We start from the raw sequence: 57,063 nt of genomic DNA, 5'->3' as shown, positions 1-57,063 counted from the left end.
CTCCATAAAGTTCGTTCGGGCGAGACCTTATCGTCTATCGCCAGTCGGTTTGGCATGTCGGTTAGTAAACTAGCTGAGAAAAACCACCTCTCCTCACGCTCGCGCCTCCGCGCCGGCCAGAAACTGAGAGTAAACTAAAACAGTTGACTGTCTTCAGTCTTCTGTTTACCGTTGCCTTGCTAAATCTACGCTATTGGTATTTAACAGCGCAACAGTAAACAGAAGACTGAAGACAGTCAACTGTTTTTTAATGATGTGCCATGCCGCCTTTTTTGCAGCAACTTGGGAGCTTATCGTACCCTTTTGGGTCGGCCGCTACTTCGTCGGCATCGTAACCCGTTTTGGTGATATTGGCTTTTAGCTTCGTCACATCTGTTTTGGCGGGGTTGTATTTGATGGTGACCACTTTCGTGTCGACGTCTAATACGGCTTCTTTCACGCCTTTCTCAAAGGCCAGATTCTTTTCAATTCGCGCCTTGCACATCTCGCAGATGGCCGACGTCTTAATCTTTACTTCTTTGTCTTTATCGTCGGTGGCCAGTAAGGTGGTACTGGTCAGGGTTAGCGCCATCAGGCTGCTCAGGAACAGATTGCGATTCATTATTTGTGGTTTATACGTAAGACGGTTATAACGGGTATACGTTTAATTGGTAGTGTAGTGACTTAACAAACAATGGATTACATCTGGTTCGCCATCTCGCGGCATTCCCCGGCACAACGGCGGCAAGCTTCTGCACAGGCTTTGCAATGCGCATGATGATCGGCATGTTTTTCGCATTCGTCAGCACAGGCATCGCATACGTCGGCGCAAAGTTGCATGAACTGTTTTGAAAACTGTGAACCACGGACATCGAGCCTGCCGCAGAGCGTACAGATGTCGGCGCAGTCGCGGCAGAGTTTGATGCAGGTGGTCATGTCGTGGTGCTTGCTGTCCTGGTCACCCATTTCAAGGCAGGCGGTGGCGCAGCGTTCGCAGGCTTCGGCACAGGCAAAGCAGGTGTCGGCGTGGTTGTGAGCATGATTCGTAGTAGTCATAACGGAAGTTGTTTATGTGAAAAGATAGTTGAGGTACTAAAATCAGACAAGATCGTCACCGGCCTATCGGGCAACAAGCAGAGCCGGCGTAAGTCGAATATACAGTTGGCCAGACAAGGGTGTAGCCCCGTAAAAGGCGCGTAGTTGCTGGCTGGGTAAACTGACGGTCAACTGAGTGCCGGCAACCAGATCAGTGTTAGCCCGGCGCAGTAATCGCCAGTTGGTACCCAACGTTAAATTATCGACATTGAGCAGCACCCGATCCGGGTTTGCGCCGCCAACCGTGACAGGAAGCACCAGTTCCTCCGCTGATTTGGTGACGTTTTCGTACCGGCCATACAATGCCAGTCGGCCCAACTGCAGGCTTGTTTCAGCCAGGTATGCGTTTTCGTTGATGCCATCGTGGCTGTTCATGCCCCAGATCAGCGAGGAGGTCATGTACCGGTCACCGGCACCGAATGAGGTGCTGTGCAAGACCGAAGCCGTAGTACGCCGAACGTTTCCGTGGGGATTCAGTACCTCGGGATTCTTGATCACCCCCTGCGACACCTGCATAGCTAAACCGGGCGTAGGATTGACCGACAGGCGGTATGAATAACTGTCGAAGCGGGGTTTGTCGAAGTTGTAACGGAATTCGTCGGGTTCGCGTCCTGTAAACTGAGAGAACTCGATCTTGGCAATCTTGTATCGAAAACCCGCTGTGGCTACGCCGAACGTGATGTGGGTGGCGTCGATCCAGTGGTGGCTCAGTGGCGAATCCGGGTTGTTAAACGACGAGATCCTATGCATGAAAGCCGGTGCACCCAGCGCCGGTTCGCCCGGATATCCGACGTACACGAACGCGTCGGCATCGCGGCTGAACGCGTGGCTATACGAAACCGATAGTTCGGAGAACAGATCGTGCGGATGCTGCCGGTCAATCAGCGGCTCGCCCCGATATGATTCACCCGTTTGAAACAACAATGGATAGCCACCGTTCCCCACCGTCAGCGGGTCGAGCGACATCATCAGTTTGGCCGTAAATAAGCCCCGTTTCCCCACTGTTCGTTGAGCCATACCCATTGCCCAGTTCGGCGCATCGATACGGGCTTCCCGGCCTCGCTTGTCTGGATTAGTAACATTCTGATTCGTGTGCCGCAGAAAAACGCTGTAATGTAACATGTACATCCAGCCGCCATCGCTGTGCTTCATGTAGGCGTACATGGGCGTCTGGTCGGGCATCCAGGACGTACCTGACCCATTCCGGTTCATCGGTAAATTCCGCGACAGCGCATGCGACATACTCCCCATCGGCGAGAAGCTTACACTCCCCATCGCGTCTTCAGCGTGACTCATGCCCGCCATTGACCCGTGGTTCATCGACCCAGTACCGCTGTGGTTCATGCCACTATGATCCATCTTGCTATGATCCATACCATCGTGGTTCATGGGCTTCGTCTCCCGGTCTTTCCCGGCTGGCGGTTGCTCTTTCTTAGGCCGAGTGGTATCAGCGGCCATCGGCATGGAATGCCCTGCGTGTTGTGCGCTTGCCGGAAGCAGCGTGACAGCTAGTAGGCTTAGGTTGATGAAAATCGTTTTCATAGGTTGTTGAGTAATAAAACTGCCGCACGCGAAGCAAGGCGGCAGATGGTAATTCCTGATTTTGTCGAAACTCCCAGCCGTTTACAGCATTGCCAGCATAACGGCTGCCATGCCGATCATGAGGCTGTCTTCGACGATTGTAACGGTTGTCATGGGTAGGTTAAAAACCGACCCCAGGCAGGCACAGCGAATTTTACGTTTGTCCAAAACGCTTTGAACAACGCCAATCAGACTGACGCTCATTACTACCAGGGTAACCCAGTTCGTGAGCACCGGGTTAAACCCCGTTAGGTAAGAAGCTCCCAACGCCAGTTCGATGAAGGGATACGCAAATCCGTAGCCCGGAATCGCTTTCGCTACGATGTCGTACATCCGGTAACTACTGGCGAAGCCGTTGATGTCGAGAAGTTTAAAGAACGAAAAGGTCAGGAAGAAACCCGCCATGAACGTACCCATGGCCCGCATCCAGTCGAACGTACCCATGCGTAATTCAACAAGTGCGGTAACTCCCAGAATGAACGCCAGAATAATCAGCAGGGGTTTGTAAGTCGTTACCGATGGTTCTGCCAGCGCATCAGGTACGTTGGTCGATGAGGTCATGACATCGATTTTTTGCGCCGAATGATTGACCCCCATTGTATCAATGACCTGAACTTCGTCGGTCAGCGAATAGGCTCCGGCTTTCCGAACTGCTTTGTCAAGTACAGCCGTGTCGATGTGATGGGCCATGCTGACAACCGCCTCCTGTGGCGTTAGCGAAACGGCCACTTTTTTAACGCCCTCTACGTCCTGAAGGGCCTCCTGCACCCGCCCAATGCAGGAGGCGCAGTGTATGCCGTCAAGTTTATAGGTATGTATCATAATTTGTATCGTCTGTGGTTGATCTGGTTCTACCAGATTAACATGACAAAGGTAGGATGTGTGCCAGGGGCTTCTTTTACAGAATTTCCTGCCCGTCTTACATCATTTTGGCTTCTCTAGAGTGTATCCAGCGTTTGGCGTCCCGTGGGCGATTTGCGAAACTGAGCGGGTGTGCGTCCTGCCAGATTCCGAAACTGGCTGGTGAAATGTGGTACGCTACTATAGCCTAACTCGAACGCAATGTCACTGATGCTCTGCTCACCATCCTGTAAGAGTTCCTTGGCCCGCTCCACCTTTTGCGCAATCAGAAACCGCTCAATGGTTGTTCCTGTCTGCGTTGAAAACAGCTGACTCAGGTACGAATAGTCATAGCCCAGTTTATGGCGCAGGAAATCAGATACGTTCTGGTGCTCCGGCCGTTTCTGTGCATGATGTACCTCATTGACCAGCAGACCTTTGATTTGTTCAACGAGACTAGCCTTCGGATCTTCGATCAGATCAAACCCTTCGGCCTGCAACGCCGTTCTGACCATGTCGCGGCTTACGCTTTCGGGCCAGTTCAGAATTTCAACACGACCTAAGTCAATAGCGCCCGTGGTTAATCCGAGTTGGTTCAGGTCGCGTTCTACTGTTCGGCGACAACGATCGCAGACCATGCCTTTGATAGGTAGTTCGGTCATGGCTCAAGCGTAAAACGGAATCCTGCATAGATCATGGCGCCCGTGATTGGTCCCCAGTTTTGGCCGGCGGCGTCGAAATTGGTGCCGAACGGATCAGCCGCGCCGATGATCGGGTTAGGCTGGCGGTAGTTCGTCAGGTTTTCGCCACCCAGATAGACTTGCCACGTACGGAAACTACGCGTTAGCTGGGCGTTCAGGTTCACAAACGAAGGCGAGTAGTACCAGACCATCGACGAGTAAGTGGAGTGAGTGTGCGTTTCGTCGGCGTCGGGCAGCCGTTTGGGGCCATTCCATTGCAGCGTTATGTCGAATTTCCATTTGTCGTAGGGCAGCGCATAAGCCGCGTTGAGCAGTACCCGATCGCGGCTGACCATCATGCGGGGCATCAGAATATTCTCGCCAAGCGGCGCACCCATACTTTGACGGGCGTCGAAAAGACGATAGGCAGCTTTGATCTCGGCGCGTTTAAATGGCGAAATGGTCAGCTCGGCCTGGAAACTGTTCGCATACGACTTGCCCTGTAGGTTATAAAATAGCAAACTCCGTGGCTGATCAGCATCAACGATCAACTGATTCTGGAAATCAGTCCGACTGGCGTCGACGGTGAGCGTCGCTTTTTTGCCGAACAGTAAAAACTCGTTAGTGATGCCTGCCGTGTAGGTCCAGGCAATTTCGGGTTGTACGTTCTGGTTCAGGAAAACACCCCGCGATGAGACCAGATAGCCGTAGTTTTCGGCGATCTGATTCGGTACGCGCCAACCCCGCCCCGCCGACGCGCGCAGGGTCAACTGGCCGTGAATGTGGTATTTCAGATGCACCCGCGGCGTCCATTGTAGCCCGTAGAGATTATGCGCGTCGAGCCGATTGCCAACGACGAGCGCAAAGCGTTCCGGGTACGTGTAGGCATACTCGAAAAAAGCACCCGGCACTGACTCGAATCGGTCGAGAGGTTGGGCGACGTACCGTTCGTGGTAGTTATCAAGCAAATAGCTGACACCTGTTTTCACCGTATGGTTTGTGTTGCCGATGATGGTCTGGTAGATCAGATTGCCATACAGTGACTGTTGTTTGCCGGTATAAGGCCGCAGGCCGAAGCTCGATTCCTGATTGTGCCAGGTTGCGTTCAGAATCAGACCAAGACCGCGATAGGGTTGATCAGGGAAAAGCCGGGCCGTTTTGCTGAAGACTTCGGTGCGTTGCGTTGTATTGGTGAAGCCGTAGCGATATTGCCCAACGCTGCTTAGTTGACCGCCATCCCGATCTTCGGCCAATGCCTTGATGCCAAACTGCGACATCCAGCGTTCTGAGCTGTATTTAGCCCGCATCACGCCGTTATATTGCGTATAAAGGGGCAGGTCGCGAAACTTGTCGCCGTTCTGATCCAGCTCATTCTGCAGCGAACTGACGTGACCGAGTGCGCCAATGCTCCACTTATCAGATAGGGCCTGCGAATAATTGACGTTGCCTTCAAGCCGACCAAACGCATTCACATAACCGTTGATGAGCATGTTAGGCATCTTCGTTTCAGCGCGGTATTCAGGCTTCTGCAACTCCACGTTCATCTGTCCGCTCATCGACTCATACCCGTTGACAACCGAGCCCGCGCCTTTACCAATGTCGATACTGGTAATCCACGTACCTGGAATGTAGTTAAGGCCGAAGGTGGTAGCCAGCCCGCGAATGGTCGGGATATTCTCGACGTTGGTTTGTACGTATTGTCCGCCAAGGCCCATAAACTGGATCTGTTTGGCACCCGTCACGGCGTCGGCATACGAGACGCTGACCGAAGCGTTGGTCTCAAAGCTTTCCGACAGGTTACAGCAGGCTGCTTTGGCCAGGGTGCGCTGCGTCAGCACCTCCGTCTGAATCGGGTTCATCCGGTCGATCTGTGTATTGCCGGCCGTGACCACAACCTCGTTCAGCTGCTGGGTGGCCTTGAGCGTAATAACCAGGTCAGGGCCGTAGTTGGTGATCATCAGCGTATCAGCCTGGTAGCCAACATAGCTGATAACGAGCCGGTTTGTCTTACTGGTGGTGTCGAGCGAGAATCGACCAAGCGAGTCGGCTGCCGTGGCGTGAATGCCTCCCGACCAATAGACCGAAGCACCGGGAAGCGGCACATTACGCCCGTTCTCGGTAGTCTGAACCCGCCCCGAGAGTTTTTGCGCCTCTGCCAGAAAGGACAGGCATAGTAAACTGATAATAAAAAGGTTACGCATGATTTTGTCTGAAAAGGTAAACGCCAAAATCCTGAGTCCGTGGCGGAATCAGGTGTCGGAATAACCAGACAGATCAAATCAGGAACGATTGCACAAAAACCAGCAGATGTCGGCCGGAGAGGGGAGGAGGCGACGCGTAGTCGGCTACAGGTACGTTGGTTTGTTGCTCAAATGACCACTGGAGCAGGGTCAGCAACAGGTTTGCTGTTCCGGTGCCAAACCGATCACTGATTACCTTAACGAACTTAACAAGCAGATGACTCAATGACGACGTCGCGTCTACCCGACTGTAGCGGGTTTCATCCTTGCAGCAATCCGTGCGGTTGATCGACGGCGTCTGCTCAATCGAGGTGGAACGTACCTGGCAAAGTTTACAACCCGGCTTCGAATTGTGGATTGAATAAATTCGTTTACCCCGCAACTGGCACGAATGTTCGACCAGACCGAAGCCCATGCTGCTGAGCAACACGACAACAGCCATGAACAAGTGCAGGAAACGGGTCAACGCGAGTTTCATTAGGCAAAGGTCTATGCCTTTTCGTCTCAAAACAAGTGCCAGCTGCCAACGCGTTCCCGAACGTACCGACAACCGGTTTATTGAAAGAGGGTACACACCAATGAAAAGGTGGTTGTTTGTCCTGATTGTTGCCAGATTATGAGCAGCAATCAGGACAAACAACCACCTTTTACACTAATCGCTTAAGACCAACGGGTCGGTTAGCGGTTATCCGGAGTAACTGCGTCTTTTGTCTTTTTGGCGGCTTTGCTTACGCCCCGGCCTGTAGCTTTAGCTGCATTACCAACGGCCCGGCCAGTGGCTTTGCCTGCTTTACCAACGGCCTTGCCTGCTTTCACGGCAGCACGGCCAGTGGCGCGCGTGCCTTTTTCGGCGGCATTACCCACGTCGGCAGCCGTGTTGTCTACTTTTTGTTGGGCAGGAGTTTGTGCAAACGCACCAGCGGAGAGAGTCAGGCAAAGAGCCAGACTAAAAAGCCATGTCTTGTTCATAACAATGGAGGATTGATAAATTGTGAATTGATGGGTTGCCCGCCAGTCGACAGGTGAACCGTTCATGGTATCATAACGGAGCCAGCAACAAATTGGCTAATTCTTCAATCCAACGGTCCAGCAGGCGAAAACAAAGCGGGTTCTGCCACCGTTGATTTTATGTATTACTTACTCAACGATTATATGATTAATGAACAGGATACCCGGTTTTTGCGCCGGGCTATTGCGCTGGCGCGCGAAGGAATGCTGACTGGCCGTGGTGGCCCATTTGGAGCTGTGGTCGTTAAAGACGGCGAAATAATTGGCGAAAGCAGCAACTGTGTTACCTCCACAAACGACCCCACGGCGCATGCCGAGGTAATGGCCATCCGGGCGGCCTGCGCAACGCTGGGTACGTTCCAGCTCGACGGTTGCACGCTGTACACCTCCTGCGAACCTTGCCCCATGTGTCTGGGGGCTATCTACTGGGCTCGTCCGGCGCGGGTGCTCTACGCGGCCGAACACACCGATGCCGCTATTGCCGGTTTCGACGATTCGTTCATTTACGCCGAACTGGCCAAACCCTATACCCATCGCTCCATTCCGACCGAACAATCGCTACAGAACGAAGCCAAAACGGTCTTTATCGAATGGGCTGATAAGCACGATAAAGTAGCCTATTGAGCAGGCGGAAAACTCATGCCGACGTGATGATAATCAGCCAGGTACGTGTTTGCTGTCAGGAAAGGTCGCTGGTAGCTATTACCTGGCCGACTTTTTCGAGCTATCAGAAGAAGATACTGAGTCACTAAAAGATGGTGGATACGTAGCCTTTGTGGCTAAAAAGCTCATCAATTACTGGGTCAAACGAATAAAAGGGAGGGAGGTCAGAAAACGTTTCTATTGTTTGATTTATCGGATCAATATATCAATGGCATTGATCTTGAAAAGACTAAACGGGGATTTAAAATAAAGTCTGTTTATACGATTGAACTTCAGGGATACGGAGTGAATATATCAACGACAGATAAAAGGATCGAAATCAATAAGGTGGCCAGGCTTCCTTCCAAACAACCAGATTGGTTAATCGGCGAAGAGGCACTGTTCAACGGGTTGAACTGGAGTCTTGAGCAGTTGAGGGTAGAATAATATACAAACGTATATACTGAGTAAGCCGGCTACTTAACCCCGCGCACTCAACTTAACCTGAATGGGATGGTTCGGGCGGAGGGTAATCAGGGGTTTGGGCCTGATCGAAGCGGCGTTGACCAGATCGAAATCGAAGGCGCGGATGAAAAACGTTAGCAGGATCTGCATCTCCATGAGTGCAAACTGATTACCGATGCACAGACGCGGCCCGCCCCCAAACGGCAGGTAAGCGTAGGCGGGCCGGTCTTTGTCGCGCCCTTCAGCAAATCGGTCTGGATCGAACCGGTCAGGATCGGGCCAGTTGGCGGGGTCATGGTGTAATAAATAGGGACTCACGACAACCGTATCGCCTTTCGGGATCCGGTAGGGACCAATCTGATCATCGTTCAGGGCCATCCGGCTCATAGCCCAGGCTGGCGGATATAACCGAAGTGCTTCCTGAACAACTTGTAACGCATATGGCATTGACCGAAACGCAGCTACAGGCGGCAGGCTATCCAAACCTGGCGATTTTCCACCGTTGGGTACGTTGCCAAGCACGGCATCAGCTTCGGCGCGTAGCCTGGCAAGCACGTCGGGGTGTAGGGCAAGCAGATAAATAAGCCAGGCCATCGACACGGCGGTGGTTTCGTGGCCAGCCGTGAAAATAGTCACGCATTCGTCGCGCAGTTGCTGTTCCGACATGCCTTCGCCCGTTTCTTCATCGACGGCGTTCATCAACATATCGAGCAGGTCGTCCAGTCGTTCGCCCGACTGTTTACGCGTGTGGATGAACTCGTAGATGAGCCCGTCTACCTGCGCCCGAGACCGGTTGTACCGAATGTTGTTCGGGGTGGGCCAGGATCGGGGTATTTTTATCGGTGAAAGCAAGGTTCTGTTTGCCAGTACATTGAGGGTTTCCAGCGAATGCGATAGCCCAGTCAGTCGACCTTCCACGTTGGTGCTGAACAGCGTTTTGCAGACGATATACATCGTCACGTCCATCAGCGACTGCGAGATGTTGACGGGGCGGGAGAGGTTAAGATGACGTAATTCATTGACCCACGCGGCTGATTCCTGCACCATCGTTTCGGCCAGGAGAGAAATTTTTTGCCGGTGAAAGGCAGGTTGTGCCAGCCGACGTTGCTTCCGCCAGAAGTCGCCATCGCTGGTGAGCAGCCCTTCGCCCAGGAAACGCTTTAGCACCATGAAGGCTGGTGATCGTACGTAGTTCCGGTTGTTTTCCTGCAACACGTATTTTACATCTTCGGGCTGAAACACCATATACTGATTCCGGCCACCGATGCTGATTCGGACGATCCGGCCGTATTGTCGATGCAGTTTGGTAAACATACCCAGCGGGTCGCGGGCTACTGATAACGAGTTGCCCAGCAGAGGCAGACCGGGATGAACAGGGACTAACGTTTCCATGCAGAGGTTGGTGATCAATCAAGAAACAAACATACGTATCTGGTCTGTCCATTCATATCAACAGTAGACGTGGCTTTCGGATAGCTTACCGCTACAGCTATTCAGTAGTTGCCAAGGGCACTGTTCTAAAAGCGCTACATCTATCCAGATCTTACCAATGCACCGGTTTTCCGCACGAGTCGCACTACTGTTTCTTTGCTGTCTGGGTACGTTGACAGGCAACGCCCAGTTGGCCAATAAAAAGTCACGATTTAACGTAGTTGCGTTTTACACGGCAAAAAATGATCAGGCACACATTAGTTTCGTGCATGAAGCCAACCAGTGGTTTCCGAAAATGGGCGCAGCATACGGGTTTCATTATGATTCGACGGCAGACTGGAGCAACCTGAATGCCGACTTCCTGTCGCGGTACCAGGTTGTACTTTTTCTGGATACCCGCCCCGATGATCCGGCGCAACGGGCCGCTTTTGAAGCGTACATGAAAAAGGGGGGTGGTTGGATGGGCTTTCACTTCGCCGCCTTCGCACTGACCCCGTCAACGTACCCACAGAACTGGGACTGGTATCACGAACAGTTCCTGGGTTCGGGTTCATATGGAAGTAATACCTGGCGGCCAACGTCTGCGGTGCTGCGGGTCGAGACGCCTGCACACCCGGCGGTAAAGCGGTTGCCGCCCCTCTTCAAGGCAGCGCCGAATGAATGGTACCGCTGGTCGAACGATTTGCGGAAAAATCCTGATATCAGCATCCTGCTGGCCATCGACTCCACCAGTTTTCCGCTGGGCACGGGGCCTAAGCCGCACGAAATCTGGCACACCGGCTATTATCCGGTGGTCTGGACCAACAAAAACTACCGGATGATCTACCTGAACATGGGCCATAATGACATTGATTATGAGCACAAGACCAACAAGGCACTGTCGAATTCATTTGGCAATCCGGATCAGGATAAGCTGATTATCAACAGCTTGTTATGGCTCGGCCGTGGCAAGCGTCAGGTACGTTAGCGAGCCTGCTTTTTCTTCTTTCGATTCTTCCGCCATTGCCCTATGTCATAGGTCAGGTTTTCCAGGAAAAACGATGGGCCAACGGAGATGTAGAAACCCGAGTAATTGATCTGGCTTTCGGGGATGTCTTTCTTCAGGATGAATCGATACCCCGTCAATAAATTAATGCCAAACCAGTGAATGGGTTTAAACCAGCGCACTCTTGGAAACTGATACGAGCCAGATATACCCACGCCTGCCGGAATGAAAATACCGCGCGCCACTTCGCTTTCCGTCGACTGGCTGTTTGCCTGCACATAGCGGGAGTGACCATAGCCAAGCTCGAGCGGAAGGCTCACCTCAATGGCGTTTTTCCGGAATAAGTAGGGCTCAAAATAGACCGTTACGATCCGTAAATGCCGTTCAATTGCTTCCGACGTACCTGGAAGCAGCCCCGGCCGATCGAGCGTTTGGTTCACGAAGTAAAAGCCTGCGCCCGTTTTGAAAGCGGCCCGCATACCGCCCGGCTTCACATTTTCGGGGTGCTTCACCGGAAACAAAAACCCCGCCCGAATGCCGTAAACACTCACTGGAATACGGCGGCCATTGTCGTTTCGGGTGTCGTTGAAGAAGAAGAACCGCTGATCGGTAGAAGCCGTGAACGTGAGCGATTTTGGCTTGGCTACACTGGCTTTTGCCGAGTCGGGGGCGTTTTTAGCAGCCTCTAACCTGGTGGGTTCATTTATATTGATTTTAGCCTGCGAAAGAGCAGCGGACAGCGTGCTGAAATACAAGCCGGTAAGTAGCAGTAAATGCCATATGAATTTCATAAGTGATGAACGTTGGTCAGACTATAACCGGAAAATTGCTCAATAGTTGCCTGCATTTATCACCTGTGCTTGTCACCAGTCTGTAAACACACGGCCGCGATGCTGCCGGTGACAGCCTATTCATCCGTGTTGATAACGCTTGTTGTACTTTACGTATAAAGTTGAATTATTCCTGTAAGAAGCTGCCTAAATGGCTTATTTCTAAGGAGATTCTAAGAATTTTCTAAGCTGCGCCTTACATAAAGAAATTTATTTTGCCTTTCAGCACACGCTGTTGTCAGGACAATTGATTTGGTCAGGCTGATGTAGGTGTGTGTAGTGTCACAAACAGTTAGATCAACTCAACTACATGAACGGCTATACGGGTGTTTCCACCTTATTCATTGTTGCCATACTGGCTGGCTGTACGGCCAAAAGTGAAACGAAGGAAGAGAGTAAAAGCCAGGCGTTTCCGGTTATTCAACTCTCCCATCAGAACACGACCCTCGACCGCGACTATGCCGGCAACCTGGAGGCCGTTCAGAACGTAGAGATCCGCGCCCGGATTGCCGGTTATCTCGATAAAATAATGGTTGATGAAGGGCAGTCTGTACGTAAGGGACAACTGCTGTTTCAACTCAACGCGGCTGAGTATCAGGCCGAAGTAGCCAAAGCGCAAGCTAGCCTGGAAAGTGCCATTGCCCAGTCGAAATCGGTGGAGGTTGAATCGGAGCGGGTAAAGCTGCTGGTCGATAAAAACATTATATCGGCGTCGGAATCAAAACTGGCGAAGGCTAAAATGGAGTCGGCCAAAGCGGCCATTAACGAAGCCAAAGCCGCATTGGATAATGCCCGGCTCCGGGTGTCGATGGCCAGTATCCGGGCTCCCTTCGACGGGGTGATCAACCGGATCCCGTTTAAACGGGGAAGTCTGATCGATGAGGGTACGTTGCTCACCACCGTATCTGACCTGCGCGAGATGTATGCTTATTTCAACGTATCGGAAAAAGAATACCTGACGTCGATCAAGAAACGGCTCGATCCGAACAAGACGACTATGCGGGAGGTGGAACTGCTCCTGGCCGACGACACCCATTACGGGCATAAAGGAATGGTTGAAACCACGGAAACGATCTTCGAAGGGAACTCCGGCACCATTGCGTTCCGGGCCCGTTTCCCGAATCCGAATCACCTGCTTCGGCACGGAGCCACCGGTAAAATTCGCCTGACCACCGACGTCGACGACGCCCTGCTGGTGCCGCAGAAAGCGGTGTTTGAGGTGCAGGACAAAAACTTTGTGTATGTGGTGGACAATAGAAACCGGGTCAAAACCAGGAGCTTCATTCCCCGCAGCCGCGTCGATCAGTTCTACATCGTTCAATCGGGCCTTCGCGAAGGTGACCGGATTATTTACGAAGGCATCCAGAACGTGAAAGACGGCATGACCATCGTGCCCAAACCGCTGCCTTCCGACAGCCTCAAGGCGCTGTATGCATCGGCCCTATAGCCTGCTTCATGGTCATACGTAGTCGTTCCTCTCTTCGCCAGAGAGCAACGGCGACGCCTGCAGTCATTGTAGGCATTAACCCCATCCGTTATGTTCAATACCTTCATAAAGCGTCCTTTACTCTCAACCGTCATCTCGGTGCTGATCGTGTTGCTGGGGGTTCTGGCACTGACTACGTTGCCCATTACCCAGTTTCCCGATATTGTGCCGCCATCCGTAACGGTAACGGCTCGGTATACGGGGGCCAACGCGGAAGTTTGTACTAAGGCGGTGGCTACACCGCTTGAGCGGGCTATCAACGGGGTACCCGATATGACGTACATGACCTCGATCTCCGGTAACGATGGATCGACACTCATTCAGGTGTTTTTTAAGGTAGGTACCGACCCCGATCTGGCGGCGGTGAACGTGCAGAACCGCGTGACAACCGTACTGGATGAACTTCCTGAAGAAGTGATCAAAGCCGGGGTTGTTACTGAAAAGGAGGTTAACAGTATGTTGCTGTACCTCAACATCGTCAGCGAAGACCCTACCGTCGACGAAAAATTCATTTACAACTTCGCCGATATCAACGTTTTGGCCGAGCTGAAACGGATCGACGGGGTGGGTTTTGCCGCCATTATGGGCAACCGTGATTACTCGATGCGGGTGTGGCTCAAACCAGACCGGATGACGGTCTACGAAGTGTCGCCCGACGAAGTTATTGCCGCCATTCGGAAGCAGAACGTTGAGGCTGCTCCCGGTAAAGCAGGCGAAAGTGCCGACCGCGACCCGCAGGTATTGCAGTACGTACTGCGCTACACGGGCAAGTTTTTCGAACCTGCCCAATACGAAAATATTGTGCTCCGGTCGAACCCGGATGGGTCGTTGCTACGCCTGAAAGACATTGCCGAGGTTGAATTCGGCTCCGTCGATTATAGCGTACTGTCGAAAACGGATGGTCGCCCGTCGGCGGCGATCATGCTGAAACAGCGGCCTGGTTCCAACGCCCGCGAAGTGATTGCCAACATCAAAACGCGGATGGCCGAGCTGAAGGAAACTTCCTTTCCGACAGGTATGACCTATAACTACGCCTACGACGTGTCGCGCTTCCTGGACGCGTCGATTCATGAGGTAGTCCGCACCCTGATTGAGGCGTTTGTGCTGGTGTTCCTGATCGTTTTCCTGTTCCTGCAAGACTGGCGCTCGACCCTGATCTGCGCGCTGGCGGTGCCGGTGGCGCTTGTAGGTACGTTCGCGTTCATGAACGCTATCGGGTTCTCCATCAATTTGTTAACGCTTTTCGCGCTGGTGCTGGCCATTGGTATTGTGGTTGATAACGCCATTGTGGTGGTCGAGGCTGTTCATGCGAAAATGACCGAGGAAAAGCTGTCGCCCATGGCGGCAACGCTGGGGGCCATGAACGATATTGCGGGGGCCATTGTGGCCATCACGCTGGTGATGTCGGCGGTGTTTGTGCCGGTAGCGTTTATGTCGGGACCGGTCGGTATCTTTTATCGGCAGTTCTCGCTCACGCTGGCCATCTCCATTGTCATTTCGGGCGTCAATGCCTTAACGCTGACGCCCGCGTTGTGTGCGTTGCTGCTACGGCCGGTTCATGGTGAGCAGAAGGGGCTACTGGGCCGGTTTTTTGCCGGGTTCAATCGGGGGTACGAGTCGCTGGCAGGTAAATTTCAGGGTCTGCTTGGTCGGGTGCTGAACCGCAGCGCGGTGACCTGGGGCATGCTTCTGCTCTTTATACTGGGTACGTGGGGTGTTACCTCAATCCTGCCGGGCGGCTTCATCCCAACCGAAGATCAGGGCATGATTTACGTGAACGTAACGACCCCCGCCGGTGCCACCGTTGACCGGACAGAGAAAGTGCTGGACGCCATCGAAGAGATTGCGTCGGAAGAAGAGGCGGTCGAAAACATATCGACGCTGGCGGGTTTCAGCCTGCTCACCGATGGGGCGGGGGCTTCGTACGGTATGGGCATGATCAACCTCAAGCACTGGGACGACCGTAAGGTGTCGACGTCTGAGCTGATTGCTACGCTGGAAGAGAAAACCAAAAACGTGCATGACGCCAGTATTCAATTCTTCCCGCCGCCTACGGTTCCGGGTTTTGGTAACTCCAGTGGTTTTGAACTGCGGATGCTCGACCGGGGCAAGAGCGGCGACCTGCTGAAAACGGCTAAGGTGGCCAAAGACTTCATTGCGGCCCTGAAACAGCGCCCTGAAATCGGCAATGCGTTTACCAGTTTTGACCCCAGTTTTCCGCAGTATATGCTGCACGTCGATCAGGACAAGGCGGCGCAGAAAGGCGTCTCCGTCGACAACGCCATGGGTACGTTGCAGACCCTGATGGGCAGTTTCTACGCGTCGAACTTCATCCGGTTTGGGCAGATGTATAAAGTGATGGTGCAGGCGGCCCCCAGCTATCGCGTCAAACCCGAAGATGTGTTGAACATGCGGGTGAAAAATGATCAGGGCGAAATGGTGCCGTACTCCAATTTTATCCGGCTCGAGCGGGTATACGGCCCAGAACAGCTGACTCGCTACAACATGTACACGTCGGCGATGATCAACGGTGATGCCGCGCCGGGATATAGCAGCGGCGATGCCATTCGGGCCATTCAGGAGGTGGCCGACGAGAAACTGCCAAAAGGGTTTGGTTACGAATGGTCGGGTATGACGCGCGAAGAGATTCTGTCGGGTGATCAGGCGATGTACATTTTTGCCATTTGCCTGCTGTTCGTATACCTGCTACTGGTGGCGCAGTATGAGAGCCTGTTCTTGCCGCTGCCGGTGTTGCTGTCGTTGCCCGCCGGGATATTTGGTTCGTTTCTGTTCCTGCAACTGGCTGGTTTGCAGAATAATATTTACGCCCAGGTAGCGCTGGTCATGCTTATTGGCTTGCTGGGTAAAAACGCCATTCTGATCGTAGAGTTTGCCAACCAGCGACAGAAGGAGGGGCTCTCTATCGTGAAAGCGGCCATGGAAGGGGCCGTTTCCCGACTACGCCCCATCCTGATGACCTCGTTCGCCTTCATTGCTGGTCTGATTCCGCTCTGTATCGCCTCGGGCGCCGGTGCGCTGGGTAACCGGTCCATTGGGACGGCGGCAGCGGGGGGGATGTTTACCGGTACGGTATTCGGCCTGGTGCTGGTACCCGGTCTTTATGTGGTGTTCGCCAAACTGGCCGAACGCTTCCAGTCAAAACCTACGGAAGGCGACGTGCAGGATAAGGACCTGAATGCGCCCGTCTCCGTGTCCACACAAAATCATGTCAACGGTGCAGTTCTTCACTAATACATTGGTGCGTCGCGGAGGGCTAATGCTGCTTTCTACGGCGTTGCTGAGTGGGTGTCACCTGTATAAACCTCTACAGGCGCCCCCGCCACTACCCGTACCTGGTACGTTTGCCGGTACGTCTCATCCGGCCAGCGATTCGGTCAGTATTGCCAATCAGACCTGGCGAACTTTTTTCGCCGATCCGTACCTGGTTCAGCTTATTGACACGGCGCTGGCCGGTAACCTGGACTTACGTATTGCCACCCAGCGCATTGAACAGGCTCGGGCTGCCTTTGATTATAGCCGGGGTTTTCTGGCACCAACCGTCAACGCGGTGGCCTCGGCCGGCGTAGATCGGTATGGCCGGAACACGCTGAACGGCGTGGGGAATTTTGATACCAACCTGTCTGATAATGTGCGGGGTAACCTGCTCATTCCGAACCCGACGCCCGATTATTTTCTGGGGGCCCGCAGCACGTGGGAGGTCGATATCTGGGGCAAGCTTCGCAACCGCCGCAAAGCTGCCTATCTCCGTTTGCTAGGTTCCGAAAAAGGCCGTCATGCGGTAATAACAGGTCTTGTGGCCGAAGTGGCCCGCAGTTACTACGACCTGCTGGCGCTGGATGGCGAGCTGGAAATCATCCAGAAAAACATCGATTATCAGCAACGGGCGGTTGAATTGGTTCGGGTGCAGAAACAGGCGGGGCGGGTAACCGAACTGGCCGTTCAGCAGTTCACCGCTCAACTCCTGAATACACAAAGCCGGCGGGGGCAGGTACGTCAGCAGATCGTTGAGGCCGAGAATCAGCTGAACCGATTGTTGGGTCGTTACCCGCAACCAATTCGCCGGGGCACGTCGTTGCAGGAACGCGAACTGCCCGGTTTGGTAGCTACCGGCCTGCCCACGCAGTTCCTGAACCGCCGCCCTGATATTCGGCAGGCCGAGCTGGAGTTGTCGGCGGCTAATGTGGATGTGGAGGTTGTTCGCGCCGAGTTTTTGCCGTCGTTAAATTTGTCGGCTTATGTTGGGCTGAATGCGTTCAGGGCCGGTGTCTTATTCAATCCCGGCTCTATCGCTGCCGGTGTACTGGGCGGGCTGACGGCTCCCGTGTTTAACCGCCGGTTTTTGAAGGCCAATTATCAGCAATCGGTGGCGCAGAGCCGGGAGGCTTATTATCGGTATCAGCAAACAGTGCAAACGGGGTTTAGTGAAGTAATTACGGGCCTTCGGGGCGTTGAGAACTACCGGGCTGTGGCCGATCTGCAGACGCAGGAAGTTGTGGTACTTGGCCGGGCTGTTTCTACCTCAAACGACCTGTTCGTAAGTGGCTATGCCTCGTATCTGGAGGTGATTACGGCGCAACGCAGCGTACTGGAAGCTGAACTCGCCCTGATCAACACTAAACGGGCACAGTATCTGTCGCTGACCGACCTGTACCGCGCACTCGGTGGTGGTTGGGAGTAGCGTTGCTGGAAAAACAGGGAGGAAGCCGCTCGAAATCAGTTAGTGACGTAATACGTTTCCGTTACAGTTGACAGATTGCTCTACCTAATCCCGTTCACTTATGAAACTCTTGGTCATTGAAGACGAGCCGAAAACGCTGCAGGCCATTCAGCAGGGGCTGGAAGAAAGCCAGTTTGAGGTTGACATAGCCTACGATGGGCTACTGGCCAAACGGCTGGCGCTGAAAAATAACTACGCCGCCATTATCACCGATCTGATTCTGCCGGGGCTTAACGGCTATGAACTCTGCCGACAGCTACGGGCTGAAGGGCTGACTACGCCTATTCTGATGCTCACGGCGCTGGGCGAGAGCGAAGACAAGATCATGGGTTTCGACGCAGGGGCCGACCAGTACCTGACCAAACCATTTCAGTTTGCTGAATTGCTGGCCCGGGTACGTTCGCTCACCAAACGCGGTACGCAGGTATCCATGACCGCGCAGACACTGTGGTACGGCGGTATTGAAATGAATCTGGACGCCAAGACCGTTACCCGCGAGGGCCAGCACATCGACCTGACCGCCCGCGAGTTTGCCCTGCTCGAATACCTGATGCGCAACCAGGGCCGGGTTCTCTCAAAACCTGCTATTGCCGAGCATGTCTGGGACATAAATTTCGATACGGGGACCAATGTGGTGGAAGTGTATATCAATTACCTCCGAAAAAAGATTGACAGGAATTTTTCTACCAAACTGATTCACACCCAGTTCGGAATGGGGTACGTACTCAAAGAAGAAGACTAGCTGCTGGCTGGATCAACGCACGAGCTATGACCATCCGTAACCGATTGACCCTGCGCTTTACCGGTCTGGTATCCAGTATTCTGCTCCTGACCTTTGTTAGTATCTATGCCTTTTGCTGGTACTTTATCTCCCTCGATTTTTACCGGCGGCTCGACCGTAAGGCGTTGACCACCGGTGAGTTACTGATTCGACACAAGATCGACGCTGATCTGATCCGGCAGCTTGGCCGGCTGCGAAAAGACCAGCTTCCTGACCAGGAAATCGTAGTATATGATCAGCGGGATTCAATCGTTTTCGCAACAAAAGAATCACACACTGTATTGCTGGATAAGGCTATTCTGGCTGATATCCGGCAGCAGCGGCAAAAAGATTTTCGGCGAGGTACGTACTATATCTCGGGTATCCGATTCGGAACAACGGCGGGTGAGTACGTGGTGATTGCCAGCGCCCAGAATGACTATGGCGACGAATTTCTGCGGCAACTCCTGCTGGCCCTGACCGGTTTATTCTGTCTGATCGCCGCCATAACGGCTATATCGGGCTGGGCATTTGCAGGTGATGCACTTCGGCCCATGCAGCAAATTGACCGGACGGTAAGCGATATATTTCCGAATAATCAGGATGAACGACTATTCATAAGTAAGGAAGATGATGAGATCAGTCGGCTGTCTATGACCATCAATCAGCTGCTCGACCGGGTGGCCGAATCGTTCCGGTTACAGCGCATGTTCGTCGCCAACGTCTCGCATGAGCTGAAGAACCCACTGACTCAAATTAGTTCGCAACTGGAAGTGAGCCTGTTGAAACAACGCGACCCTGACTCGTACAGGCAAACAATCCGCTCGGTCCTCGACGATGTGGGCGACCTCAACGCCCTGACCCACGAGTTGCTGCAACTTTCACAGGTGAATCAGGAGAATGCTGCCAACCTGCTGACAAACACCGTGCGTCTGGATGAGTTGGTGTGGGATGTGCGCGAGGAAGTGGCCTCGTTGCACCTACGTTGCCAGATAACGGTAGAACTGGGTACGTTGCCCGACGATCCTGATCAACTAACGGTGCAGGGAAACCGGACGCTGTTAGGAACGGCGCTAAAAAACCTGATCGAGAACGCCTGTAAATTCTCTGATGATGGGCGGGCGCTGGTACAAACCCACTTCGGCCAAAAATCGGTAGCCATTCAGATTAGCAACACGGGGCAGCCGATCCCCGAAGCTGATTTGCCCTACATTTTTCAGCCTTTTTACCGGAGCCGACAAACCGCTGATTTGCGTGGCTACGGCGTTGGCCTGTCACTGGTCGACCGAATCATTCGCCTTCATGGCGGTAAGGTATCGGGTACGTCAACAACCGACAAGCAAACTGTATTTACAGTGGAGCTGCCTCGCTAGCAGTCTATTCTAAGTAGATTCTAAGCAGTTTATCAGGCTATCCTAATAGGTGATAACCACCTTTGGGTATCAAACGAGACCGATCTCTCAACTGAAATTGCTGATGACTAACGAGCCACTCACCACCCGGCAATACACAACGGAAAAGCCGCACAGACCCGCGTCTGCAGCTGTGAAGCCTATCAGAAAAGAACGCCAACCAGCTAATTCGGCAACTCAACGCCAGCCCGACTGGCTGGTTATCACCGTAGGCCTGCTCTTTTTGTCGTCGATGATAATTGCGCTGTTGGTCTATAAAGAGTACTGATGCAGCTGCTCCAGGATGTTGGCTGGCTGGTGAAAGCGCATCTCGTTCTAAAACCTAAACAACAAATGAAAACTCAACGAATTCTGCTGGCAGCATTGACGCTGACCAGTGTCTGGCCGGCGCTTGCACAAACGCCGGCGCCCGACGCCACAACGTTGCTAAGTATGGGTCGAAGCAGCGAAGCCAGGCAATTACTCATCCAGAATGCCCGGCAGAATCCGTCTGCCCAAACCTATTTCCAGGCGGGCTATGGCTATTTGCGCATCGGACAACCCGACTCGGCGCGTAGCTGGTTTGAAAAGGGCGTTCCAATGGATGAAAAGCGGGAGCCGCTCAATGAAACAGGTATTGCCATTAGCTACTTGCTCCAGGCCGATGCTGCATCGGCCGACGTAAAACTGGCCGAAGTACTGAAAAAAAGTAAAAACAAGAGTGCATCCATTCTGTATCGGATTGGCGAAGCCTATACGGGCTATCTGACCCCCGCCAATGGGTCTATCAAACCCGTGTACGAAAAAGTGGTTGATGCCGCAAAAGCGATCGAGTACCTGACGAAGGCGTCAGAGCGCGACAAAAAAGACGGAGCCATTCAACTGGCGCTTGGCGATGCCTACTACCTTAATAAAGATGGCGGTACGGCGGTGGCTCGATACGAAAGTGCCCTGGAAATGGGCATGGAACCCGCGCGGGTGTATCAGCGAATCGGCGACATCTACTGGCAGGGGCGAAACCTGAATCTGGCCGTTGAGAACTACAGGAAAGCCATCGATGCCAACGTCAACTACGCCCCGGCCTATAACCAGCTGGCTGAACTGTACTATCTGGTGAACCGCTACAAAGAGGCTGCCAGTTATACCGATCAGTACATACGGGTTGCGAATGACAAGCGCCCGGAGATGTTGCTACGGTCGGCCCAGTTTCATTTCCTGGCCAAAGAGTATCAGCGAGCCGTTGATATAATCGATAGCAATCGAACTGCGCTCGCCCAGAACCCAATTGTTTACCGGATAGAGGGGTGGTCATATTCGACGCTGAAACAACCGCAGAAGGCCATTGAGACCATTGGCACCTTTCTGACAAAAGCACCTGAGAAAGTGATTTCCGATGATTACAAGTACCTGGGGCAGGCCTATCTAAGCGTAGAGGCGGGTTCAGATTCGCTCAAGGCTATCAGTGATTCGGTGGGGGTCACGTACCTGGAGAAAGCAGCGCCCTTCGATACGACAGACAACCTCTACAGCGATATTGCCAAGTATTATTACCGGGCAAAAAAACATCCACAGGCGGTAGCCGCCCTCGATTCGGCTGCTAAACATGGCTTTAAGCAAGATGTACAGGATCTGTTCCGCTACGGCATGAGCAACTATACGCTGGGCTTTGCCCGCGACAGTCTTGGTAAATTACTTCGTGATACGCTTCGTTTCGCCCGGGCTGATTCTGCCCTTGCCCTTGCTCAGAAAGGCTCGCCCGAGTATTCGCCAACAGTGCTTTATCGGGCCAAATCAAATTATTACGCGTATACACCGGAAGAAGCAGTTCGAAATGGTAAAGCAAAACCCTATTTCGAGCAGTTCATCAGCATGGTGGCCGATAAAGCCGATGAGCGAAAACGCTACGAAAAAGATTTGATCCTTGCGTTCAAATACCTGATTTCGTACGAGGAACTGGTGGCTAACGATGTAAAGGCACGTGCCGAATGGATCAGTAAAGGGCTTGAATTATTTCCTGGTAATAAGGAATTAACGCTGATTAGCGGCGCTGAATCAGCAAAGAAGTAAGCGTTAAGCCAGCGCCGTTTGGTTGCCTGCTGAGTAACCGAATAGATACCTGTACTATGAGAAGGCTGGTTTACCGCTAAGTGTTATGCTGGTTGTAAATCGGCCTTCTGGTAGGCGAAACGCCCGACTAGAATCGGTAGCCGGCCCGAAATCCCAGAAAGGGAATCACTCCGGATGAGCCCACGATGGCCGCACCGCCATGCAGACTTACCTGTGTGTTCAGCGCCAGTGCGTAGGTGTATTCAACGGTGGCGTGCCCACCCAGATTCCAGTTTTTGCTCAAACTGCGAACGGCGTAAATGGGCGAGCCGCTGGGAATCGGGTAGGGGTATACTTTGACAAATAAGTCATCGTCGCTAAACCAGGCTGATGGGCCGCCACCAATTCGGAGTGCATGATGAACGGAATGGAGCAGGTTGTAGGTAGCCGTTAGATCAAGCGTGACGCGCCTGCGGCTGTTGGTACCCACGCTGACGAAATCAGGCACCAGAACAGTTAACCGCTGGCTGCTCATGAAGCCCGCTGAGACCCCGAGGCTGAGCCGGTCGCGCGAGGCGTAGCGACGATAGTCAAGCGCAAATCGGTATTTAAGCCCATTGGCAGGGTCAATGCCGAAGTGGTCTGCGCCGATCTGAATTGAATTTCTCGCTGGCACGTAGGGAGTCTGTGCCAATACCGGCAAGACGGTTACTAAACAGCTAAGGAGCAGGAAAACGCGCTTCATATATCCGGCAGTTTACTACGAGTCAGCGAGGGAACGATACTACGTTGAACAACGACTATGGGTATTATTTCGGAATTGATAGGCTAAGCGGATTTATAGGTCAATATACCTGTTTTTTTAGCTGTAGACAATGATTTTAGGCACGAACGACCCTACGCTTACTTCGCCTGAGGGGGATCGATAAAGTAAGAATACACTATGTCCGGAATGAAGCGGACGTAACGGGCCGGGGCCTGTCTGATCAGCGTGGCAGAAACCGGTACTTTCTCTCTGGCCGGGTCAAAGGGAACGTACCTGAGTTTACTGTGGTGGGCCAGCGGCAGGCCATATTCCTCTGAAGCAAAGAATACACTCACGGTGGGAAATCGTTTTTTGATAAATTCTGCCCAGGCTTTTGTTGCTTCCCAGAGTGGCAGCGTCGGATCATGAAAGTCGTCGGCTTCGGCTACCACCTCAATAGACGGGTAAGGAGCCATTAACTCAGTTAGCCAGACCAACCGAATTGCCGCCGGAATCGGATCGTCTGGCGTATAACTCATCGACACGATCAACTGATCGCACTGCTGGCGAGCAAACTCAATGAGGGCGAGATGCCCTGCGTGGACAGGCATGAACTTGCCAAAAACCAGACCAGTCGTACTCATCTATCTGACGAAAATGTACTCTCCATTGCTGAACGGATTAAGCACCAGCCGTTTGCTGTCTACCGAAACAACTTTTACCAATTGCCCAGCCATTGATGACATGAGAAATGTTCTAATTCTAAGATCTTTATTTTCAATCGAATAGTTTCCCGAGCCACTTAAAAAACCGTATTCAGCGGGGGTTGTATTTTGATAGGTCTCCGTATACTGGCCGTTGCTGTCGAACGTAACAAGTACGCTTTTATCCGTTGGTACGGTGATCGTGGTGCAGGCAGTAGTGCTGGTTGGTTTGCAATACGTGGCAAGCCGCCAGGTGCCAACGAAGACGTTTGCCGGAATGGAGTCTGATGTTGAACAGGCAACTACAAAGACAAGGAGGGCGAGTAGTGAGAATTTCATGTGACGCTTGGCTGGTTTTATCACCCTTGACCCAAAACAGCTACCGGTAGTTGGAAATCAGTGCAATTAGCTGATTGATTTCTGCGAGGGATAGCTCCTGAATTCACGGGTCCAGAGGTAAGCTCCCTGAAGGGCGATCAGGCAGAAAATTCCATACTCAATCGAGACGACTTTTACGCCTTTGATGAAATACACATACGTCAGAATGATATCGATCAGTAACCAGACGTACCAGCACTCCACCCGTTTCTGAATCATCATATACGTGGCTACGATGCTCATGACGGTGGTAAACGAATCGATGTACGGGAAAGCGCTGGGCTGGCTGAATACGAGAGGTAACCAGATGTGCAGGTTCTGGGCAAACGTACCCAGCAGCAACGTACCCAGCAAGCCCATGACCGACCAGATTACCAGTTGCCGGATGGGCATCAGGCTGATTCTCAGTTCTGCCTGCTGATTCTCTTCGCCCGGTTTGGGGTGCGTCCACCGCCACCAGCCCTGTATGTTCGTTACCAGGAAAAACACCTGCAGAAACATATCCGGGTAGAGTTGGATCTGAAAGAACAGAAAGAAGAACAACACAACGCTCACGGCACCAATTGGCCAGCTCCAGATGTTAGCCCGTGCCGATAGCCACACGGCCACCCCTCCGCTCACAACACCGGCAAATTCAAGGTAACTCATCGGGTAACCCCAAACGGTGAAAAAGATCGTTTTAATGTCGAAAAGAGAAAGCATAGAGGATCAACGGGCAACTTGTTCGGGTATGGCAACAAAGTAAAAGCTCGTTTTCTGAGTGGCCCCGGTTTTAAAGGGAACACATCACAAAACGAGCTTTAAACTTATTTGCCTATCGGTCAGTCAATATCTCGCCAGGTTGAAATAGGGGCGAAAGTTACGGCTGCTTCAGGTTCGGCTTTGGCCGCAACAACACCGTCACTGGCTGATTCAACCGGGTTCTCGCCTGCGTTAACCTGTTTAGGTCGGCTTTTACGCCGTTTTTTGCGTTTTGGCTTGGAAGCCTCTCCCGAAACCGTCTGTCCGTCAGTTGCTGGTAACGGGATCTCGTTTAGCTCATGGCCAGCAGTAGCCACAACTACTGGCTGTTCACCAGCAGGACGAGGCCCACGATTGCGGCGGCGATTATTCCGACGGTTCGGATCGCGCTCTGCACGCGGAGCTGCAGTGCCATCGGCTAATTCAACTGGAACTGGTACGTCCTCTGCCAGGGGAGCGGCTACCATTTCCGGACGTGGCGACCGGTCACCGGCGGGCCGATCTGGGCGCCCACCTCTGCTTGAGTCGTTGTGTCGGCCTGAATTACCGCGCCCATTCCGGCCAGCCTCACGGCCTCCGCGCCCGTTGCTGCGTCCACGGTCAAAAGGCCCCGGCTCGTCACGAACGCCAGCCACCGGGCCGGGCCCATACCCTAGTTCTTCCGTGATCGACAGCCGGTCGAGTTTACGCTCGATCAGCTTCTCAATCCGGCCCAGCTTATTCATGTCGGCCTCATTCACAAACGTGATGGCTGTGCCTGTAGTAGCTGCCCGTGCCGTACGGCCAATCCGGTGAACGTAATCTTCGGCGTCGCGGGGTACGTCGTAATTGACAACGTGAGTGATGTTGTCCACGTCGATACCCCGTGAGAGTACGTCTGTGGCCACGATAATCTGCAATTGTTTATTCTTGAATTCGCGCAGCACCACTTCGCGCTCTTCCTGTTCCAGGTCTGAGCTGATGCCTTTGGCAACGTACCCACGCTTGGCCAGCGCCCGCACAATGGCATTGACTTCTGATTTCCGCGAGGTGAACAGCACCATGCTCTTCACGTCCATTGTGCCCATCAGATGTTCCAGAAGAGGAAGCTTCTGGTGGTCTTTGGCCAGATATATCTGTTGATCGATCCCCGCCGCCGGTTTCGAAACCGACAGCCTGATCTCTTCCGGACTAGTTAACAGTTGACTGGCAAGAGTGCGAATTTTCGGGGGCATCGTGGCCGAGAACAGCAGGGTTTGCCGTTCTTTAGGCAACGTAGCCACGATCTTCAGAATGTCGTCCGAGAAGCCCATATCGAGCATTTTGTCGGCTTCATCCAAAACGAGGTAGTTCAGTTTATCGAAATTGACGTACCCCATCTGCATGTGCGCAATCAATCGGCCGGGCGTGGCAATGATGATGTCGGCACCTGTTTCCAGGGCTTTGCGCTGCTTATCCCAGTCGTCGCCTTTACCGCCACCATAAATGGCAATACTGGTTGCCGACACGAAATAGCTAAACCCTTCTACCTGATCGTCGATCTGCTTGGCCAGTTCGCGCGTGGGCACCAGCACCAGCGTGCTGGTATGATCGTGTTCAGCGTGGGCAATTTTGTCGAGAAGCGGAATAAGAAAGGCGGCCGTTTTACCGGTGCCGGTCTGAGCGCAGGCGATCAGGTCTTTACCTTCCTGAATAAGGGGGATGGCCTGCTCCTGAATGGGCGTGGCCTGTTTGTAATTCATGGCCTCAACACCCGACCGCAGGTCGTCGTGGAGGTTAAATTCCTGGAATGTCAAGGTAACAGCTTGTAAAGTGAATGATCGGCTGACCTTGTCTTCCCGGGTCAGCAACCGCTTGATAATGAAACAAAGATAGCCAAAAACCCGTTCAGCCAACTCATGGGCCATATCCGCTCTAATGGGCCCGTAAACCGCTGATCGCTGCCTGCGCACACACGACTGATTGGCAGGTATACCTCTGCTTTTTGCTACTTTTGTACAGCTACCGCAGTCTGGATGCCCACTAGCTGAAGAGCTTATGCTGATTTGTTGCCACATAAGCAGTTAGTTGCCTGCCTTGCCAGCGTATTGGCTGACCAATGCTGGAGGCGGGCTGGCGGGTATTACATTAAAGAGGCATTAGTGCGGACGGTTTGAATATATTAATGTATTGAATTATGACGTTTGTTGAGTATCTGGCAACTAAGAAAATCGACGCTGTTCAATTTGAAGTCGCTGAGCCGAAGCTATTTGCAGAATGGGCTGCGCTTTTTGGACAGATGCATCCGGAAAGTTTTACCGTTCAGAAGAAATTTCTACTTAATCCAACCAGGCGTAAATACTTATTGCGTTAATTTATAGTTGCCTCGCTGACCTGTATGTCAGTACTGTTTCATTTTACACCTCACCCATTACTACTATGAGCCTCACTCTTGGTGAATTAAAAGGTATCAACGATACCTTGATTAATTTGTTAAAAGCCCAGGGTTTAATTGATTCCGACACTCTGCTGGAAGCGACCCGTACCCCATCCGGACGGAAAGATCTCGCCGAAATGATTGGTATTGACAAAGCTGTTATTCTGGAATTAGCGAACCGTGCCGATCTGGCCCGTATTAAAGGCATTGGCCGTGTATACAGTGATTTGATGGAAGAAGCGGGTGTTGACACCGTAAAAGAACTAGCGAAACGCGTACCTGAGAACCTGCATGCCAAACTGGTGGAAATCAATAGTGTGCGCCAGCTCACACAGCGTCCACCTTCGGCAGACCAGGTTGCCGGTTTTATTGAGCAGGCCAAAAACCTGCCCGCCATGCTCGAATATTAAACAATGAAGTTATAAAAAAGGGGCTCAGGATTATCCTGAGCCCCTTTTTTAGGTTAATGGTCTGGCTAAGTACCTGACTAATCGTTCTTCCAGATCGTGTAGATTCAGGTTGATGTCCAGTTTCCCGTCTGTGGCTAAGGAGAGTCGGCCGGTTTCTTCCGATATCGCAATCACGGCAGCATCGGTCGCTTCACTCATGCCAATAGCGGCCCGGTGGCGAAAACCCAGTGTAGCGGGTAACTCGGCATCGTCAGACACGGGCAGGATGCAACGTGCTGCTCGTATACGTCCCTCACCGATCAATACCGCGCCATCGTGCAATGGGCTGTATTGGTTGAAAATCGCCAGGAGTAATTGCTTGGATAATTCGGCATCGAGCCGTTCGCCGGTCTCGGCTACTTTCGACAGGTCATCGTTCCGTTGAATAACCAGCAAGCCTCCAGCAAATTCTGCCGCCAGTGTTTTGCAGGCATCCAGTACCGGGCGAAGTGGCGTAAGCGGCTCGGGCTTATCGATCTGCCGAAGCAACCACCGACGTACCCAGCGGTTATTACCGATGTTTGTCGACTTACCGATAAGCAATAAAAAGCGCCGGATTTCCTGTTGGAATATGATGATCAGGGCCAGGGCACCAACACTGATAAAATATTCGAGAATTGTTGTCAGGAGATTCAGCCCCAGAGCTTTAGCAACCAGGTAAAAGAGGTAAACCAGGAGGTATCCTACAAATACCCGGCTGGCCACACTACCCCGTACTAAATTATAAATCTGGTACAGTAGCAGGGCAACAACCGTTATATCGAGAAGATCAAGCCAGCCGACATCAAGAAAGCCAAGGTGAAAAACAAACATGAAGAAGTGAAACTATATAAACAGAATTGAACGCCAAGATACGACGATTGCCTGCTCGACAACATGCGTACTGGTGTAATTAATAGGTTTATATAGCGAACGACTGCCCCTCAATGGCTAACTCAGTTGCCGTAAATTCGTCCTGCGCTTCAGTCAGGAACTCGTCGAAGCTTTTGTACCGTGATGAAAAATGCCCGATCAGTAACTGACCAACGTCGGCTTTTTGGGCCAGTAATGCGGCCTGGCGGGCAGTGCAATGGTATACCTCAGAAGCCCGCTGGCCGTTATCGTCGCGGAACGTTGCTTCGTGGTACAGCAGGTCAACGCCCTGAATCTGGTCGATGATCCGCTCGTTATAACGTGTATCTGAACAGTAGGCATACGATCGCGGAGCCGGGCCGGGCGTTGTATACTCGTTCGCCGCGTACAGGGTATGGCCTGTCTCGTCCAATGCGTCGTGGCCCTCTTTCAGGGTTTTGAGCACGGCTACAGGTACGTTGTCTGGCAGTTTTTCGCGGAGTAGTTTTGGTTTTGGCGGCTTTTCGCGGAACAGAAAGCCCGTACAGGCAATGCCGTGATCTAATGGAATGCTTTCCACCGTTAAGCCCGGCAGATCGAGTAGCAGGGCTGGTTTTTCAGCGCTGATAGCCTGGAAATGAAGCGGGAAGAAGAATTTACCGTTCGAAATGCGGAACGTAGTTGTAATGATTTCGTCGAGGCCATGGGGGCCAAACAGAAACAGGTCTTCTGTGCGCCCACCCATATTCAGGCTTGAGAGCAAGGGCATCAACCCAAAATAATGATCACCGTGGAGGTGGCTGATAAAAATATACTTCAGCCGACTGGGCCGGGCACGCTGCTCAATGAGCCGGTATTGCGTACCCTCGCCACAGTCAATTAAAAAATGGTCGTTGCCATACGTAACCAACTGTGCCGTTTGGTGGCGGTCCAGTGCAGGTGATGCTGAACCGGACCCTAAAATTGTTACCGCAAATGGCACTGCCGATGGCTTGTCAGCAACCGGGAGATCAACGTTCGGGTTCGAAGCTTTCGTCCAACTCTCCATCATACTCATCGTCGGCTCCGCTACCGAAATCGTTTTCTAATTCGTTTATGAATACGGCATCAATCGCTTCCTCCACCGTGGGTAAAATGGTGAGATCGGCGATGTTGGCTTCGTACAAAAAATCGGTCAGGTCATCATTTTTGGTGACCAGCACCAGTAGCCCGAGTTCATTGCTACACTGCCGATTGATCTTCCTGATCGCCATTACACCGGCGTCGTCTACAATCTGAATCGTAGCTAGGTCGACAATTTGGCGGCTAAACCCCTCTCGGAACAGGCCTCTGGCGGTGGTTTCAAATTTGGCGGGTGCATCACCGACAAATTGCCCTTCACTGGCGCGAAGTAGGGCATACCGCTCTGTCTTCTCGATACTAAACTCCATTTATTCTGATGCGTTTTTTATAATTAGAAAGAATGTACACTTTTTTCCAAATAGGCCAAAATTGCTTTTTCAACACGGGCGTTGGCATCACCTTCGTCTGTCAATGTAAAAGCCTGGCCGGTCACTGTCTCGTAAAGCTCAATATAGCGGGCCGAGATCTGATTAATCCATTCGTCGCTCATTGTAGGTATCGTCTGCCCGTCTTTTCCCTGAAAGTTATTGGCAATAAGCCATTCTCTAACGAATTCTTTCGACAATTGTTTCTGGGCTTCTCCGGCTGCTAATCGCGCTGCATAACCATCTACATAATAGTACCGGCTCGAGTCGGGCGTGTGCACTTCATCGATCAGATAGATGGTATCGCCGATGCGGCCAAATTCGTATTTGGTATCAACCAGAATCAGTCCACGATCGAGCGCCATCTGGCTTCCCCGTTCAAAAAGGGCCAATGCATACGTTTCTAACTGACTGTATGCTGCCTCACTGACCAGACCACTGGAGATGATAGCCTCGCGTGAGATATCTTCGTCATGGCCTTCGTGTGCCTTGGTCGTGGGGGTTACGATTGGCGTCGGCAACTTTTCGCTTTCGCGCAGGCCGTCGGGCAAGGTGACGCCGCAAAGTTCACGGCCACCATCACGGTATGTGCGCCAGGCATGACCTGCCAGGTATCCGCGCACGACCATCTCTACCGGATACGGTTCGCAAGCCCGGCCAACACTCACATTGGGGTCGGGTACGTCGATCAGCCAGTTGGGAACGATATCGGCCGTGGCGGCCAGAAAATGGGCCGCTGTCTGGTTCAAAACCTGACCTTTGTACGGAATCGGACGTGGTAATACCACATCAAACGCCGAGATACGGTCAGAGGCGATCATCACCAGCAATGGCCCCCCGGGCTGATTGGCAAACGAATACACGTCGCGCACTTTACCCTTGTAATAGCCGGTTTGGCCAGGGAATGAGAAATGGGTCTCCTGAATGGCAGGCATAAACTAGAGGTTGTAGTTGCAGGTTGTGAGTCAACAGTCGGCAGTCGTGCCACTCGTATCTACTGTGAAATTAACTGGCGGCGCGGCTGCCAACTATTGACTTTCAACCTAGGACTTATTTTTACATTCGTTCAATAATAATCGCCGATGCACCACCGCCACCGTTACAGATGCCAACAGCCCCGTACCGACCGTCCCGCTGATGGAGTACGTTGATTAGCGTAGAAACGATGCGTGAGCCAGACGAACCCAGTGGATGACCCAGCGAAACTGCACCACCAAATACGTTTAGTTTTTCCTGAGGTACGTTCAGCACCTGGCTAAAGGCCAGCGGAACAACGGCAAAGGCTTCGTTTATTTCAAAAAAGTCGATCTGATCAATGGTTAATCCGGCGCGTTCCAGCGCCAGTGGCACTGCTTTAGTTGGAGCGGTGGTAAACCACTGCGGCTCCTGTTCGGCATCAGCGTAGGCTATGATGCGAGCGAGCGGCTTCAACCCCAACTCGGCGGCTTTGGTAGCGCTCATCAACACCAGGGCCGATGCTCCGTCGTTAATGGTCGATGCGTTCGCCGCCGTTACGGTACCTGTTTTGGTGAAGGCGGGTTTCAGCGTCGGAATTTTATCGAAAAAAACGTTTTTGTATTCTTCATCTTCACTTACCGTTACCGGCCCTTTCCGCCCGGGTACGTCGACAGGTACGATTTCTGTGGCGAACAAACCAGCAGTCGTTGTTGCCTCGGCCCGGTTGTAAGACTGTATGGCGTAGGCATCCTGTTCCTCCCGGCTGATCTGGTACCTCTCGGCGGTTGCATCGGCAAAAACGCCCATTGCGCATTGGTCGTATACGTCGATAAGACCATCTTTTGCCAGCCCATCTACCAGTTCAGCGTTACCATATTTGTAGCCAAACCGGGCCTTAGGTACGTAGTAAGGAACATTCGACATGCTCTCCATGCCGCCTGCTACCGCTACATCGACCAGCCCAAGCTGAATGCTCTGGGCCGCCAGCATGATCGACTTCGTTCCGGAAGCGCATACTTTATTGATGGTGGTACACGGAACCGTGGCGGGTATACCGGCTTTCAGTGCTGCCTGTTTGGCCGGTGCCTGACCCACATTGGCCGAGACAACGTTACCCATATACACTTCCTGAACAAGATTGGCAGCTATGCCTGCGTGGCCGAGCGCTCCTTTGATCGCCGCTGCGCCCAGGTCAGTGGCCGACAGTGTGGATAAAGCACCGCCAAAACTGCCAATAGGCGTGCGTACGGCGGATATGATGACTACATCGTTCATGATTGACTGGTCGAGTATTGATGAAGAAAATGACTCACCACCGTCCGGTTGGCTTGTCGGTTTTTGGTTGGGCGGCCCGTCGGCGTGCTAACTCATAGGGGAGGTCGTCGGCCTGAAGGGCATCCAGCACCTGACGGGCTTGCTCGTCCGAGAGTGTTGTGTTTCTGGAGCGGGTTAGTCGATCCTGTTGTTGCTCCGTTTTTTCTACCTGCTGTCCCTGCGCTGCTTCTGGCTCCGGTGTAGGTTGCGGTTGCTGCTGAACCGTTTTCTTTCGGGGTTGCTTACCGGAAAAACGCAGCTTCAACAGCTCGAAGTTCTGACGGGCCACTCTGTTATCCGGATTATTCAACAAGGCACTTCGAAATTGACTCAATGCGGTAGTGGTATCTTTATTAAGGCAGGCTAGAAGGCCAAGCTGCGTGGCGGCAACTGCTACTAGCTGAGGTGTGGCTCCGGTACCTTCCTGCTCGTACTGCCGCTTTGCTGACGCATACTGACCAAGCTGGAAATAGACATGACCCAGGTTTATCCGCTCGCCAAGTGAGGGTGAAGGACTGCTTCGTACCAGGTAACGATAATGGGTGAGTGCCTCCTGATACCGTTTGGCCCTATATGCTTCCGTAGCTTGTCTGCGCACCTGATTACGCCGCGAGATTAAGCCCAGTTGTGTCTCTGCCAGCATGGTTTCGAACCAGGTGGCAGCAATGAGCAGCAGACTGGCCAGGCGTACTACAAGTATCATACGGGAAGCAAAAGTACGGAATTTTATGAGTCAGCGACGGGCTGTTCAAAGTCGAAGTGTTCGTACGGTGATCAACACATCGAGCATAAGGAAGAACAGGGCCATTCCCAGGAAATAGTAGTATTTGTTCGTAGTAACAGTTATTCGCCGTTGATTGATAGTGCGGCCCGGTAACGACCGCAGGGCAGTGGTCAGGTCATTGGCCATATGTTCTGACATATCGATGTACTGGCCAGATGTGGCCTGCGCCAGTGTACGCAGAAAATCGCGGTTCAGGCGCGTATGAGCCAGTTGCCCCTGCTCGTCAGTCAGAAACGTCCGGCCATTTCGGAGTGTACTTCCCACATCTGTACCTACGCCGGCGGTAAACAGGGCAATATCGTAACGAGCCAGTCTGGTTAACGCGGCTGGTGGGCAGTTACCAAAGTTTTCACCATCGCTCAAGAGCACAACAGCCCGTGTGCGTTGGCGGGTGCTCGAATCTGTCAGCATTTTGGTAAGCGCCAGATCGATCGCATCGCACAGGTTAGTGCCCCCACCGGCAGGGCTTGTCCGTACGGATTGCAGTAATTGGTTCAGTGCCTGATGGTCGGTTGTGAGGGGGGATAGGACAAAAGCATCATCGGCAACTAATATCAGGCCAAAGCGATCGGTTACTAATGAATCGGTCAGCTGCTGAAGGGTAAACTTGGCCCGTTCAAGGCGGGTAGGAGCGATGTCGGTAGCATCCATGGATCGGGACACATCGAGCAGCAGAAAGACATCACGCCCCTGCGCCGACATAGCCCTTGCTGCTTCGCCGAATAGTGGCCCCAGCAACGCAATCAGCAACATACCGATAGCGAGCGACCTAAGCACAAATTTAGGCACAACAGACCAGGGGGTTGTGTTTAACTGACGGGCCAACCGAAGGGTACGGATGAAATATAAAGCGTAGAAGCTCAGAAAAAGCCCGACGATAATGACCTCCGTCGGCGAAAATGAAAATAACCAGTTCATAAAAAAAAATTTGCCCGTTACCTCATTTACCGGGAGACCAGTCAGTAAGCTCACTCCCAGATATTTGTCTGGGAAACGGGCTGTTATTCGCTGTCCGGCGTTTTGCGAATTTAGCAGCAAAGTGAAGAAATTAGTGGCTGAGGGTTGCCAAACGTAATTTATCCCCCTATATTTGTACCCTCATCAGGCAGGAAACGGTCCGGTGATCAGCCAAGTGGAGAGATGGGTGAGTGGCTGAAACCAGCAGTTTGCTAAACTGCCGTACCCGCAAGGGTACCGCGGGTTCGAATCCCGCTCTCTCCGCCAGTTTCAGTGCAGTACCTTTGTTTGTCAAAATAACTTTTACCGGCGACAAACAGATTAACACCTCGGGGTGTAGCGTAGCCCGGTATCGCGCCTGCTTTGGGAGCAGGAGGTCGTAGGTTCGAATCCTGCCACCCCGACAACAGAAAAAGCCCGTAATCCTTCAAATTACGGGCTTTTCGTTTTTTTACCGCTTTTATTGGCAGTTTATTGGCAGCGATTGGCAGCAAAACATGGCCTGAAACCAGGCATCAAAGGCGAGTTTCCCTTTAAGCCCGCCCGCCTGGTCGATGCAAAAATTCCCTACGTAGTCTGCTACGCCTGGGACGTCAACGAGAAAAAGCTAACCCGAATTCGCTACTCGCTGAAAGGCGACACGGATGAGGCGCGCCTGGCCGATGGTCAGCACCTGGTCAAGGAGCTTAACAAGCGGCTGAAGGATGGCTGGCACATTGACGATGATCGGCCCGAACCGGTAAAGCCGAGCGTGGTCACGCCCGACGTGCTCACAAAAAAGATATCGGTGTACCAGGCATACCAGTTTTATAAGCAGGTGATGGGTCGTGACCTGCGCAGCACGACAATGGATCTGTACAATGACTATGCCTTGGTGTTGTTTAAGTTCCTGCTTCGAAAGGAGGGACGTGACCCTGACGCTGACCCTATGCCGATCCCCAACACGCAGTTGCTACGATTCACCCCGCCGATGGCGTCTGAACTGTTCGACACATTAACCCAGGGCGGGCGGTACCGAAACAACCTGCTGGGCTGGGCGAAATCATTCTACAAATTTTTCGATATGGAGCACCGGGGCCTGGTGCAGAAAAATCCCTTTGCGCACCTGACCACCGTTCCCGTTGACGAGTCGGATGATCATCGGCCCTACACCGCTGACCAGGCTAACCAAATCCGGGAGACCATTTTGGCCAAGGATGACAGGCAGCTGTGGCTATTTATCGAGTTTGCCTATTTCCTTTTTGTCAGGCCAGGGAATGAGCTGCGCTTGATGCGGGTGGGCGATATCCTAGACAAGCGCGTCCGGATCGTTTCTCATCACGGTAAGAACCGCAAGACCGGTTTTGTCGATATCCCGGTTCAGCTCGAGCAGACGATTCAGGCGCACCAACTTCGGAAGTACCCGGCCAACCATTATCTCTTCACCATCGAAGGGCACCCCGGCCCCGAGCCCTGTGGGAAGAATTATTTTTATAAGCGGCACGCCCAAGTCCTGAAAACGCTTGGACTATACGGGCTGGACTATGACCTCTACTCATGGAAGCCTACTGGAGCTATTGCACTCTATCGGCATACAAAAGACGTACTACGAGTGCAGCGGCATTGCCGACATTCTAGCCCGGACCAAACCTATACGTACCTGCGCAAGCACGGGGAGGTGTTTGCCGGTCAAGATCTCACTGACTTTCCCGCAGTTTGGACAGATGACAAATAAGTTGAGCAGCTATACTCAGATGGCTTCGATTTAAGCATTTGAAGTATTATTAAGCTAAATCTCCTATTCGTTAAATAGTAAAATGAGGAGGATGTGTTACTTACGTGCTTCTATAAGATGATAACCGTTTATTACATTAAGTCTTAAATCTATAATGGCAAATTATAGTGCATACAGAATTCTGTTGAGTCAACCAGATCAACTTCAAATTGGCAGGGAGAGACGTTCTAAAACGCAATTATTAAATGACACAATAAAAGAATTAAGCGGAGAGTTGAAAGTGTCATTTTTTCGAGGTGAGAAGCGGTATATATTCTACTACGTTCGAAGGATAATAGGTACCATTCATCTATTCGAGCTGGCAAGAGAAGATACGGTGAGGGAACCGAAGGAAGGTGATAGGGGAACAGAAGAGGTGGAACTAACAATAACTCCATTCATCTATTTTATAATTGATGTTACTAAGCAGGTAGTCTTGATACAGAAAAAAACAAGTGTTTTTCATGATACAGATAGCGCCGCTAATCGCATCGCAGAGTTTTTTGAAAACCAGTTGAGTAATGATTTAGTAATTGCGCAACTGCACCCTATAGTAAGAGCAGACAATTTCTGGGAAGAGATAAAAGAGGCAAAAGAAGTTCACTCTTTGGAGTTAGATATTGCTCCACCTAATTTTTTTGGAACTAGATTTAAATCTAATATTGACATTAAAGCTGCTCATGAAGAAACAAATTTTACAAAATTCAAAATTTATTTAAGTAACAAATACGGTGACTTGAGAATCGCGCAAGAAAATTTTCAAGATTTAATTCAAACGCTAGCATCTGGAGCTGGCGATTACGTTGCTGACCTTGTTGATAAATTTGGTAGAAGAATTACTTTAACCAATGCTACAAGAAAACGTTCGATATCGTTGCCTGACAATTTAAAGGAAATAGATGGCGAGAAGCTTAGGATAGATATTGATGACATTGATGAAACAAATAACGCTTCATCTAATGAAATAAAACCTGATAGTGATCAGTGAAAAAATTTTTTACCATAATATTTTTCATAATATGTGGAGCAATTCCTTCACTGGGAATTATCCATTGTCTAAAATTGTCGAGTGTAAAATTTATTGGTAGTGAATTTTTGCTGGGTTATTTAGGAGTGTTTTTAGGGTTTGCTTTTTCTATTGTCACATTTATTATGTCTCTAGTTGATAAGGCAAGAACCAAAGTAGATTCAAATCCAAGCTATACCCAAGAAGAAAAAGTAGAAACGCAAAGAAGGATTTCGGCTTTATTAGAAGAAGTATCTGACAATATGAAATTTCTATTTTTCTCTTTCCTATTTGTTGTATTTATCATGATCTTAGAGATCTGGGACGTTCCCGACTTATCTTTGCCTGCAACAGTTTGGTATAATAAATTTAGCCTTCTAAATGCTGTTAAATTCTCTATATTCGGGCTAAGTGTTTACGTTATATACGACTTGTTAATTGGGACTTTTGGCTTAAATAAAAGAGTAGAAGACATGCTTAGAAGATAAGAATATGCTGATTTGGCTTATAAGTTAAATCAGCTTCCGGTACCGCTTCACGGTTGATTCACTAATGCCTGTCAGCTTAACGATATCGCCCACTGATAAACCTGCCTGAGCGGCCGTCTTGACTTTGTTCAGTTTCTCTGGATCCACACCAGCGGGCCTGCCCATGTGCTTGCCTTGCGCCTTGGCTAGCGCCCGTCCTGCCTGAGTGCGCTCATTGATACTCTCCCGGTCATATTCAGCCAGAGCGGCGAAGATGTCGAGCACCAGTTTGCCTGCTGGTGTGCTACTGTCAACGCCCAGATCCAGCGCCTGAAACCGGATGCCGTCGCGCACGAAGTCACGCATCAATGTGATCAGATGATCCCGGCTCCGACCGAGCCTGGTGAAGCGGGCCACCATCACCGTATCACCAGGCCGCAACTTGGTCAGCATCCGGTCGAGCGCCGGGCGGCTGGTGCTTACGCCGGAAATCTTGTCTTCAAAAATCTCGTGGCATCCGGCCCGCTGGAGGGCATCGATCTGAGTGTCCAGGTTCTGATCAGTGGTCGATACGCGGGCATAGCCGAAAAGCTTGTTCATGGGTCAAAAAGTAGGGGCCACTAAGATAACTTAATGACCCCACTTTATAAACCCCTATAAAAGCAAAAACGTACCTGGCAGGGGTACGTTCAAAAAGGTATAGCTTTTTGCCCCAGCTTATAAGAAAGATAAGCGGGGAGTTTAACCCATTCTAGTGTATAGATATAGCCAACTACTGCTGAAGTAAAAGGTCGCTAGGTGCACTCTGATATTGTAGTAGACAAACGGTTTACTTTTCAAAATAGATTAATCAGCAGCGGATACGATCGCACCCTCCTGCACCTCTCAGCATAGGCAGCATGTCATTCACGATTAGCGGTGGTAGCTGGCAGGTGTTCACAGGCCAGCAGGCACAGTCAAAAAACGAACAGTTTTACGTCATATCCATTAGGTAACGATTGAACTGCCAACCAATCCGCAGGCCTCAAAAAACCGTTGATTGCTCACACAACAGACTCTGTCGTATTAAGTAACAGGTACGTATTTCTCTAGTTGTAAATCGACAGCCCAACCCAGTATGACTACGGTATTTTTAGAGGTGCCTGATGAAATTCACCTAAAAGTCAGGCATTTGCAAATTAACGCAGAACGGCAGGAGGGCCGTACATGCACGCTAAAGGAGATTTATACTGCAATGCTTACGTGCGGTTTAAAGGCAATTCATTCCCTAGACGACTTGAATGTAAAATGAGAAAAGTAGGAGCTATGGTTGATTCGATGCTTTACTCAAAACTGCGACAGTATCAACTAGATCAGGCGATTAAGGGAAGGAAGCTGAAGATTGGTGAGGCAATCATCGAGTTGCTGGAACGTGGGCTTGCTGCCGTGTCAGCAGATGAAGACGTTCCATCATCGTCCCTTCGCAAATAAACAGAAACCAGTCCTTACACACATGAATATGAGATAAACCTCTGGGCCGTCTGTGGTGATCTCAGCTAGTTTTATCTGATTGGCAGACCTATGTGGCGTTCTTTGTCAGATACATTTATGGCTGCTCTACCTACACGGTAAGGAGCAAGATCTCAAGGGATTACCATAAGCTAGTATGGCACAGCTGTTGGTCAGAAGACAGAATAGCTGCTTTATCCGCATCATTTTGGGGGAAATCAGGCTTTTTTGCCTATTTTTGGGGAAATTCCGGTAAACAGGTTAGCGCAGTGCTGAAGCCACAGCATCAGAAAGGGTTCGTCTTTTTTGTGAGCCATCTACGGTGTAGTTACGCTGCCTGCCAGATTTAAACAGGTTTGGTCCCATAGCTCAGCTGGATAGAGCATCTTCCTTCTAAGAAGGCGGTCATTGGTTCGAATCCAATTGGGATCACTTAATTACCAGCCAGTTAGCTCCATTGCTGACTGGCTTTTTTGTTTTTACTAACACAGAGAAGCGTTATCCTGTCTTTCTGACGTTTTAACTTAAAGCTCAACGGGCCTTGATAGTTAGAAGGCAGGAAGGCTAGATCCCACCTTAGCCTGCACAAGACCTCCCATATTATTATGCAGTACGGCTGGGCGGTAGTTGTAAGTAGAGACATTACGGGGGGCTGGCTAAACCAAATCCAGTGACCGTTGATAGGCCTGTCTTGAACCCTTGAAAGTGAGCCAATGAAAAGTAGAGTAAAAAAACTAACTGAGTAACCAGGCCCTAACGCAAGCGAATCAGCACCTACACCGATCGAATGATAACCTGCAACGGTTTGCCTGCGTAGCCAGTCATGATCTGCAGGAACCCCTGCGCAAGATTCAGTCTTTCAGCATGCTGCCCGGCCAGCATATGAACGAACAGCTTGATGAAACAACCCGGGACTATCTGGAGCGTATAACTAGATCAGCATCGCGTATGTCGCTGCTGATTACTGATCTGTTAAGCGACTCGCGAATTGCTCCCCGTCAGCAATTGTTTGGCCCCATCTCCTTAAACGCCGTTCTGGCCGGGCTACTGGAAACGCTCTCGCTGGAGATTGCCGAACGTCTGGCCCAGATTCAGGTTGATGAACTACCTATTGTCAACAGAGATAGTACGCAATTGAGTCAACTGTTCCAGAATCTATTGTCGAATGCGCTCCAGTTTATCCCGGCTGGTCAGGTACCTCAAGTTAAGGTGGAATACGTTCAGCGCCAGCTAGACGAGTTACAGACAGGAGTAAGGCCTAATCGAGTTACTCCGTTCTACCATCAAACCAGTGTGACAGATCAGGGGGTAGGTTTTGACACGAAGCGGCGGAGGCTACTTACCGCTGGCTGTTGACGGGTAGCGGCCTGGTGAAGGGGGGCTGCCGAAGGAGCTGAAAGGCATTTTCGTCGCCGAGTAACACCGCCCGGCGCAGATCATTCTCGGCCTGACTAATCTGACGGAGTTGAATTCGGGCTATGGCCCGCCACCGATAGGCATCTGGTCGTTCATCGCGAATATGCCACACCGCTTTATCGAATTCGCGGAAGGCTTCGGTAAACTGGTCAACGTTGTAAAGGGCAATGCCTCGATCCAGGTAACAATCGGCCAGTGTATTGTCGATACTGACAGCCTGAGTGAGATCGTAAATAGCGGAGTAATAATTGCCCAGCAGCAACTGACACTTCCCGCGCCAGGCATAGGCAACTGCCGATTTTGGATGCTTCTGGAGCACGTTGGTGAAATAATCGAAAGCCGGTTCCAACTGACGCTCCCTGACGAGATGAATACCTTCCTGAAAGCGTTTTGTGTCTTTATCGGCGGCAGTTTCGTGGTCGATCAGGTAATAGCGCATCACCAGATAAATCATGAACAATACGCCAAGTAGTACAACTTCCATAACGCTTCTGTCTCTCTTCAGCTTGCTAAATTACACATAGTCGATGAAACCCTGCAGGGGCTACCGGCTGTACGTTTCAGGCGTCAGCCAATGACGCGCGAACGGCTTTCGGGAGCCCGGCTACCACCCGTTCGTAGGAATGATCGATGAGTTCACGGATGAGGCTGTCGCGTAATGACCCATTAGACGTGACGGAGTTCCAATGGCGTTTATTCATATGGAAAGCAGGTTGAATGGCAGCATGAAGCTCCCGAAGTTCAACGGCCCGTTCCGGGTCACACTTCAGATTAACGCTCATCGGTCGCCCGTCGATATCCAACAGAGCAAACACTTTACCCGCCACTTTAAACACCAGCGTGGTTTCATCGAACGGAAACGACTCAGTGGTGGCAGGCTTGCTCAAACAGTAGTCACGTAACTCCTCGACGGTCATCGGATGAAGGCGCGGTAGAGCATCACCAGGATACAAATCAGGAACATGACAATCGAGATCCGGTTGATCCCGTGCATCATACGCAGATTCACATTGGTTGGGCGAGTGGGGTCGGGCTTGCGGAAGACCCGCAGAAAATAGCTAAAGACTGGCCCAAGTTTGAAATAATCAGCTAAACGGCTCACAGAAAGTGTGTTTATCGTTTGAAATTCGTGAACGGGCCGCCCGCCAAACAAGCTCAGCGCCCATCTATATAAGCCAAAAAGCAGGCGAAAAGGTTTACCGGATCATCCGTAATTTACAGGCTCTATACCGTAGCCGCCTGCGTGGGCTCGAGCCAGCGGCCATCTTCCCGGATCAGCTCGATCAGTTCATCTACGGCATTGGCGGCAGGTACCGATTTCTTCATTACCTGCTGACCCCGGTACAGGGCGATCTTGTCACGGCCAATGCCAACGTACCCATAATCGGCATCGGCCATCTCGCCGGGACCATTTACAATACAGCCCATAATACCGATCTTCACGCCTTTCAGATGATCGGTACGCTGGCGAATGTGGGCCGTAGTTTCCTGCAGATCGAAGAGCGTACGCCCACACGACGGACAGGATATGTACTCCGTTTTTGTAATGCGGGTCCGGGCGGCCTGTAGAATGCCGAAAGCCAGACCGTTTAATGGTTTCAGTTCCTCGCTGTGCGTAGCCTGCAGCAAGATGCCATCACCAAACCCATCGACCAGCAATCCACCAATATCGGTAGCCGCGTATAAAGGCAGATCGGCCACTGGTACCGTGTATCCTCGTTGTATGACGATGGGCAGCGTAAGCGCACGGTTAACCAGTTCAACGAATAAACGCCGCAACTCGGGCATGGCGTGGGTATTGCTGGTTGTGGCTATTCCTACTATGTTCCGATCCTGATGTAGTGCCTCCGCCAGCTCGTCGGTCAGGTCGGCCAGGGTAAAGCGAACAAAGTTGAGCCGGATGTGCAAACCCTGCGTGCGTGTTCTGGCCGAGAGGTAATCGGCTGCCGACAGAACGGGGTGTGTAGTCAGCTGATCGGTATGAGTGCGCCAAACGCTGTAATCCTGCACTTCTCTCAAGCCGTTGGGCAGCATGAAGCTGGCGGGCACGCTACCTGTGTAGAGGTAATCGGAGCCGAGGTCATTCATGGCCCATTTGTCGGGCACGGGCAGATAGAAATGGCCAACTGCTTTCAGTACGTCGGTTTCATGAACCGCAACCTGACTGTAGTCGGCCAGTACTCTGGGTACGTTGGTACCACCAAAATTAGCGACTTCATGCGTTTGCCGACGGGTATACTGGAACGGGTTATACGGTAGCTCGGTCAGTGCCGGAATGGGGCTGGCCGTTTGGGTGCGGGTCGTGTAGCGATCAATCAGCGCTTTGGCAACGGGGGCTTCCAGTTCAGGATCTTCCGTAAGCGAAACCCGAACCGTGTCGCCCAGGCCATCTTCGAGCAACGTACCTATGCCCAACGCCGATTTGATGCGACCATCTTCAGCCTCGCCGGCTTCGGTAACACCAAGATGCAATGGATAGGGTTTCAGCCCTTCCTCATCGAGCCGCTGAACCAGCAACCGGTAGGCCTGAACCATGACCTGCGGGTTGCTCGACTTCATCGACAACACAATGTTGTAGTACTTTTCGTCTTCGCAGATGCGCAGAAACTCCAGTGCCGATTCTACCATACCGACGGGTGTATCGCCGTAGCGACTCAGGATCCGGTCGGAGAGAGACCCATGATTTGTGCCGATACGCATGGCCGTGCCGTACTCCTTGCAGATACGGATTAGGGGCAGGAATTTCTCACGGATGCGTTCGAGTTCAGCCGCGTATGAATCGTTGGTATAATCGATATGCTCGAAGCGCTTGCGGTCAGCGTAATTGCCGGGGTTGATCCGCACTTTCTCAACCACACGGGCGGCCAGCTCGGCGGCATTTGGTGTAAAGTGGATATCGGCGATCAGGGGCGTTGTATATCCACGGGCTCGTAATTCCTTGCGGATATTCTCCAGATTCTGGGCTTCTTTCACACTCGGAGCCGTAATGCGGATGTACTCACAGCCCGCTTCGATCATCCGGATCGACTGCTCCACCGATCCCAGCGTATCCATCGTGTCGATGGTGGTCATTGACTGTACCCGAATTGGATGGGCCGAGCCCATAGGTACGTTGCCAATGTTGACGGTCACCGTCTCGCGGCGAACGTATTCAGTTAGCGATGGCGCATACAGGCGAGGTGTTTGAGGAGCATCGCCAGACAGGGCGCTGGTCAGAAAATCGAGCATACAGGTGGCTTATTGAGCACTACAAAGGTAACACATTCCGCTGCAAGCCTGTTCACCTCACCGATACGTCGCAACGTATCGGTGAGGTGAAGCCACGTGTTATCTTTGCCGCATGTATCCAGAAACTGAAAGACTTGAGCAGGCACCATCGCCCTGCTTTGTGCTCGATGAGGCCAAACTCCGCCAGAACCTTCAACTGATCGATTCGGTGCAACGCGAAGCCGGCGTTACAATTATATTGGCCCTGAAAGGCTTCTCCATGTTCAGCGCTTTTCCGTTGGTTCGTGAATACCTGAGTGGCGCCACCGCCAGCAGCCTGAACGAAATCAAACTCGTGAACGAGTACATGAACGTACCTGCCCATGCCTACGTACCCGCCTACCGCGATGACGAGTTCGACGAAATTCTGAGCCGAAGCAGCCACGTGACATTCAACTCCTGGACGCAGTGGGAGCGGTTTAGAGGAGGAAAGGAGGAAGGAGGAAAGGTAAAGACCAGCGAAGCTCCCCGTTCCTCCATTCCTCCATTTTCTCTTTCCTCCCCTTCCTTCGGTATTCGCGTAAATCCGCAATACTCGGAAGTGGCCACTGACATGTATAATCCGTGTGTACCGGGGTCACGATTGGGCGTTACGCGGGATAAACTGCCCGATACGTTGCCCGCCGGAATTGAGGGGCTGCATTTTCATACGCTGTGTGAAAACGACTCGTTCACGCTCGAACGGACGCTGGCCGCTCTGGAAGCGAAGTTCGGCGATCTGCTCCGCCAGGTGAAGTGGGTGAATATGGGTGGTGGCCACCTGATGACCCGCGAGGGCTACGACACCCGGCACCTGGTTGGCCTGCTAAAAAACTTTCGCGAAAAATACGATGTAGAGGTTATCATGGAGCCCGGATCGGCCATTGGCTGGCAAACGGGTGTGCTCGTCAGTACCGTGCTCGACGTGTTTGATAGTCAGGGGATTGATGTAGCCGTGCTCGATACGTCGTTTGCCGCCCACATGCCCGACACGCTGGAAATGCCCTACAAACCACGCATCCGTGATGCCTATCAGGAGCCGGTTGCCGGTAAGCCGACCTATCGCCTCGGTGGCATGACCTGCCTGGCCGGCGACTTCATGGGCGACTATAGTTTCGACCGGCCGTTAGCGGTGGGCGACCGGATCATCTTCGAAGATATGATTCACTACACGATGGTGAAAACCAGCACATTTAACGGTGTTAACCTGCCCGCCATCGGTATTGCCAGAGAAGACGGCACTTTTCAGCTCGTGCGGGAATACGGATATGACAGTTTTAAAGACAGATTATCATAAAAAGTTTGCCGTTTTCCGTTGCACTGCTATTCCAGCCTTCTGTTGCGCTGCTACACAACAGAAGGCTGGAATAGCAGTGCAACGGAAAACGGTAAACAGCAAACGGTAAACTATTCATTCATGGAAAACATCCTCCCCGTTCCACAGCACAAAAACAAACCTGGCACCAGTACCGGCCAGCAGTTCTGGCATCACGGCGATAAAACCATCGACTCGTATTCGCCCACCGATGGCAGCCTGATTGCCCGTGTTTATGCGTCAACCCGCGCAGATTATGACCGGGTTGTTGAAACGGCACAGGCGGCATTTGCTCAGTGGCGGCTCGTTCCGGCCCCGAAACGCGGCGACATTGTTCGACAGATGGGCGACCAGTTCCGGCTGTACAAAAGTGACCTGGGTAAGCTGGTTAGTTTCGAAATGGGTAAATCGTTCCAGGAAGGCCTGGGCGAAGTGCAGGAAATCATTGACATCTGCGACTTCGCCGTGGGCCAGTCGCGCCAACTGTATGGCCTGACCATGCACTCCGAACGCCCCGCCCACCGCATGTATGAGCAGTACCATCCAGTGGGGATAGTGGGCATTATCTCGGCATTCAATTTTCCGGTGGCCGTATGGTCATGGAACGCCATGCTGGCCTGGGTGTGCGGCGATGTGTGCATCTGGAAGCCATCGGAGAAAACACCGCTCACGGCCCTTGCCTGTCAGCAGATCATTCAGGATGTGTTGCGGAACAACGACGTACCTGAAGGAGTATCGTGCCTGGTCTCGGGGGGGCGTGATACGGGTGAATGGCTGGCCCGCGACCCGCGCGTGGCACTGGTATCAGCTACCGGCAGCACCCGTATGGGCAAAGCAGTTGGGGTAGCCGTAGCCGAACGTATGGGCCGGAGCCTGCTCGAACTGGGCGGTAACAACGCCATTATCGTGTCGAACAATGCTGACCTCGATCTGGCCATTCCCGCCATCGTATTCGGGGCCGTTGGCACAGCTGGTCAACGATGTACCACTACCCGGCGACTGATCGTTCACCAGAGCCTGCTGCCCGAAATCCGTAACCGTCTGGCGCGCGCCTACGCCCAACTTCGCATCGGCGACCCGCTCGACCCCACCGTGCATGTTGGCCCCCTGATTGATAAAGATGCCGTTGCCGGTTACCAAAAAGCCGTGGCCGACATTCGTGAAGCGGGCGGAACATTCATTGTTGAGCCAGGTACGTTGACGGGGGCAGGCTATGAGTCGGGCTGTTACGTAAAACCCTGTGTGGCCGAGGCACAAAACCACTGGCCTGTGGTGCAGCGCGAAACCTTTGCACCTATTCTCTACGTCATTCCGTACACGACGCTCGACGAAGCCATTACCCTGCAAAACAGTGTGCCGCAGGGCCTTTCATCGGCCATCTTCACGCTGAACCTGCGTGAAGCCGAACAATTTCTGAGCGTTGCCGGGTCTGACTGTGGCATCGCCAACGTCAATATTGGTACGTCGGGAGCCGAAATCGGAGGTGCCTTTGGAGGCGAAAAAGAAACTGGTGGCGGCCGTGAATCTGGTTCCGACGCCTGGAAAACGTACATGCGTCGTCAGACCAACACCATCAATTACGGCGCTACCATGCCATTGGCACAAGGAATCACCTTTGAGCTTTAGAGGGGATTATCTAAAAAATAAAACACGGGATTTGGTGCCTCACTAACTAATTAGTTCATTGCGCCAAATCTCATGTTTTGCATGATCACCATTCACATCGACCAGAACGATCCCGCGTTATTGTCTGTCTCCTTCCCGAAAGATAACCTGGGTAACGAACTGATCTCCCAAGTGCCAGGCCGTCGATTTAGCTACACTCGACAGGGCTGGACAGTGCCCAACACGAGGGAGTCGGTGGTGAAAATCGGAAAGTTGTTTGGTAAAGCGTATTGCCGTTTCGACGAAGCTGTTGTGCGTTTATACAAACCAACGGTGACACCCTCTGAAGTTGATCAGGCAACGAACCCGGTATGGCCCCCGAAAAACGCTGCCACGCCGACCGTAATGACCGATCAACGTTGGTCGTTTCGAAATGTACCCTCTGTACCTGAACACGATCATCACCCGGTAATTGTGGCCGTTTCGGAGCTACTCCGAACGCAGCAGTACAGCTATAGAACTTACAAAAACTATAAACAGGCGCTTGTATCGCTCATTAGCTACGTGGGAGATGAGCCGCTCGACTCGCTGACCAAAGCACAGTATCAGCGTTACCTGCTGTTTCTGGTCGACAAGAAGCGATATAGCCCGGCTACGGTGAATGTTCACATCAACGCGTGGAAATTCTACCAGGAAAAAATATTACAAAGAGATAAAGCTCAGTACGGCCTAACCTATCCGCGGCAGCCCGAAAAACTGCCCACTGTGTATAGTACAACCGAGATAAAGGCCATTTTTAGGGAAACAACCAGCCTTAAATATCGTACCTTGTTTCAGTTGGTTTATGCCACTGGCCTACGTCTGAGCGAAGCAGCCCGACTCAGGAAAACCGACCTGGACCGAAACCGGCGGCTCATCAACGTGCGTGGTGGTAAAGGCAAAAAAGACCGTGTGGTGATGTTGTCCGGAAAGCTGGAAGCTCTGCTTGATACCTATCTAAGCAAATACCAGCCTGCCAGTTATGTGTTTGAAGGCGATCGACCGAATGAGCCGATCCTGAATAGAACCATTCAAGTAGTTTACAGTCAATCGGTTCATGCGGCTCGTATAACGAAGCAGGGCGGTATTCATGCTTTACGACACAGCTTTGCTACCCATATGCTCGAAGCGGGCTACGACATTCGTTACATCCAGAAACTGCTTGGCCACGCGAGTCTGACAACCACGGAACGCTACACCCATGTGACTGCCGACAAAATCAGCACGCTCAGAAGCCCATTGGATTATTTGTAGGAATGTGCCGTCGAAGTAGTGGCCTAAGTTTCTTCAGACTATAAAATTTGCTTTTCAGCACGTATCCCTGTGTATACCCGATAACGGTGCGTTTATTCTGCCGTATCCTGCCCTGAGAGTCGAACCGGTAGAGCTGATTGTCTGCCGCAAAAAAGTAAGCTGGATAGCCGTCGATATCCCAAACGCGTTCTATTTCGAAGGGCATAATTTAGGAGCGCTTCTTGTTGTAAATGATGTATCAGATAGATATACTTGTGACGAAGTTAGCCGCCTGGAAGTAACGGATTACCTTCCAGACAGATTATGCACTTAATTAATGATACCTCATTGATTATAAGATACTTATCATTAATTGAGTTTACGTACATTAACTTGTTGGGTGGCCAGTCCAAGTCGGTGGGTATTTCGCGTATCGTGAGACAGGGTAACTAATTGATAGTTAACGTTTTCTTGCTGGTGTTTTGCTTTCCGGTCGACAGGTCAACGTACCTGTGACAGAACGAGTCGAAGGCGTTTTATCGGGCGTATCACGTCCGGTTCGACAAGTCCGTCACCGCTGGACAGAACGCCGACAGATGCGTTTCGGTCGACAGGGCAACGTACCCGAGTGCCACCGTTCCACCGCTTTATTTACTGCAATAAATTGCATACAAATTATGGATGTTTCAACTGTTCTTATACTAGATCAGCCACCAGCAAATATTGAGCGGATCATTGATTTCGAGAAAACTTATGATTTAAAGATACCGGCTGAGTATAGAAACTTCTTACTTCAATCTGATGGTGCAGAAGTTTCTGGACAGATTCAACATCCGATCATTAATGATTGGATGTTGATGCTTTACTCAAGACTCGCCTCGATTGATGATTTGATTAATGGAATGATATCATTAAAACAATACCAGGATTCTGACTACAGACTGCAATACATTGATTCTATAATTGAGATAGGTGGTACCCATGATGGGCCAAGTATATTTATGGGATGCAAAGGTGAAATTACGGGGAAAATATATTTGAATGATTCTGAATGTGATACAGGAATGGATCTAACAGAAAATAATGAGTTTCCTATATTTTTGATTGCAGACTCATTCTCAACATTTTTGTCGTTAATCAAACCATATGAATTTAATGACTGAGCTATTTGCTTGTTCATGAGCGAATCGAAAGAAAATAATCAAAAACAGTTTGTTCGGTAGTGTGCATTTTTGGTAAGCTTTGCAGGGGCCACTCACGGGGGACAGGAAACACTCCGGCTAGCCTGAGCGGCACCCAACGTGGGCAAAGGTGTAAAGGTGGCAACGTACCTGAGTTTGATCTATCTTGCTTCATCCATCAGCCTTTGCGGTCGTTGGGTGGCCCGTTCATGTCAGTGGGTATTTCACGTCTCGGGCGACAGTGTAACTAATTGGTAGTGAGCGTTCTTTTTATTTGATTTCCGCATCTCAGTCGACAGGTGAATCTCTGTTCGACAGCGCGTTTTGGTTGGTTTACCACGTACCTGGCGACAGGTCAATCTACTGTGGACAGAGCGTCGACAAACGCGTTTCGGTCGACACAAGAACGTATCTGAGTGCTAAGTTTGACAGCCTAGTCTGTTGGTTTCGGCCTCTCTCGGCTTGTTTGGATTTGTGCGTTGTTGGTCAGCGCTGCGGGGTCCACTTACCGCGGACAGGAAACTGGCCGAGTAAGCCAATGCGGCAGCCCAACCGGGCAAGGGTGCAAAGGTCAAACCAACGTACCTGCGTTTGGCTTATCTTGGAGCCACCATCAGCCCTTGCGGGTGTTGGGTGGCCCGTTCATGCACGTGGGCGTTTCACATTACGTGCGACAGGACAACTAATTGATAGTGAGCGTTATTTTGCTGGTTTGCCACGTACTTCTTGACAGGCTAATCACCGTTAGACAGAACGCCAATAAATTCGTTTTGGCCGATGTAGAACGTACCTGTGACAGAACGAACGTTCGACAGCCTTAGCTAGCCTTTAACTGCATATCAAAGTACTACCAAATTCGTATTTCATAAATGAGTTTTTTCAAAAGCCTGTTTGGCAAATCAGAACAGAGTAAGCCTGAGCCTACTCAGCTATCCGCACCCGTATCGTTTCCACCAGCTAAGGACGAGGATGAATTATTTGCCCAATACGGAGCGCTCGGCTTTGAGAAACAAGCCGATGTACCTCTAGTTGTAGGCAACAACTCGTGGGGCGTTGATATGAATAGTGGCACAATCACATTTGGGCAAACCCTTCGATTTCCGATCCAGGTATTAGGCACTATTTCCCATTCTTCAAATAGCTGGCTTTGGGCATGGGCAAATGACAAATCAGGTATACCTGCTAGCTTACTTAAACAGGCTAATCAACTGAAGGAATACGGCGATGCAAACGGTATCGACTTGTTGCAGATAAGTCAATTTGATGCTGACATTAATGACCTTCACAAAATCGGTTGTATTGCCAGTGGGATGTTCAACGCCAGTTGTTATTATATAGCTGACTATGGCAAAGGAGCAATGTTGGTTACAATCAAGGCAAAGGAGTTTGAGGCAGTGCAAAAAGTGGGTCATTTACGGATGTTCACCACCTTTCCACAATTGATTTCAAATTTTGATGTAGACCACCGTTCAGCATTCACGAATTATCTGCAAGCGAAAGGTTATGTGATCAGTGAGGAAGCAAATCGGATGCATGGGCAAAGTGGTTCCGATACAATTGTTGGTGAGTTCGATGAGTATGGCCGCTTGGTCAACATAACTAGCTAAACATGCTCTGCGGGGTCCACTTACGGGGGACAGGAAAGCGCTCGATTAGGATAATACGGCATCCCAACAAAGGCAAAGTTGAAAAGGTGTAACGTACCTGAGTTTTGCTCTATCTTGCGGTGCACCATCAGCCTTTGCAGGCGTTGGGTGGCTCAACCATGCAAGTGGCGTGGGCAGGTTACTGCCGACAGTTTAACAGATTGACAATGAGCGTTCTTTTCGAGTTTACCACGTACCTGACGACAGGGTAGTGTCCAGTTGACAGAACGCGAAAATGACGTTTCGGTCGACAAGAAAAGCACTATAGACATTAACTTTTCAGTCTAAAATCATGCCATACAAGTTCAAAAAAGGAGGCATCTTAATCGAAACAGGGGCAACAGAGATTCCGCTTCAGCATACGAAAGAAAATCTCAAAACACTCCTGACTGAAATTGTTAATCAAACTCTGTCATACTCTCATCAGGACTTTGCCAATTGGTGCAGTAAATTCTACTTTGATGTACATATTAGTGATAAGGACATTGAAGAATTGAATATTGATCAAGCGACAATCAACGTACTTGGTGACATAGATGCTCAGTGGGATCTATACCTTATTCATACTTATGCCTATGATGAGTTGCAATCTTTAGACTTTTCAACTGTAAAAATGCCGAGCGATTGGTTTGTCGACTGGTTGAACCAACTTTAAAATCGGCACTGTATGTTGTTGGTCAGCTCTGCTTGGTCCACTTACCTCGGACAGGAAACACGCGATTAGGCCAATGCCGCATCCCAACTCAAACAAGGGTGTAAAGGTCAGGGCACGTATTTTGCCGAGAGTAAAGCGACTCCCATCAGCCCTTGTGGTTGTTGGGTGGCCCGTCCAATTCGGGGGGTGTTCCACGTTACGGCCGACAGGGTAATTAATTGATAATGACAATTATTTTTATTTAGGTTCCGCGTCTCGGTCGACAGGTGAATCAACGTTCGACAGCACGTTTTTCGCTGGCACATCACGTGTGGTCAGACAGGTCAAACATCTGTGGACAGCACGTTGACAAAGGCGTTTCGGTCGACAAGGCAACGTACCTGGCTTGCACCGTTTGACAGCCTAGTCTGTTGGTTTCGGCCTCTCTCGGTTTCAGCGGTTGTGTGTTTGGTTAGTTAGCTCTGCGGGGTCCACTTACCTCGGACAGGAGACTGGCTGAATAGGCCAATGCGGCAGCCCAACAGGCAGGGGGGGCAAAGGTTGTCACGTACCTGAGTTTTAGCTTATCTTGTGGTTCACCATCAGCCCCCTGGGGCGTTGGGTGGCCCGTCTAAGCAGGTGGGCGTATCACATCACGGGCGACAGGATAACTAATTGATAGTGAGCGTTCTTTGTTGGTATTTCGCCTCTCGTCTGACAGGTCAATGTCCGTTTGACAGCGCGTTTTTTGCTGGCGTTTCACGTCCGGTCGGACAGTGCAATCTACCGTTGACAGAACGTCGACAAACGCGTTCCGGCCGACAGGGCAACCTACCTGAGCGGTCACGATCGACAGCCTAATCTGTTGGTTTCGGCCTCTCTCGGTTTCAGCGGTTTTGTGCGTTGTTGGTTAGCGTTGCTGGGTCCACTTACCTTTGACAGGAATCACTCGGTGCGCTCAACGCGGCAGCCCAACGGAGGCGAAGGTGTAAAGGTAGCAACGTACCTGCGTTTGGCCTATCTTGCTTCCACCATCAGCCTTCGTGGTTGTTGGGTGCTCCTGTTCATGCAAGTGGCGTGAGCGCGTTATGGCCGACAAGTTAACGAGTTGTTATGAAGCATGTTTCCCGGTTTGCCATGTCTCGTTTGACAAGCTAATCACCAGTGAATAGAACGAGAAATGAGTTTTGAACGATAGATTAAATCTACCTGCGACAGAATGTCAAACAAGGTAAATCATAGCAAAAAATGGCTGATAAGCCGACTCAAAACGTCGGGCAGTAAACGGGAATACATTACGAATGGCTCTTATGCTGAAGATAGGCAGCGTATGAACTCCGATGCCTTTGACGACCTGCCTAAATTTGAGAGTATATCTAGGTCTACTCAGTTCTATAATGGCAAGATTAATGACACGCTTTTAAAGCGTTTTTTAGAAACTCAGATCGGTCTAGACTGGGATGAGGTTTATGAGAAGATTCAAGAACGCATACCCACCAAATTGAAGGAATACCATCAAGTTATATGTTGGTTTGTAGCTGACAGGATTAAAATTGTTGATGATAAAGCCTTCGATCTGCGAGAACAAAAGTTCATCAATTTCGACAAAGTATTCGTTGTTGGAAATATTCACAAAGACTTTGTAGTAAGTCCAGATGACAATAAACTTTATCGATTTAGTGATTTTGGTGACAAGCTCAAAGCTGATTACATCTCTCAGTAGCTCTGCTTTGGCGTGTTACCTCTGACAGGGGACTCTCGAAGTGCTAATCGGCACCCAACAAGCAGAGGGTGTAAAGGTTGTCACGTACCTGAGTTTTCGCTTATCTTTCGTTCACCATCAGCCCTCTGTAGCGTTGGGTGGCCCGTTAATGGCAGTGGGTATTTCACGTTACCGGCGACAGGATAACGAATTGATAGTGAGCGTATTTTCCGGTTTGCCACGTACCCGTTGACAAGTCAATATCCGTTCGACAGCACTCACAGATTACCGATTCACACATGCGATACATCTTAGTTTTATTGCTATGCTGTTTTGGGGCTGTAACACATGCTCAAAAAGACACTGAACCAGCGTTTAAAGGAGGTTGGCGCGAGTATTATTCTTTTTCTACTAAACAGCTTAAAGCAACTCCTGCCTTTACAAAGGCGAATGTCACAGGAATAACTTACGTCAGATTCCGGGTTACTGTAACTGGCGAAGTTGATTCCATTCGCATAGTCAGGCCGTTTGGTTTTGGTATGGATGAAGAGGCCATCCGTGTCCTTAAATTGACAAGTGGAAACTGGATACCAGCTCAAAAATCGGGCAAACAAATTGCTTCTTTTGTAACTGTGCCATTTCGCTGGCATCCAGATGAATAAAATGCTCTGCGGGGTTTACTTACCTTGCGACAAGTCGGTCACCGCTGGACAGAATGAATTTGAATGAACTACACAATCCCTAACCGTATGGTCCAACGACTACAAAAGATACACCTAGGACACGTGCTGGTTGCCAACCTGCTTTTTATGCTCACTTTTATGATCATTACCTCATCAGGTTGTTCATGTGATGGACCTTGTGGTGAGTGTGTTAAGCAAAAGGATAATCTGTGGTTTTCCTTTCAGGCAGGCTTGAACGTTATTTTCATAAGCTACTATCTGGCTGTCATCGATAAGCAAAAGTGGTTAATGATTTTAATAGGGTTTTTGCTTACTAGTTTTCTGTATTCAGTTGCTGCCTTTTTTCATAGTTTTCTCCAAGATTAGCTCTGCGGGGTCCACTTACCTCTGACAGGTATCACTCGGAGTAGGCCAGTGCGGCAGCCCAACGGGCAGAGGGTGTAAAGGTTGTCACGTACCCGCGTTTTAGCTTAACTTGTGTTCACCATCAGCCCTCTGAGGCGTTGGGTGATTCGTTCATGTAAGCGGGTATTTCACGTCACCGGCGACAGGCTAACGAATGGATAGTAAGCGTCATTTATGGGTTTGCTAAGTAACTGTTGATGGGTTATAGTCTGATTGACAGAATGTTATGCTGATTTTTGCACTTTGTTTGAAAGATAAAAACCTTTACATCTAATAAACCACCAATAATTCTAACACACACAGTCATGAAGAAGACACGCAGTTTTTTGCCATGTTTTATCGTTTTTTTTCTTTTAGGCTTATTGTCTTGTCAGAATAATTATGACATCGAAAGTCCATTCATAAAAGACGAACTAGAAGGTTTGTCAATTGAAGGTGTACAGCAGTGGTTTAATGAAAAGCATAATAATCTTAGCAGTTTGCGTCAAAGCTCCAAAAATAAGAAGGTACCTAATTGGAGGAAATCTTTATTTTTAGATTTTAAGTTTGGAGAAGCTGTTGTTACACCTCTTGTTTATGAACAGAATTATTCTGTTTCATTCATAAAGAACAAGAAAGATAATACACAAACCCCTCGAACAACGATACTGTTGAACTCCCTGAGTTACTTAGTAGTATACAAAGACAAAGACGATAAATATATAGAGGAAATTGTTAATGTAATTCCAGAAGAAAATTATCTTGTAAAATCTAAAAGGTTAAATAATAAAGCACCTTTTGATGGCATGATCAATGTATATAGCTGGGATGGGGAATTGACAAAAGGGTATATCTATGAAAATGGAAAAATTATCGGCGACAATCTAAGTGTAAATGATAAGAATCTTAGATTACGACTACTAGATTGTTATACGATAGATTATTATTTATGCCCTTCTGAAAATTTAACATCGAGCGGAGAGATAATGAGTTATGCAGGTTGTGACTTTATGTTTTCATCAACAGCATGTTTCAATTTAGGCGGGTCAAGTGCCAGCGGTGGTGGGGGTGATACCTATTCTGATATTCTCGGGTTTAATGCTGTAGATACACCATTAGAAAAAACTAGAAAACTTGCAGCTAAAGTACCACAAGCTTTTAAACAGAATTTGCAATGTGTACCATTTGCGAATGCTCTAAAAAAGGCAATGATGAATAGTAATATTAGCGGCAAGCTTTTGGAAGTTCGATCTAGTAGTTCATTTATTATTAGTGATCTATACAATAATGGACTAACTGCAATTTCGACAAATGGCTATCATGCAGCTATAAGAGTTGGTGACACCGTATTTGATAATCTGAACCCAAATGGTGTAGATTATAATTCTTGGAGGGGTGCTTTAGATTCATCTGGAGGTATTACGGTGACTTCTACGGATTTTTAATGTGTTGATCTACTGATGTTTTTTTTAATCAAAAATTTAACTTGTTATTTTGTGTAATTCTCCTCGCTTATATATATTTTTTCATAAGCGAGGAGAATTGCATTTTTGGAATTGAATTTGGCTATGGAAATTGAAAAAACTGACAGCATTTATAATCTTTTACGGTCTGAAAGATTTAGAAGCCGTCCTGCTATGTATCTGGGTAAAGTATCCATTTTAGCACTTGACCTGTTTATAGTCGGTTATCGGCATGCACTTTATGTGTATGGAATTGAAGAGGCAAACAATATCTTCAATGACAGAGAATTTGGAGATTTTGTAGCAGAGCGTTACAATAGACCCGCACAAGCGGGATGGGCGAGGAATATCTGGTTTGAAGATTATGGTGACGATGAAGTAGCATTTAGAGATTTTATTCGTCTTTTTGATGAGTTTATTGGCGAAAAGAAAGAGGAAACTTACTATGAAAATCTTTTTAATAAGGCTGTCAGAAACTAATATCATTATGTGCAAGCTAGCCTATCTGTGACAGGCAGCACGTTTAAAAGCAAAAGCTCGACAGCCTCTGCCTTTCTCGGCTTGTTTGGTTTCGTTCGTTGTTTGTTAGCATTGCCGGGTCCACTTACCTCTGACAGGCATCACTCGGATAGGCTGACGCGGCATCCCAACGCAGGCAAAGTTGTAAAGGTCGAACGTACCTGATCATGACTTATCTTGTGGCTACCATCAGCCCTTGCGGTTGTTGGGTGGCCCGTCTAAGCAAGTGGGTTTTTCGCGAGTCGTGCGACAAGCTAACAAATTGATAGTGAACCGGTCCGCCGGTGCGGTTCTTTTGTTGGTGTTTCGCGTTTCGTGCGACAGGTGAATCACCGCTCGACAGCGCGTTTTGGTTGGTCTGCCATGTACCTGCTGACAGGCCAATCAATCGTTGACAGAACGTCGACAAATGCATTACGTGCGACATTGGAACGTACCTGAGTGCCACCGCTTGACAGCCTGGTCAGATTGGTTTCGGTCTCTCTCGGCTTGTTTGGTTGTGTGTTGTTTGTCAGCTTTGCGTGGTCTACTTACCTCGGACAGGAAACTGGCTGAGTAGGCCAATGCGGCAGCCCAACAGGCAAAGGGTGTAAAGGTCAAGGGCACCTACCTGCGTTTGGCTTACCTTGCGGCCATCAGCCCTTTGAGGTGTTGGGTGGCCCGTCCATCCAAGTAGGCGTTTTGCGTCACCGGCGACAGGACAACGAATTGATATTGAGCGTTCTTTGTAGGTTTGCCACGTACCTGTTGACAGTCTGGCATCCGGCTGACAACGCGTTTTTTTGGCGTATCCCGTTCGGTTGAACAGGCTAATCAACCGTAGACAGACCGCTGACAAAGCGATTCGTGCGACATGGGAACGTACCTGAATGCCACGGTTTGACAGACTCGTCTTGTTCGGTTCTTAACTTGAAGCGTAAACCCTACTTGATACTGGACATCGACAGATAACGTACCTACCTTTTATTATGCAGTATGCTCAGCAACTCCGTGAACTACGTCAGCGCATACCAATTCCAGTCGGGCAAGCCGCCCAGCTTTTGAAGCAGTATGAAGGGGATAGCGCAGCCGTTGAACGCGCATTCTTGCACGATACAATCCAGAAGATCGCTCAGCAAACAGGGCGTTCACTTTTGGAAGCAGAAGAGGCTTGGCAGGTTTGTCGCGCTGATAGACTCCACGCTATATCTTATCTAAACGACAAAACAGCAGATGAACAGTATGTACCTTCTGATAGCATCACGCCCCAAACCCTTGCACTTATTGACGAATGGTTAGCCTTGGAGAGTTATGAGGGCTTTGACGTAGCCCTCTCTTTCAAACTCGATGAGTTTGTTGCCATAC

At 50.7% G+C, this 57,063-nt stretch carries 57 protein-coding genes and 3 tRNA genes (2 of these 60 running past the window's edge); 32 read left to right on the top strand and 28 right to left on the bottom strand.

Annotated features, from left to right (window positions below; genetic code table 11):
* On the top strand, positions 1–138 hold the 3' portion of the coding sequence (locus J2I46_RS19265) for a peptidoglycan DD-metalloendopeptidase family protein (RefSeq protein WP_207330690.1). The gene continues 921 nt to the left of window position 1, outside the view; the window shows 138 of its 1,059 coding nt (coding positions 922–1,059); the start codon falls outside the window, past its left edge; it ends in the stop codon at positions 136–138.
* A 109-nt stretch (positions 139–247) separates the two neighbouring features.
* Here the strand turns inward: J2I46_RS19265 and J2I46_RS19260 are convergent, their stop codons facing one another.
* The 8 genes from J2I46_RS19260 to J2I46_RS19225 all read right to left on the bottom strand — a co-directional run bounded on the left by J2I46_RS19260 (position 248) and on the right by J2I46_RS19225 (position 7,384).
* Positions 248–601 (bottom strand): heavy-metal-associated domain-containing protein, encoded by a 354-nt coding sequence (locus J2I46_RS19260; protein WP_207330689.1) that lies wholly within the window; start codon positions 599–601, stop codon positions 248–250.
* A gap of 77 nt (positions 602–678) precedes the next feature.
* Positions 679–1,035, bottom strand: coding sequence for a four-helix bundle copper-binding protein (locus J2I46_RS19255; protein WP_207330688.1), 357 nt, complete (start codon positions 1,033–1,035; stop codon positions 679–681).
* A 63-nt stretch (positions 1,036–1,098) separates the two neighbouring features.
* Entirely contained in the window at positions 1,099–2,616 is a 1,518-nt protein-coding gene (locus J2I46_RS19250) for a hypothetical protein (protein ID WP_207330687.1), read from the bottom strand.
* Between the two features lie 81 nt (positions 2,617–2,697).
* Complete coding sequence (locus tag J2I46_RS19245) at positions 2,698–3,477, bottom strand: heavy-metal-associated domain-containing protein (RefSeq protein ID WP_207330686.1); 780 nt, start codon at positions 3,475–3,477, stop codon at positions 2,698–2,700.
* A gap of 116 nt (positions 3,478–3,593) precedes the next feature.
* The gene (locus J2I46_RS19240; protein WP_207330685.1) at positions 3,594–4,157 is read right to left on the bottom strand and encodes a helix-turn-helix domain-containing protein; all 564 of its coding nucleotides are present in this window, start codon (positions 4,155–4,157) and stop codon (positions 3,594–3,596) included.
* Positions 4,154–6,376, bottom strand: coding sequence for a TonB-dependent receptor (locus J2I46_RS19235; RefSeq protein WP_207330684.1), 2,223 nt, complete (start codon positions 6,374–6,376; stop codon positions 4,154–4,156). The genes J2I46_RS19240 and J2I46_RS19235 overlap by 4 nt, the downstream gene beginning before the upstream one ends.
* A gap of 73 nt (positions 6,377–6,449) precedes the next feature.
* Positions 6,450–6,893, bottom strand: coding sequence for an HYC_CC_PP family protein (locus J2I46_RS19230; protein ID WP_207330683.1), 444 nt, complete (start codon positions 6,891–6,893; stop codon positions 6,450–6,452).
* Positions 6,894–7,093: 200 nt separating this feature from the next.
* Positions 7,094–7,384 (bottom strand): hypothetical protein, encoded by a 291-nt coding sequence (locus J2I46_RS19225; protein WP_207330682.1) that lies wholly within the window; start codon positions 7,382–7,384, stop codon positions 7,094–7,096.
* Positions 7,385–7,567: 183 nt separating this feature from the next.
* Here J2I46_RS19225 and J2I46_RS19220 point away from each other — a divergent pair, with 183 nt between their 5' ends.
* The gene (locus tag J2I46_RS19220; protein WP_207330681.1) at positions 7,568–8,047 is read left to right on the top strand and encodes a nucleoside deaminase; all 480 of its coding nucleotides are present in this window, start codon (positions 7,568–7,570) and stop codon (positions 8,045–8,047) included.
* 219 nt (positions 8,048–8,266) lie between these two features.
* Complete coding sequence (locus J2I46_RS19215; protein ID WP_207330680.1) at positions 8,267–8,512, top strand: hypothetical protein; 246 nt, start codon at positions 8,267–8,269, stop codon at positions 8,510–8,512.
* Between the two features lie 33 nt (positions 8,513–8,545).
* On the opposite strand, the gene J2I46_RS19210 is transcribed toward J2I46_RS19215, so the two are convergent.
* Positions 8,546–9,922 (bottom strand): cytochrome P450, encoded by a 1,377-nt coding sequence (locus tag J2I46_RS19210; RefSeq protein ID WP_207330679.1) that lies wholly within the window; start codon positions 9,920–9,922, stop codon positions 8,546–8,548.
* Positions 9,923–10,079: 157 nt separating this feature from the next.
* Between J2I46_RS19210 and J2I46_RS19205 the strand changes: the two genes are divergently transcribed.
* Entirely contained in the window at positions 10,080–10,928 is an 849-nt protein-coding gene (locus tag J2I46_RS19205; protein WP_207330678.1) for a ThuA domain-containing protein, read from the top strand.
* Here J2I46_RS19205 and J2I46_RS19200 read toward each other — a convergent pair.
* On the bottom strand, positions 10,925–11,737 hold the full coding sequence (locus J2I46_RS19200; protein ID WP_207330677.1) for a hypothetical protein: 813 nt from the start codon (positions 11,735–11,737) through the stop codon (positions 10,925–10,927). The genes J2I46_RS19205 and J2I46_RS19200 overlap by 4 nt on opposite strands.
* Positions 11,738–12,086: 349 nt before the next feature.
* On the opposite strand from J2I46_RS19200, the gene J2I46_RS19195 reads away from it, so the two are divergent.
* The 7 genes from J2I46_RS19195 to J2I46_RS19165 all read left to right on the top strand — a co-directional run bounded on the left by J2I46_RS19195 (position 12,087) and on the right by J2I46_RS19165 (position 22,218).
* The gene (locus tag J2I46_RS19195) at positions 12,087–13,223 is read left to right on the top strand and encodes an efflux RND transporter periplasmic adaptor subunit (protein WP_207330676.1); all 1,137 of its coding nucleotides are present in this window, start codon (positions 12,087–12,089) and stop codon (positions 13,221–13,223) included.
* A 90-nt stretch (positions 13,224–13,313) separates the two neighbouring features.
* Positions 13,314–16,514, top strand: a complete 3,201-nt coding sequence (locus tag J2I46_RS19190; protein WP_207330675.1) for an efflux RND transporter permease subunit — start codon at positions 13,314–13,316, stop codon at positions 16,512–16,514.
* Entirely contained in the window at positions 16,489–17,961 is a 1,473-nt protein-coding gene (locus J2I46_RS19185; RefSeq protein WP_229379850.1) for a TolC family protein, read from the top strand. The genes J2I46_RS19190 and J2I46_RS19185 overlap by 26 nt, the downstream gene beginning before the upstream one ends.
* A 100-nt stretch (positions 17,962–18,061) precedes the next feature.
* A complete protein-coding gene (locus J2I46_RS19180) occupies positions 18,062–18,742 on the top strand; it encodes a response regulator transcription factor (RefSeq protein ID WP_207330674.1) in 681 nt (226 codons plus the stop codon).
* 26 nt (positions 18,743–18,768) lie between these two features.
* Positions 18,769–20,133, top strand: a complete 1,365-nt coding sequence (locus tag J2I46_RS19175; RefSeq protein ID WP_207330673.1) for a HAMP domain-containing sensor histidine kinase — start codon at positions 18,769–18,771, stop codon at positions 20,131–20,133.
* A gap of 103 nt (positions 20,134–20,236) precedes the next feature.
* Positions 20,237–20,440, top strand: coding sequence for a hypothetical protein (locus J2I46_RS19170; RefSeq protein ID WP_207330672.1), 204 nt, complete (start codon positions 20,237–20,239; stop codon positions 20,438–20,440).
* Between the two features lie 65 nt (positions 20,441–20,505).
* A complete protein-coding gene (locus tag J2I46_RS19165; protein WP_207330671.1) occupies positions 20,506–22,218 on the top strand; it encodes a tetratricopeptide repeat protein in 1,713 nt (570 codons plus the stop codon).
* A gap of 127 nt (positions 22,219–22,345) precedes the next feature.
* Here the strand turns inward: J2I46_RS19165 and J2I46_RS19160 are convergent, their stop codons facing one another.
* The 5 genes from J2I46_RS19160 to J2I46_RS19140 all read right to left on the bottom strand — a co-directional run bounded on the left by J2I46_RS19160 (position 22,346) and on the right by J2I46_RS19140 (position 26,486).
* On the bottom strand, positions 22,346–22,942 hold the full coding sequence (locus J2I46_RS19160) for a hypothetical protein (RefSeq protein WP_207330670.1): 597 nt from the start codon (positions 22,940–22,942) through the stop codon (positions 22,346–22,348).
* A gap of 158 nt (positions 22,943–23,100) precedes the next feature.
* Positions 23,101–23,586, bottom strand: a complete 486-nt coding sequence (locus tag J2I46_RS19155) for an adenylyltransferase/cytidyltransferase family protein (protein ID WP_207330669.1) — start codon at positions 23,584–23,586, stop codon at positions 23,101–23,103.
* Entirely contained in the window at positions 23,587–23,985 is a 399-nt protein-coding gene (locus J2I46_RS19150) for a lipocalin family protein (RefSeq protein ID WP_207330668.1), read from the bottom strand.
* 66 nt (positions 23,986–24,051) lie between these two features.
* On the bottom strand, positions 24,052–24,726 hold the full coding sequence (pnuC, locus tag J2I46_RS19145; RefSeq protein ID WP_207330667.1) for a nicotinamide riboside transporter PnuC: 675 nt from the start codon (positions 24,724–24,726) through the stop codon (positions 24,052–24,054).
* A gap of 119 nt (positions 24,727–24,845) precedes the next feature.
* The gene (locus tag J2I46_RS19140) at positions 24,846–26,486 is read right to left on the bottom strand and encodes a DEAD/DEAH box helicase (protein WP_207331005.1); all 1,641 of its coding nucleotides are present in this window, start codon (positions 26,484–26,486) and stop codon (positions 24,846–24,848) included.
* Positions 26,487–26,920: 434 nt separating this feature from the next.
* On the opposite strand from J2I46_RS19140, the gene J2I46_RS19135 reads away from it, so the two are divergent.
* Both J2I46_RS19135 and J2I46_RS19130 read left to right on the top strand, forming a co-directional pair.
* Positions 26,921–27,097, top strand: coding sequence for a hypothetical protein (locus tag J2I46_RS19135; protein WP_207330666.1), 177 nt, complete (start codon positions 26,921–26,923; stop codon positions 27,095–27,097).
* A gap of 65 nt (positions 27,098–27,162) precedes the next feature.
* On the top strand, positions 27,163–27,570 hold the full coding sequence (locus J2I46_RS19130) for a DUF4332 domain-containing protein (protein WP_207330665.1): 408 nt from the start codon (positions 27,163–27,165) through the stop codon (positions 27,568–27,570).
* Positions 27,571–27,618: 48 nt separating this feature from the next.
* Here J2I46_RS19130 and cdaA read toward each other — a convergent pair whose 3' ends face one another.
* The 7 genes from cdaA to J2I46_RS19095 form a co-directional block, all read right to left on the bottom strand.
* Positions 27,619–28,422, bottom strand: a complete 804-nt coding sequence (gene cdaA / locus J2I46_RS19125; RefSeq protein ID WP_207330664.1) for a diadenylate cyclase CdaA — start codon at positions 28,420–28,422, stop codon at positions 27,619–27,621.
* 88 nt (positions 28,423–28,510) lie between these two features.
* Positions 28,511–29,488, bottom strand: a complete 978-nt coding sequence (locus J2I46_RS19120; protein WP_374758098.1) for a ribonuclease Z — start codon at positions 29,486–29,488, stop codon at positions 28,511–28,513.
* Entirely contained in the window at positions 29,451–29,870 is a 420-nt protein-coding gene (locus J2I46_RS19115; protein WP_207330662.1) for an anti-anti-sigma factor, read from the bottom strand. Before J2I46_RS19115 ends, J2I46_RS19120 begins: the two co-directional genes overlap by 38 nt.
* 23 nt (positions 29,871–29,893) lie before the next feature.
* The gene (locus J2I46_RS19110) at positions 29,894–30,862 is read right to left on the bottom strand and encodes a phosphoribosylaminoimidazolesuccinocarboxamide synthase (protein WP_207330661.1); all 969 of its coding nucleotides are present in this window, start codon (positions 30,860–30,862) and stop codon (positions 29,894–29,896) included.
* Positions 30,863–30,983: 121 nt separating this feature from the next.
* Positions 30,984–32,159 (bottom strand): acetyl-CoA C-acyltransferase, encoded by a 1,176-nt coding sequence (locus tag J2I46_RS19105; RefSeq protein ID WP_207330660.1) that lies wholly within the window; start codon positions 32,157–32,159, stop codon positions 30,984–30,986.
* A 34-nt stretch (positions 32,160–32,193) separates the two neighbouring features.
* The gene (locus tag J2I46_RS19100; RefSeq protein ID WP_229379849.1) at positions 32,194–32,901 is read right to left on the bottom strand and encodes a tetratricopeptide repeat protein; all 708 of its coding nucleotides are present in this window, start codon (positions 32,899–32,901) and stop codon (positions 32,194–32,196) included.
* Positions 32,902–32,946: 45 nt separating this feature from the next.
* Complete coding sequence (locus J2I46_RS19095) at positions 32,947–33,900, bottom strand: VWA domain-containing protein (RefSeq protein ID WP_207330659.1); 954 nt, start codon at positions 33,898–33,900, stop codon at positions 32,947–32,949.
* Positions 33,901–34,116: 216 nt separating this feature from the next.
* Between J2I46_RS19095 and J2I46_RS19090 the strand changes: the two genes are divergently transcribed.
* The 5 genes from J2I46_RS19090 to J2I46_RS19070 all read left to right on the top strand — a co-directional run bounded on the left by J2I46_RS19090 (position 34,117) and on the right by J2I46_RS19070 (position 37,186).
* Positions 34,117–34,206: transfer RNA gene (locus J2I46_RS19090), tRNA-Ser, on the top strand.
* A gap of 63 nt (positions 34,207–34,269) precedes the next feature.
* Positions 34,270–34,343: transfer RNA gene (locus tag J2I46_RS19085), tRNA-Pro, on the top strand.
* A gap of 80 nt (positions 34,344–34,423) precedes the next feature.
* Positions 34,424–35,653: a site-specific integrase gene (locus tag J2I46_RS19080; RefSeq protein WP_207330658.1), complete on the top strand. Its 1,230-nt coding sequence runs from the start codon at positions 34,424–34,426 to the stop codon at positions 35,651–35,653.
* Between the two features lie 154 nt (positions 35,654–35,807).
* A complete protein-coding gene (locus J2I46_RS19075) occupies positions 35,808–36,680 on the top strand; it encodes a hypothetical protein (RefSeq protein WP_207330657.1) in 873 nt (290 codons plus the stop codon).
* On the top strand, positions 36,677–37,186 hold the full coding sequence (locus J2I46_RS19070; RefSeq protein ID WP_207330656.1) for a hypothetical protein: 510 nt from the start codon (positions 36,677–36,679) through the stop codon (positions 37,184–37,186). The genes J2I46_RS19075 and J2I46_RS19070 overlap by 4 nt, the downstream gene beginning before the upstream one ends.
* A gap of 24 nt (positions 37,187–37,210) precedes the next feature.
* Here J2I46_RS19070 and J2I46_RS19065 read toward each other — a convergent pair whose 3' ends face one another.
* On the bottom strand, positions 37,211–37,765 hold the full coding sequence (locus J2I46_RS19065) for a recombinase family protein (protein ID WP_207330655.1): 555 nt from the start codon (positions 37,763–37,765) through the stop codon (positions 37,211–37,213).
* Between the two features lie 687 nt (positions 37,766–38,452).
* Between J2I46_RS19065 and J2I46_RS19060 the strand changes: the two genes are divergently transcribed.
* The 3 genes from J2I46_RS19060 (at position 38,453) to J2I46_RS19050 (ending at position 40,009) form a co-directional block, all read left to right on the top strand.
* Positions 38,453–38,635, top strand: a complete 183-nt coding sequence (locus tag J2I46_RS19060; protein WP_207330654.1) for a hypothetical protein — start codon at positions 38,453–38,455, stop codon at positions 38,633–38,635.
* A 376-nt stretch (positions 38,636–39,011) separates the two neighbouring features.
* Positions 39,012–39,085: transfer RNA gene (locus J2I46_RS19055), tRNA-Arg, on the top strand.
* Between the two features lie 306 nt (positions 39,086–39,391).
* Positions 39,392–40,009, top strand: coding sequence for a sensor histidine kinase (locus J2I46_RS19050; protein ID WP_207331003.1), 618 nt, complete (start codon positions 39,392–39,394; stop codon positions 40,007–40,009).
* On the opposite strand, the gene J2I46_RS19045 is transcribed toward J2I46_RS19050, so the two are convergent.
* The 4 genes from J2I46_RS19045 to ispG form a co-directional block, all read right to left on the bottom strand.
* Positions 39,993–40,553: a tetratricopeptide repeat protein gene (locus J2I46_RS19045; protein WP_207330653.1), complete on the bottom strand. Its 561-nt coding sequence runs from the start codon at positions 40,551–40,553 to the stop codon at positions 39,993–39,995. The genes J2I46_RS19050 and J2I46_RS19045 overlap by 17 nt on opposite strands.
* A 76-nt stretch (positions 40,554–40,629) precedes the next feature.
* Complete coding sequence (locus J2I46_RS19040; protein ID WP_207330652.1) at positions 40,630–40,986, bottom strand: MmcQ/YjbR family DNA-binding protein; 357 nt, start codon at positions 40,984–40,986, stop codon at positions 40,630–40,632.
* On the bottom strand, positions 40,983–41,171 hold the full coding sequence (locus J2I46_RS19035) for a DUF6728 family protein (RefSeq protein WP_207330651.1): 189 nt from the start codon (positions 41,169–41,171) through the stop codon (positions 40,983–40,985). Before J2I46_RS19035 ends, J2I46_RS19040 begins: the two co-directional genes overlap by 4 nt.
* Positions 41,172–41,293: 122 nt before the next feature.
* The gene (gene ispG, locus J2I46_RS19030) at positions 41,294–43,297 is read right to left on the bottom strand and encodes a (E)-4-hydroxy-3-methylbut-2-enyl-diphosphate synthase (RefSeq protein WP_207330650.1); all 2,004 of its coding nucleotides are present in this window, start codon (positions 43,295–43,297) and stop codon (positions 41,294–41,296) included.
* Between the two features lie 112 nt (positions 43,298–43,409).
* On the opposite strand from ispG, the gene nspC reads away from it, so the two are divergent.
* From nspC to J2I46_RS19015, 3 genes are all read left to right on the top strand, one after another.
* Entirely contained in the window at positions 43,410–44,612 is a 1,203-nt protein-coding gene (gene nspC, locus J2I46_RS19025) for a carboxynorspermidine decarboxylase (protein ID WP_207330649.1), read from the top strand.
* Between the two features lie 120 nt (positions 44,613–44,732).
* A complete protein-coding gene (amaB, locus tag J2I46_RS19020; RefSeq protein WP_207330648.1) occupies positions 44,733–46,256 on the top strand; it encodes an L-piperidine-6-carboxylate dehydrogenase in 1,524 nt (507 codons plus the stop codon).
* Between the two features lie 81 nt (positions 46,257–46,337).
* On the top strand, positions 46,338–47,528 hold the full coding sequence (locus J2I46_RS19015; protein WP_207330647.1) for a tyrosine-type recombinase/integrase: 1,191 nt from the start codon (positions 46,338–46,340) through the stop codon (positions 47,526–47,528).
* Here J2I46_RS19015 and J2I46_RS19010 read toward each other — a convergent pair.
* On the bottom strand, positions 47,503–47,733 hold the full coding sequence (locus J2I46_RS19010; protein WP_207330646.1) for a hypothetical protein: 231 nt from the start codon (positions 47,731–47,733) through the stop codon (positions 47,503–47,505). The two genes, J2I46_RS19015 and J2I46_RS19010, sit on opposite strands and share 26 nt — an antisense overlap.
* Before the next feature lie 286 nt (positions 47,734–48,019).
* On the opposite strand from J2I46_RS19010, the gene J2I46_RS19005 reads away from it, so the two are divergent.
* From J2I46_RS19005 to J2I46_RS18970, 8 genes are all read left to right on the top strand, one after another.
* A complete protein-coding gene (locus tag J2I46_RS19005) occupies positions 48,020–48,670 on the top strand; it encodes an SMI1/KNR4 family protein (protein WP_207330645.1) in 651 nt (216 codons plus the stop codon).
* A gap of 887 nt (positions 48,671–49,557) precedes the next feature.
* A complete protein-coding gene (locus tag J2I46_RS19000) occupies positions 49,558–50,295 on the top strand; it encodes a DUF6882 domain-containing protein (protein WP_207330644.1) in 738 nt (245 codons plus the stop codon).
* A 331-nt stretch (positions 50,296–50,626) separates the two neighbouring features.
* Positions 50,627–50,989 carry a hypothetical protein gene (locus tag J2I46_RS18995; protein WP_207330643.1) on the top strand — a complete coding sequence of 121 codons (363 nt, stop codon included), beginning with the start codon at positions 50,627–50,629 and terminating at the stop codon, positions 50,987–50,989.
* A gap of 1,198 nt (positions 50,990–52,187) precedes the next feature.
* A complete protein-coding gene (locus tag J2I46_RS18990) occupies positions 52,188–52,691 on the top strand; it encodes a hypothetical protein (protein WP_207330642.1) in 504 nt (167 codons plus the stop codon).
* 278 nt (positions 52,692–52,969) lie between these two features.
* Entirely contained in the window at positions 52,970–53,332 is a 363-nt protein-coding gene (locus J2I46_RS18985; protein ID WP_207330641.1) for an energy transducer TonB, read from the top strand.
* Between the two features lie 731 nt (positions 53,333–54,063).
* Positions 54,064–55,182 (top strand): papain fold toxin domain-containing protein, encoded by a 1,119-nt coding sequence (locus J2I46_RS18980; RefSeq protein WP_207330640.1) that lies wholly within the window; start codon positions 54,064–54,066, stop codon positions 55,180–55,182.
* A gap of 123 nt (positions 55,183–55,305) precedes the next feature.
* Positions 55,306–55,680 carry a hypothetical protein gene (locus J2I46_RS18975; RefSeq protein WP_207330639.1) on the top strand — a complete coding sequence of 125 codons (375 nt, stop codon included), beginning with the start codon at positions 55,306–55,308 and terminating at the stop codon, positions 55,678–55,680.
* A 1,007-nt stretch (positions 55,681–56,687) separates the two neighbouring features.
* A protein-coding gene (locus J2I46_RS18970; protein WP_207330638.1) for a hypothetical protein crosses the window boundary here: on the top strand, positions 56,688–57,063 show its 5' portion. It continues 245 nt past the right edge of the window; 376 of the gene's 621 nt are visible here — the first part of the coding sequence; it begins with the start codon at positions 56,688–56,690; its stop codon lies beyond the right edge, outside the window.

Origin of the sequence: Fibrella forsythiae (genome assembly GCF_017353175.1) — a bacterium.
Classification (GTDB): Bacteria; Bacteroidota; Bacteroidia; order Cytophagales; family Spirosomataceae; genus Fibrella; species Fibrella forsythiae.
This window is presented reverse-complemented; position numbering and strand designations above follow the sequence as displayed.

What these genes read in the sequence shown, in the direction of transcription:
- J2I46_RS19260 (WP_207330689.1), bottom strand. Translation starts at nt 601, where the DNA reads ATGAATCGCAATCTGTTCCTGAGCAGCCTGATGGCGCTAACCCTGACC.
- J2I46_RS19255 (WP_207330688.1), bottom strand. Translation starts at nt 1,035, where the DNA reads ATGACTACTACGAATCATGCTCACAACCACGCCGACACCTGCTTTGCC.
- J2I46_RS19250 (WP_207330687.1), bottom strand. Translation starts at nt 2,616, where the DNA reads ATGAAAACGATTTTCATCAACCTAAGCCTACTAGCTGTCACGCTGCTT.
- J2I46_RS19245 (WP_207330686.1), bottom strand. Translation starts at nt 3,477, where the DNA reads ATGATACATACCTATAAACTTGACGGCATACACTGCGCCTCCTGCATT.
- J2I46_RS19240 (WP_207330685.1), bottom strand. Translation starts at nt 4,157, where the DNA reads ATGACCGAACTACCTATCAAAGGCATGGTCTGCGATCGTTGTCGCCGA.
- J2I46_RS19235 (WP_207330684.1), bottom strand. Translation starts at nt 6,376, where the DNA reads ATGCGTAACCTTTTTATTATCAGTTTACTATGCCTGTCCTTTCTGGCA.
- J2I46_RS19230 (WP_207330683.1), bottom strand. Translation starts at nt 6,893, where the DNA reads ATGAAACTCGCGTTGACCCGTTTCCTGCACTTGTTCATGGCTGTTGTC.
- J2I46_RS19225 (WP_207330682.1), bottom strand. Translation starts at nt 7,384, where the DNA reads ATGAACAAGACATGGCTTTTTAGTCTGGCTCTTTGCCTGACTCTCTCC.
- J2I46_RS19220 (WP_207330681.1), top strand. Translation starts at nt 7,568, where the DNA reads ATGATTAATGAACAGGATACCCGGTTTTTGCGCCGGGCTATTGCGCTG.
- J2I46_RS19210 (WP_207330679.1), bottom strand. Translation starts at nt 9,922, where the DNA reads ATGGAAACGTTAGTCCCTGTTCATCCCGGTCTGCCTCTGCTGGGCAAC.
- J2I46_RS19205 (WP_207330678.1), top strand. Translation starts at nt 10,080, where the DNA reads ATGCACCGGTTTTCCGCACGAGTCGCACTACTGTTTCTTTGCTGTCTG.
- J2I46_RS19200 (WP_207330677.1), bottom strand. Translation starts at nt 11,737, where the DNA reads ATGAAATTCATATGGCATTTACTGCTACTTACCGGCTTGTATTTCAGC.
- J2I46_RS19195 (WP_207330676.1), top strand. Translation starts at nt 12,087, where the DNA reads ATGAACGGCTATACGGGTGTTTCCACCTTATTCATTGTTGCCATACTG.
- J2I46_RS19190 (WP_207330675.1), top strand. Translation starts at nt 13,314, where the DNA reads ATGTTCAATACCTTCATAAAGCGTCCTTTACTCTCAACCGTCATCTCG.
- J2I46_RS19185 (WP_229379850.1), top strand. Translation starts at nt 16,489, where the DNA reads ATGTCAACGGTGCAGTTCTTCACTAATACATTGGTGCGTCGCGGAGGG.
- J2I46_RS19180 (WP_207330674.1), top strand. Translation starts at nt 18,062, where the DNA reads ATGAAACTCTTGGTCATTGAAGACGAGCCGAAAACGCTGCAGGCCATT.
- J2I46_RS19175 (WP_207330673.1), top strand. Translation starts at nt 18,769, where the DNA reads ATGACCATCCGTAACCGATTGACCCTGCGCTTTACCGGTCTGGTATCC.
- J2I46_RS19170 (WP_207330672.1), top strand. Translation starts at nt 20,237, where the DNA reads ATGACTAACGAGCCACTCACCACCCGGCAATACACAACGGAAAAGCCG.
- J2I46_RS19165 (WP_207330671.1), top strand. Translation starts at nt 20,506, where the DNA reads ATGAAAACTCAACGAATTCTGCTGGCAGCATTGACGCTGACCAGTGTC.
- J2I46_RS19160 (WP_207330670.1), bottom strand. Translation starts at nt 22,942, where the DNA reads ATGAAGCGCGTTTTCCTGCTCCTTAGCTGTTTAGTAACCGTCTTGCCG.
- J2I46_RS19155 (WP_207330669.1), bottom strand. Translation starts at nt 23,586, where the DNA reads ATGAGTACGACTGGTCTGGTTTTTGGCAAGTTCATGCCTGTCCACGCA.
- J2I46_RS19150 (WP_207330668.1), bottom strand. Translation starts at nt 23,985, where the DNA reads ATGAAATTCTCACTACTCGCCCTCCTTGTCTTTGTAGTTGCCTGTTCA.
- pnuC (WP_207330667.1), bottom strand. Translation starts at nt 24,726, where the DNA reads ATGCTTTCTCTTTTCGACATTAAAACGATCTTTTTCACCGTTTGGGGT.
- J2I46_RS19140 (WP_207331005.1), bottom strand. Translation starts at nt 26,486, where the DNA reads ATGAATTACAAACAGGCCACGCCCATTCAGGAGCAGGCCATCCCCCTT.
- J2I46_RS19135 (WP_207330666.1), top strand. Translation starts at nt 26,921, where the DNA reads ATGACGTTTGTTGAGTATCTGGCAACTAAGAAAATCGACGCTGTTCAA.
- J2I46_RS19130 (WP_207330665.1), top strand. Translation starts at nt 27,163, where the DNA reads ATGAGCCTCACTCTTGGTGAATTAAAAGGTATCAACGATACCTTGATT.
- cdaA (WP_207330664.1), bottom strand. Translation starts at nt 28,422, where the DNA reads ATGTTTGTTTTTCACCTTGGCTTTCTTGATGTCGGCTGGCTTGATCTT.
- J2I46_RS19120 (WP_374758098.1), bottom strand. Translation starts at nt 29,488, where the DNA reads ATGGAGAGTTGGACGAAAGCTTCGAACCCGAACGTTGATCTCCCGGTT.
- J2I46_RS19115 (WP_207330662.1), bottom strand. Translation starts at nt 29,870, where the DNA reads ATGGAGTTTAGTATCGAGAAGACAGAGCGGTATGCCCTACTTCGCGCC.
- J2I46_RS19110 (WP_207330661.1), bottom strand. Translation starts at nt 30,862, where the DNA reads ATGCCTGCCATTCAGGAGACCCATTTCTCATTCCCTGGCCAAACCGGC.
- J2I46_RS19105 (WP_207330660.1), bottom strand. Translation starts at nt 32,159, where the DNA reads ATGAACGATGTAGTCATCATATCCGCCGTACGCACGCCTATTGGCAGT.
- J2I46_RS19100 (WP_229379849.1), bottom strand. Translation starts at nt 32,901, where the DNA reads ATGATACTTGTAGTACGCCTGGCCAGTCTGCTGCTCATTGCTGCCACC.
- J2I46_RS19095 (WP_207330659.1), bottom strand. Translation starts at nt 33,900, where the DNA reads ATGAACTGGTTATTTTCATTTTCGCCGACGGAGGTCATTATCGTCGGG.
- J2I46_RS19075 (WP_207330657.1), top strand. Translation starts at nt 35,808, where the DNA reads ATGGCAAATTATAGTGCATACAGAATTCTGTTGAGTCAACCAGATCAA.
- J2I46_RS19065 (WP_207330655.1), bottom strand. Translation starts at nt 37,765, where the DNA reads ATGAACAAGCTTTTCGGCTATGCCCGCGTATCGACCACTGATCAGAAC.
- J2I46_RS19060 (WP_207330654.1), top strand. Translation starts at nt 38,453, where the DNA reads ATGAGAAAAGTAGGAGCTATGGTTGATTCGATGCTTTACTCAAAACTG.
- J2I46_RS19045 (WP_207330653.1), bottom strand. Translation starts at nt 40,553, where the DNA reads ATGGAAGTTGTACTACTTGGCGTATTGTTCATGATTTATCTGGTGATG.
- J2I46_RS19040 (WP_207330652.1), bottom strand. Translation starts at nt 40,986, where the DNA reads ATGACCGTCGAGGAGTTACGTGACTACTGTTTGAGCAAGCCTGCCACC.
- ispG (WP_207330650.1), bottom strand. Translation starts at nt 43,297, where the DNA reads ATGCTCGATTTTCTGACCAGCGCCCTGTCTGGCGATGCTCCTCAAACA.
- nspC (WP_207330649.1), top strand. Translation starts at nt 43,410, where the DNA reads ATGTATCCAGAAACTGAAAGACTTGAGCAGGCACCATCGCCCTGCTTT.
- amaB (WP_207330648.1), top strand. Translation starts at nt 44,733, where the DNA reads ATGGAAAACATCCTCCCCGTTCCACAGCACAAAAACAAACCTGGCACC.
- J2I46_RS19015 (WP_207330647.1), top strand. Translation starts at nt 46,338, where the DNA reads ATGATCACCATTCACATCGACCAGAACGATCCCGCGTTATTGTCTGTC.
- J2I46_RS19010 (WP_207330646.1), bottom strand. Translation starts at nt 47,733, where the DNA reads ATGCCCTTCGAAATAGAACGCGTTTGGGATATCGACGGCTATCCAGCT.
- J2I46_RS19000 (WP_207330644.1), top strand. Translation starts at nt 49,558, where the DNA reads ATGAGTTTTTTCAAAAGCCTGTTTGGCAAATCAGAACAGAGTAAGCCT.
- J2I46_RS18995 (WP_207330643.1), top strand. Translation starts at nt 50,627, where the DNA reads ATGCCATACAAGTTCAAAAAAGGAGGCATCTTAATCGAAACAGGGGCA.
- J2I46_RS18990 (WP_207330642.1), top strand. Translation starts at nt 52,188, where the DNA reads ATGTCAAACAAGGTAAATCATAGCAAAAAATGGCTGATAAGCCGACTC.
- J2I46_RS18985 (WP_207330641.1), top strand. Translation starts at nt 52,970, where the DNA reads ATGCGATACATCTTAGTTTTATTGCTATGCTGTTTTGGGGCTGTAACA.
- J2I46_RS18980 (WP_207330640.1), top strand. Translation starts at nt 54,064, where the DNA reads ATGAAGAAGACACGCAGTTTTTTGCCATGTTTTATCGTTTTTTTTCTT.
- J2I46_RS18975 (WP_207330639.1), top strand. Translation starts at nt 55,306, where the DNA reads ATGGAAATTGAAAAAACTGACAGCATTTATAATCTTTTACGGTCTGAA.